Source organism: Anaerotaenia torta (assembly GCF_050433395.1).
Taxonomy (GTDB): Bacteria; Bacillota; Clostridia; order Lachnospirales; family Lachnospiraceae; genus Mobilitalea; species Mobilitalea torta.
This window is the reverse complement of record NZ_JBNPXH010000002.1, coordinates 230,685-288,355: the sequence shown is the minus strand read 5'-3', so window position 1 is coordinate 288,355 and position 57,671 is coordinate 230,685. Positions and strand designations below refer to the sequence as shown.

The 57,671-nt window shown below is 47.7% G+C and carries 47 protein-coding genes and 1 riboswitch (2 of these 48 cut by a window edge); of the genes, 41 read left to right on the top strand and 6 right to left on the bottom strand.

Annotated features, from left to right (window positions below; genetic code table 11):
- The 4 genes from HNQ56_RS05050 to HNQ56_RS05035 all read left to right on the top strand — a co-directional run.
- On the top strand, positions 1-386 hold the 3' portion of the coding sequence (locus tag HNQ56_RS05050; protein ID WP_429143439.1) for a cytidine deaminase. It extends 118 nt beyond the left edge of the window; 386 of the gene's 504 nt are visible here — the last part of the coding sequence; its start codon lies beyond the left edge, outside the window; the stop codon is at positions 384-386.
- 150 nt (positions 387-536) lie between these two features.
- Positions 537-1,775: a serine hydroxymethyltransferase gene (gene glyA, locus HNQ56_RS05045; protein WP_429143437.1), complete on the top strand. Its 1,239-nt coding sequence runs from the start codon at positions 537-539 to the stop codon at positions 1,773-1,775.
- Positions 1,776-1,929: 154 nt separating this feature from the next.
- Positions 1,930-2,892 (top strand): AraC family transcriptional regulator, encoded by a 963-nt coding sequence (locus tag HNQ56_RS05040; RefSeq protein ID WP_429143435.1) that lies wholly within the window; start codon positions 1,930-1,932, stop codon positions 2,890-2,892.
- A 161-nt stretch (positions 2,893-3,053) separates the two neighbouring features.
- Positions 3,054-4,304: an L-rhamnose isomerase gene (locus tag HNQ56_RS05035; RefSeq protein ID WP_429143433.1), complete on the top strand. Its 1,251-nt coding sequence runs from the start codon at positions 3,054-3,056 to the stop codon at positions 4,302-4,304.
- Positions 4,305-4,434: 130 nt separating this feature from the next.
- Here HNQ56_RS05035 and HNQ56_RS05030 read toward each other — a convergent pair whose 3' ends face one another.
- Complete coding sequence (locus HNQ56_RS05030; RefSeq protein WP_429143431.1) at positions 4,435-5,070, bottom strand: lactate utilization protein; 636 nt, start codon at positions 5,068-5,070, stop codon at positions 4,435-4,437.
- 255 nt (positions 5,071-5,325) lie between these two features.
- Here HNQ56_RS05030 and HNQ56_RS05025 point away from each other — a divergent pair, with 255 nt between their 5' ends.
- The 7 genes from HNQ56_RS05025 to HNQ56_RS04995 all read left to right on the top strand — a co-directional run bounded on the left by HNQ56_RS05025 (position 5,326) and on the right by HNQ56_RS04995 (position 11,504).
- Positions 5,326-7,563 carry a DNA topoisomerase gene (locus tag HNQ56_RS05025; protein ID WP_429143430.1) on the top strand — a complete coding sequence of 746 codons (2,238 nt, stop codon included), beginning with the start codon at positions 5,326-5,328 and terminating at the stop codon, positions 7,561-7,563.
- Between the two features lie 30 nt (positions 7,564-7,593).
- The gene (locus tag HNQ56_RS05020; protein ID WP_429143428.1) at positions 7,594-8,262 is read left to right on the top strand and encodes an acyltransferase; all 669 of its coding nucleotides are present in this window, start codon (positions 7,594-7,596) and stop codon (positions 8,260-8,262) included.
- 141 nt (positions 8,263-8,403) lie between these two features.
- Positions 8,404-9,096, top strand: coding sequence for an iron-sulfur cluster assembly scaffold protein (locus HNQ56_RS05015; RefSeq protein ID WP_429143427.1), 693 nt, complete (start codon positions 8,404-8,406; stop codon positions 9,094-9,096).
- Between the two features lie 19 nt (positions 9,097-9,115).
- Entirely contained in the window at positions 9,116-10,126 is a 1,011-nt protein-coding gene (locus HNQ56_RS05010; protein ID WP_429143425.1) for a GGGtGRT protein, read from the top strand.
- Between the two features lie 449 nt (positions 10,127-10,575).
- Entirely contained in the window at positions 10,576-10,794 is a 219-nt protein-coding gene (locus HNQ56_RS05005) for a hypothetical protein (protein WP_429143423.1), read from the top strand.
- A 13-nt stretch (positions 10,795-10,807) separates the two neighbouring features.
- Positions 10,808-11,254 (top strand): DUF1905 domain-containing protein, encoded by a 447-nt coding sequence (locus HNQ56_RS05000; protein WP_429143421.1) that lies wholly within the window; start codon positions 10,808-10,810, stop codon positions 11,252-11,254.
- Between the two features lie 28 nt (positions 11,255-11,282).
- The gene (locus HNQ56_RS04995) at positions 11,283-11,504 is read left to right on the top strand and encodes a hypothetical protein (RefSeq protein WP_429143420.1); all 222 of its coding nucleotides are present in this window, start codon (positions 11,283-11,285) and stop codon (positions 11,502-11,504) included.
- Between the two features lie 144 nt (positions 11,505-11,648).
- Here HNQ56_RS04995 and HNQ56_RS04990 read toward each other — a convergent pair whose 3' ends face one another.
- Positions 11,649-12,599: a hypothetical protein gene (locus tag HNQ56_RS04990; RefSeq protein ID WP_429143418.1), complete on the bottom strand. Its 951-nt coding sequence runs from the start codon at positions 12,597-12,599 to the stop codon at positions 11,649-11,651.
- A 106-nt stretch (positions 12,600-12,705) separates the two neighbouring features.
- Here HNQ56_RS04990 and HNQ56_RS04985 point away from each other — a divergent pair, with 106 nt between their 5' ends.
- Both HNQ56_RS04985 and HNQ56_RS04980 read left to right on the top strand, forming a co-directional pair.
- Positions 12,706-12,852, top strand: coding sequence for a hypothetical protein (locus HNQ56_RS04985; RefSeq protein ID WP_429143416.1), 147 nt, complete (start codon positions 12,706-12,708; stop codon positions 12,850-12,852).
- Positions 12,853-13,004: 152 nt separating this feature from the next.
- Entirely contained in the window at positions 13,005-15,029 is a 2,025-nt protein-coding gene (locus HNQ56_RS04980; RefSeq protein ID WP_429143414.1) for a putative bifunctional diguanylate cyclase/phosphodiesterase, read from the top strand.
- A 12-nt stretch (positions 15,030-15,041) separates the two neighbouring features.
- Here the strand turns inward: HNQ56_RS04980 and HNQ56_RS04975 are convergent, their stop codons facing one another.
- Positions 15,042-15,194: a hypothetical protein gene (locus tag HNQ56_RS04975; RefSeq protein WP_429143412.1), complete on the bottom strand. Its 153-nt coding sequence runs from the start codon at positions 15,192-15,194 to the stop codon at positions 15,042-15,044.
- 424 nt (positions 15,195-15,618) lie between these two features.
- Between HNQ56_RS04975 and HNQ56_RS04970 the strand changes: the two genes are divergently transcribed.
- The 3 genes from HNQ56_RS04970 (at position 15,619) to HNQ56_RS04960 (ending at position 17,649) form a co-directional block, all read left to right on the top strand.
- A complete protein-coding gene (locus tag HNQ56_RS04970) occupies positions 15,619-16,032 on the top strand; it encodes an Hsp20/alpha crystallin family protein (RefSeq protein WP_429143410.1) in 414 nt (137 codons plus the stop codon).
- A gap of 260 nt (positions 16,033-16,292) precedes the next feature.
- The gene (locus HNQ56_RS04965) at positions 16,293-16,844 is read left to right on the top strand and encodes a DUF6323 family protein (RefSeq protein ID WP_429143408.1); all 552 of its coding nucleotides are present in this window, start codon (positions 16,293-16,295) and stop codon (positions 16,842-16,844) included.
- Between the two features lie 97 nt (positions 16,845-16,941).
- Positions 16,942-17,649 carry a DUF4190 domain-containing protein gene (locus tag HNQ56_RS04960; RefSeq protein ID WP_429143407.1) on the top strand — a complete coding sequence of 236 codons (708 nt, stop codon included), beginning with the start codon at positions 16,942-16,944 and terminating at the stop codon, positions 17,647-17,649.
- 225 nt (positions 17,650-17,874) lie between these two features.
- Here HNQ56_RS04960 and HNQ56_RS04955 read toward each other — a convergent pair whose 3' ends face one another.
- On the bottom strand, positions 17,875-18,198 hold the full coding sequence (locus HNQ56_RS04955) for a DUF2752 domain-containing protein (RefSeq protein ID WP_429143824.1): 324 nt from the start codon (positions 18,196-18,198) through the stop codon (positions 17,875-17,877).
- Positions 18,199-18,426: 228 nt separating this feature from the next.
- On the opposite strand from HNQ56_RS04955, the gene HNQ56_RS04950 reads away from it, so the two are divergent.
- From HNQ56_RS04950 to HNQ56_RS04885, 14 genes are all read left to right on the top strand, one after another.
- Complete coding sequence (locus HNQ56_RS04950; protein ID WP_429143405.1) at positions 18,427-20,928, top strand: homocysteine S-methyltransferase family protein; 2,502 nt, start codon at positions 18,427-18,429, stop codon at positions 20,926-20,928.
- A gap of 214 nt (positions 20,929-21,142) precedes the next feature.
- Positions 21,143-21,592 (top strand): DUF2975 domain-containing protein, encoded by a 450-nt coding sequence (locus HNQ56_RS04945; RefSeq protein WP_429143404.1) that lies wholly within the window; start codon positions 21,143-21,145, stop codon positions 21,590-21,592.
- Positions 21,593-21,602: 10 nt separating this feature from the next.
- The gene (locus tag HNQ56_RS04940) at positions 21,603-21,818 is read left to right on the top strand and encodes a helix-turn-helix domain-containing protein (protein WP_429143402.1); all 216 of its coding nucleotides are present in this window, start codon (positions 21,603-21,605) and stop codon (positions 21,816-21,818) included.
- A 51-nt stretch (positions 21,819-21,869) separates the two neighbouring features.
- The gene (locus tag HNQ56_RS04935) at positions 21,870-23,474 is read left to right on the top strand and encodes a DUF4153 domain-containing protein (protein WP_429143400.1); all 1,605 of its coding nucleotides are present in this window, start codon (positions 21,870-21,872) and stop codon (positions 23,472-23,474) included.
- Between the two features lie 200 nt (positions 23,475-23,674).
- Positions 23,675-24,595 (top strand): glycosyltransferase family 2 protein, encoded by a 921-nt coding sequence (locus tag HNQ56_RS04930; RefSeq protein WP_429143398.1) that lies wholly within the window; start codon positions 23,675-23,677, stop codon positions 24,593-24,595.
- A gap of 30 nt (positions 24,596-24,625) precedes the next feature.
- Complete coding sequence (locus tag HNQ56_RS04925) at positions 24,626-25,555, top strand: glycosyltransferase family 2 protein (protein WP_429143397.1); 930 nt, start codon at positions 24,626-24,628, stop codon at positions 25,553-25,555.
- Between the two features lie 283 nt (positions 25,556-25,838).
- Entirely contained in the window at positions 25,839-26,342 is a 504-nt protein-coding gene (gene ilvN, locus HNQ56_RS04920; RefSeq protein WP_429143395.1) for an acetolactate synthase small subunit, read from the top strand.
- Positions 26,343-26,433: 91 nt separating this feature from the next.
- A complete protein-coding gene (ilvC, locus tag HNQ56_RS04915) occupies positions 26,434-27,444 on the top strand; it encodes a ketol-acid reductoisomerase (protein ID WP_429143393.1) in 1,011 nt (336 codons plus the stop codon).
- Positions 27,445-27,874: 430 nt separating this feature from the next.
- The gene (locus HNQ56_RS04910; RefSeq protein WP_429143392.1) at positions 27,875-28,438 is read left to right on the top strand and encodes a TetR/AcrR family transcriptional regulator; all 564 of its coding nucleotides are present in this window, start codon (positions 27,875-27,877) and stop codon (positions 28,436-28,438) included.
- Between the two features lie 20 nt (positions 28,439-28,458).
- Positions 28,459-30,948 (top strand): glycoside hydrolase family 2 protein, encoded by a 2,490-nt coding sequence (locus tag HNQ56_RS04905; RefSeq protein WP_429143390.1) that lies wholly within the window; start codon positions 28,459-28,461, stop codon positions 30,946-30,948.
- A gap of 226 nt (positions 30,949-31,174) precedes the next feature.
- Positions 31,175-33,301 (top strand): bifunctional diguanylate cyclase/phosphohydrolase, encoded by a 2,127-nt coding sequence (locus HNQ56_RS04900; protein ID WP_429143388.1) that lies wholly within the window; start codon positions 31,175-31,177, stop codon positions 33,299-33,301.
- 506 nt (positions 33,302-33,807) lie between these two features.
- Complete coding sequence (gene abc-f / locus HNQ56_RS04895) at positions 33,808-35,451, top strand: ribosomal protection-like ABC-F family protein (protein ID WP_429143386.1); 1,644 nt, start codon at positions 33,808-33,810, stop codon at positions 35,449-35,451.
- A gap of 160 nt (positions 35,452-35,611) precedes the next feature.
- Positions 35,612-36,298, top strand: a complete 687-nt coding sequence (locus tag HNQ56_RS04890) for a SanA/YdcF family protein (protein ID WP_429143384.1) — start codon at positions 35,612-35,614, stop codon at positions 36,296-36,298.
- Positions 36,299-36,618: 320 nt separating this feature from the next.
- Positions 36,619-36,849 (top strand): hypothetical protein, encoded by a 231-nt coding sequence (locus tag HNQ56_RS04885; protein WP_429143382.1) that lies wholly within the window; start codon positions 36,619-36,621, stop codon positions 36,847-36,849.
- A gap of 77 nt (positions 36,850-36,926) precedes the next feature.
- On the opposite strand, the gene HNQ56_RS04880 is transcribed toward HNQ56_RS04885, so the two are convergent.
- Complete coding sequence (locus HNQ56_RS04880) at positions 36,927-37,055, bottom strand: hypothetical protein (protein ID WP_429143380.1); 129 nt, start codon at positions 37,053-37,055, stop codon at positions 36,927-36,929.
- 344 nt (positions 37,056-37,399) lie between these two features.
- On the opposite strand from HNQ56_RS04880, the gene HNQ56_RS04875 reads away from it, so the two are divergent.
- The 6 genes from HNQ56_RS04875 to HNQ56_RS04850 all read left to right on the top strand — a co-directional run bounded on the left by HNQ56_RS04875 (position 37,400) and on the right by HNQ56_RS04850 (position 46,265).
- Entirely contained in the window at positions 37,400-38,038 is a 639-nt protein-coding gene (locus tag HNQ56_RS04875) for a hypothetical protein (protein WP_429143378.1), read from the top strand.
- Positions 38,039-38,091: 53 nt separating this feature from the next.
- Complete coding sequence (locus tag HNQ56_RS04870) at positions 38,092-39,591, top strand: ABC transporter substrate-binding protein (RefSeq protein ID WP_429143376.1); 1,500 nt, start codon at positions 38,092-38,094, stop codon at positions 39,589-39,591.
- A gap of 164 nt (positions 39,592-39,755) precedes the next feature.
- Positions 39,756-40,664 (top strand): carbohydrate ABC transporter permease, encoded by a 909-nt coding sequence (locus HNQ56_RS04865; protein WP_429143374.1) that lies wholly within the window; start codon positions 39,756-39,758, stop codon positions 40,662-40,664.
- A 131-nt stretch (positions 40,665-40,795) separates the two neighbouring features.
- Positions 40,796-41,674 (top strand): carbohydrate ABC transporter permease, encoded by an 879-nt coding sequence (locus tag HNQ56_RS04860; RefSeq protein WP_429143372.1) that lies wholly within the window; start codon positions 40,796-40,798, stop codon positions 41,672-41,674.
- A gap of 14 nt (positions 41,675-41,688) precedes the next feature.
- Positions 41,689-44,034 carry a glycoside hydrolase family 65 protein gene (locus HNQ56_RS04855; RefSeq protein WP_429143370.1) on the top strand — a complete coding sequence of 782 codons (2,346 nt, stop codon included), beginning with the start codon at positions 41,689-41,691 and terminating at the stop codon, positions 44,032-44,034.
- Between the two features lie 26 nt (positions 44,035-44,060).
- Positions 44,061-46,265, top strand: coding sequence for a glycosyl hydrolase family 65 domain-containing protein (locus HNQ56_RS04850; RefSeq protein ID WP_429143368.1), 2,205 nt, complete (start codon positions 44,061-44,063; stop codon positions 46,263-46,265).
- Positions 46,266-46,285: 20 nt separating this feature from the next.
- On the opposite strand, the gene HNQ56_RS04845 is transcribed toward HNQ56_RS04850, so the two are convergent.
- Complete coding sequence (locus HNQ56_RS04845) at positions 46,286-47,296, bottom strand: LacI family DNA-binding transcriptional regulator (protein WP_429143367.1); 1,011 nt, start codon at positions 47,294-47,296, stop codon at positions 46,286-46,288.
- Between the two features lie 163 nt (positions 47,297-47,459).
- Between HNQ56_RS04845 and HNQ56_RS04840 the strand changes: the two genes are divergently transcribed.
- The 5 genes from HNQ56_RS04840 to HNQ56_RS04820 all read left to right on the top strand — a co-directional run.
- Positions 47,460-49,022, top strand: coding sequence for a glycosyl hydrolase family 28 protein (locus HNQ56_RS04840; RefSeq protein WP_429143365.1), 1,563 nt, complete (start codon positions 47,460-47,462; stop codon positions 49,020-49,022).
- A gap of 14 nt (positions 49,023-49,036) precedes the next feature.
- On the top strand, positions 49,037-49,660 hold the full coding sequence (locus HNQ56_RS04835; protein ID WP_429143363.1) for a discoidin domain-containing protein: 624 nt from the start codon (positions 49,037-49,039) through the stop codon (positions 49,658-49,660).
- Positions 49,661-49,989: 329 nt separating this feature from the next.
- Positions 49,990-51,591 (top strand): methyl-accepting chemotaxis protein, encoded by a 1,602-nt coding sequence (locus tag HNQ56_RS04830; protein ID WP_429143361.1) that lies wholly within the window; start codon positions 49,990-49,992, stop codon positions 51,589-51,591.
- 257 nt (positions 51,592-51,848) lie between these two features.
- Positions 51,849-56,417, top strand: a complete 4,569-nt coding sequence (locus tag HNQ56_RS04825) for an acyl-CoA dehydratase activase-related protein (protein WP_429143359.1) — start codon at positions 51,849-51,851, stop codon at positions 56,415-56,417.
- 239 nt (positions 56,418-56,656) lie between these two features.
- Positions 56,657-56,752: riboswitch (purine riboswitch) on the top strand.
- 50 nt (positions 56,753-56,802) lie between these two features.
- Positions 56,803-57,671 carry the 5' portion of an amidohydrolase family protein gene (locus tag HNQ56_RS04820; RefSeq protein ID WP_429143357.1) on the top strand. The gene runs 415 nt beyond the window's last position, so 869 of the gene's 1,284 nt are visible here — the first part of the coding sequence; the start codon lies at positions 56,803-56,805; the stop codon falls past the right edge of the window.

Here is a 57,671-nt window from a genome sequence, read left to right as displayed (position 1 = left end):
GCGAAGCAATTGAGGCGATGAAGCAGGCTTATGCTCCTTACTCCCGTCATTATGTGGGAGCCGCGCTTTTAACCAAGAGCCAAAAAATTTACAAAGGATGCAATATAGAGAACGCCGCTTATTCGCCCAGCAACTGTGCGGAGCGTACCGCATTTTATAAGGCAGTCAGCGAAGGGGAGAGAGAATTCTCCGCCATTGCTATTGTCGGGGGGAAGGATGGCGTGCTGAAGGATTTCTGCCCGCCCTGCGGCGTATGCCGCCAGGTAATAAGAGAGTTTGTGGAGCCGAAGAATTTCCTGGTGATTTTGGCAAGATCCGAGGAGGATTATCTGGTATTCTTCCTTGAGGAGCTTCTGCCTTTGAGCTTTGGGCCGGAGAATTTATAATGTGCAAGAATAATTATTATTAGATTTTGTTATAAATGAAACCGGACTCCTTCCGGGATTGGTGCTTCCATATTCAAAATGAATATGTTATACTTATACGCAGTAAAGCCTTAGGAGTTGCATAAATATACCGGAAAGGAAATGATAAGAATGTATTCATTTGAAGAGGTAAAGTCATTTGATCCTGATCTTGCAGAAGCAATGTCGCTGGAGATAGAGCGCCAGAACAGTCATATTGAATTAATTGCTTCAGAGAATTTTGTCAGCAAGGCTGTTATGGCGGCCATGGGAAGTCAATTAACCAATAAATATGCGGAGGGTTATCCGGGAAAGAGATATTACGGCGGCTGTGAATTTGTGGATATGGCAGAGAATCTTGCCATCGAGAGGGCGAAGAAGCTGTTTGGCTGCACCTATGCCAATGTTCAGCCCCATTCCGGCGCCCAGGCTAATATGGCGGTATTTTTCGCGCTGCTTCAGCCGGGAGATACGGTGCTGGGAATGAACCTGGCCCATGGCGGACATCTGACCCATGGAAGCCCGGTAAACATGAGCGGCGCTTATTATAAGATCGTACCCTATGGTGTAAATGACCAGGGATTTATAGATTATGACGAGGTAAGAAGAATTGCAAGGGAGAGCAAGCCGAAGCTGATTATCGCGGGCGCCAGCGCTTATGCCAGAAAGCTGGATTTTAAGATCTTCCGTGAGATTGCGGATGAAGTGGGAGCCTATCTGATGGTGGATATGGCCCATATTGCGGGACTGGTGGCGGCAGGCTGTCATCAAAGCCCGATTCCCTATGCACATGTGACAACTACCACCACTCATAAGACCTTAAGAGGGCCGAGAGGCGGTATGATATTATCCAGCGCGGAGTTTGCTGAGGAGCACAAGCTGAATAAGGCAGTGTTCCCGGGAATCCAGGGCGGACCCTTAATGCATGTGATTGCTGCGAAGGCGGTCTGCTTTAAAGAGGCTCTGGAGCCTGGATTTACGGAGTATGCCAAAAGAGTTGTGGAGAATGCCCAGGCTCTTGCCGAAGGTCTGATGAAGCGTGGGTTTAACCTGGTATCCGGAGGTACGGATAATCACCTGATGCTGGTAGACCTTCAGAATATGGGGGTGACCGGTAAGGATACGGAGAAGCTTTTGGATGCGGCCAACATTACCTGCAATAAGAATTCGATTCCCAATGACCCTGCCTCTCCCTTTGTAACCAGCGGTATCCGTCTCGGTACGGCAGCAGTAACCACCAGAGGGATGAATGCCGAGGATATGGACGTGATTGCGGAAGCAATTTATTTGCTGGTGAAGGATGTGGAAGCAAATAAGGAAAAGGCAATGGCGATGGTGAAGTCCTTAACCGACAAATATCCGTTGTATTAATCGGAATTCGGAAGAAGTGCCGGAAAGATAATAATCCGGTATATGATAAGGGAATATAAGAATGCTGTGAAAATTTTGTTGAATTTTTACAGCATTCTTTGTATAATAAGACTATATGAAGTCGTCTTTTAAAATTTTGAACGGGAGGTGCCCCATGGATTCATCATTACTGGATCAGCTCAGAGAGATTACTGCAGAAGAGCAGGATATTCTGGACGGCAGAGCCCAGATTAATAAGGAACTGTATATGGAGAGAACCTCCTCTGTCATTGATAACCGGAAGCTTATGGAGAGCGGAAAGCTGATCCGGGTTCGTACCCATACCCGCTTTGTTCATTTTCCGAAGCATACGCATAATTTTGTGGAGGTTATCTATATGTGTGAGGGAGAGACCGTACATATCATTAATAATGAGGAAGAAGTGCGGCTCAAAAAAGGAGAGCTGCTGTTTCTGAATCAGAATGCCACCCAGGAGATACTGCCTGCCGGATTGGATGATATCGCGGTGAATTTCATCATTCTGCCGGAATTTTTCGATAAGGCCCTGCTGATGATCGGAGAGGAAGAGAATCTGATCCGTGATTTTATTATCGGCTGTCTTCGCAGTGAGGAGGATAAGGTGAGTTTTCTGCATTTTAAGGTATCCGATGTGCTGCCGATTCAGAATTTGGTGGAGAATCTGATCTGGACCATAAGGAATAACCAGCAGAACAACCGGAGCATTAATCAGGTCACTATGGGATTGTTATTTCTGCAGCTTATGAACCACACGGACAAGGTTGAGGTAGGGAAGAACCGGCTTGACCAGGAGGTTATGCTGATTGTGCTCCGCTATATTGAGGAGAATTATAAGGACGGTCAGCTGGCTCATCTGGCGAAGGAGCTGCATTATAATGTGTACTGGCTGAGCCGCAAGATTAAGAAGATGACCGATAAGACCTACATTGAGCTGGTGCAATCCAGAAGACTGAACCAGGCGGCATATCTTCTGACGACCACGGGAATGACGGTTGCGGATATCGGTATGGCGGTGGGCTATGACAACATGAGTTATTTTCACCGCATCTTCAAGGAGAAGTACGGCCTGTCCCCCAAGGAATACCGGGACTGCAAATAAGGACACTTTTTAAGGCAAAAAGTGTTCTTTTTTTTGGCCGGATTTATGATATACTAAGACCAACAATGTTAACATAGATAGAATGGATTTGTGGGCGTGATGAATTTTTGGTTAACTTTCCTTTCGGTATGACCTGCAGATCCTCAATAGGAGGATTTTTTATGACTACCTTAGAAAGATATGAATCAGCGAGAGAGATGTATGCCAAGGTTGGAGTGGATACGGATGCGGCGATTAAGAAGCTCCAGAGTATTCCAATTTCCATGCACTGCTGGCAGGGAGATGATGTGGCCGGCTTTGAAGGTGCGGGCCAGTTATCCGGCGGTATCCAGGCAACCGGCAATTATCCGGGCAAAGCCAGAACACCGGAGGAGCTGATGGCGGATATTGATAAGACCTTAAGCTTAATCCCCGGAATTCACCGTATTAATTTACATGCCAGCTATGCGATCTTTGAGGACGGCGAATTTGCCGACAGAGATAAGCTGGAGCCGAAGCATTTTAAGAAATGGGTAGAATTTGCCAGGGAAAGAAAACTGGGCCTGGATTTTAACCCGACTTATTTCTCTCACCCCAAGGCAGCAGATGCCACCCTTTCCAGTGAGAAAGAGGAGATCCGCCGTTTCTGGGTTGACCATGGCAAGGCTTGCCTAAGAATATCCGAATATTTTGCCAAGGAGCTGGGAACCCCCTGTCTGATGAATATCTGGATTCCCGACGGCTTCAAGGACATTCCGGCAGACAGAACCGCTCCCCGTGCCCGTCTGAAGAAATCCCTGGATGAGATCATTTCAATTCCCTATGACCACAGCAAGGTATATATCGCAGTTGAATCCAAGGTATTCGGTATCGGTCTTGAGAGCTGCACCGTAGGTTCCCACGAGTTTTATATGAATTATGCGGCGAAGAACAATCTGCTGTGCTTATTGGATAACGGCCATTATCATCCCACAGAGGTGGTATCGGATAAGATTTCTTCCATGCTTCTCTTCTCCGATAAGGTGGCTCTTCATGTAACCAGGTCGGTCCGCTGGGACAGCGATCATGTGGTGCTCCTGGATGATGAGACCAAGGAAATTGCCAAGGAGATTATCCGTAACGGTTCTGATCGAGTGCTCCTGGCTCTGGATTTCTTCGATGCCAGCATCAACCGTATCTCAGCCTGGGTGGTTGGTATGCGCAATATGCAGAAAGCCCTGTTAAATGCGCTTTTGCTTCCCAATGAGAAGATGGCCCAGCTTCAGGATAAGAGGGAGTTCTCCGAGCTGATGATGCTCTCGGAGGAAATGAAGCTGTATCCCATAGGAGATGTATGGAATTATTTCTGTGAGCTGAATCAGGTTCCTGAGAAGGAAGACTGGTTTACAGAGGTAAAGAGATATGAACAGGAAGTGCTGGCAAAGCGCCAGTAAGAACAGTTAAGACATAAAATAGCTTAAAATATAGGGAAACGTTCAGCTGAGCGTTTCCCGTTTGTTTATTTAATTTAGAAGTCAGAAGTAGGGTTTTGCGGCGGGGTGCTAAATATATTCTTACTCTTGATCAGTATCCCAGCTCTTCGCCAACCAGAATCACCTTGATTCTTCCGGTGATACCGGAGCGTCTGGTAATGACAATCTGGTTGCAGATGCAATCCTCGACCAGGCAGTTGGAGCATTTCCCAGTCTCGGCGCAGGGTGTTTTTTTACCAAGCCGCACCACATTGGGGGGCGTGGCCATGTTGCGGATGCGGTCAACGGCCGTGTCCACATCCGTTACAATTTTATTCATGCCCGCAATGACGATCACATTCCTGGGGCCGGTGATCAGACATGCCACACGATTGCCGGCACCGTCAATATTGACCAGCTGCCCGTCTAAAGTAATGGCATTGGAGCTCATGAAATAATAATCCGCCATAACAGTCTTGCTGTAGATTAGGCGCTTTTCCTCCGGGGTCGTTGCCGTGCTGCGGTCATAGAGTATGTAATCGGAGGCGGAGAGCTCCTCTGGCAGTCCGATTTCCTCCAGAGTCTGGGAGCCTCCCCAGGAGATTGAGCAGCCGGGGGTCAGAAAACGCTTTGCCATAGCCAGGGCCGCCTCCGAATCTTCGCAATAATAGCCCTCAATTCCCCTCTTATTAAATTTGTCAATGATGGTATCAGCCAGATTCTCATAATAAATCTTCTTGGGTGTCATATCCTATCCTCCAAACACTTTTGACATAATATACGTTGCCGGCAACGTATGGCTATATTGTAATCTATTCCCTGGCAGGATACAATAAAAATTTGGCTGTATTGAGATATAACCTTATCGTTCCGTAAAAAGTTCTATTTGTTTTAACTGGTAAAATAGGTTATAATATTTCCAGCAATACATGAATAAGGTGTATGCTTGAGAGATCAGCATCAGAGTGTCTTAAGCATACATGTGATTGAAAGTTGGTACAGCATGTCTAAAAGTCTATATATTGCAGAGAAACCAAGTGTGGCAGCCGAATTTGCCAAGGCGCTGAAGATCACGGGCAGAAAGCAGGACGGGTACATTGAATCCGAGGATGCCATTGTTACCTGGTGTGTCGGGCATTTGGTCACCATGAGTTATCCTGAGGCCTATGATCCCGCCCTGAAAAAATGGAATATGGGTACGCTGCCCTTCCTTCCCCGGGAATACAAATATGAGATTATCCCCAATGTAAAAAAACAATTTAATATAGTAAAGGGACTTCTGACCCGTAAGGATGTGGACACCATCTATGTCTGCACTGACTCCGGGCGGGAAGGAGAGTACATATACCGTCTGGTAGATCAGGAGGCCAAGGTGCCGGCTGCAAAACAGAGGAAGCGTGTCTGGATTGATTCCCAGACCGAGGAGGAGATTCTTCGGGGAATCCGGGAGGCTAAGCCGCTGTCCGCCTATGACAGCCTTTCCGATGCCGCCTATCTGCGCGCCCAGGAGGACTATCTCATGGGAATCAATTTCTCCAGGATATTGACCCTGAAGTACGGCAACGAGGTGCAGAAGCTGCTGAATTCCGGCAAATGGAATGCCATTTCCGTAGGCCGTGTTATGACTTGTGTTCTGGGGATGGTAGTCAGGAGGGAACGGGAGATAAGGAATTTTGTTAAGACCCCCTTCTACCGTGTTCTAAGCAATCTCCAGGTTCAGGATAAGGAGCTTACGGCAGAGTTTCGTGCGGTGGAGAGCTCCAGGTATTATAATTCGCCTCTTTTATATAAGGAAAATGGCTTTTTAGAGAGAACTTCAGCAGTGAAATTGATATCGGAGCTGGCGGGAGAGATACCCAAGCTCTTGGATGACGGAACCTGGGAGGCGCAGTCAAATAATGCGGCACAAGCAGGGAGTGCGAGCCAGTCAGGTACTGCAGATCAAGGGAATAATGCGGGCCAGCCAGGTGATTTAGTGCAGCAGGAGAGGGCAGAAGAGCCGGGTAATGCAAGGCAGCCAGGCAGCGGCGAACAGGTGCTGCAGGCTGTGGTTACCCAGGTGGAAAAGAAGAAGGAAACAAAGAATCCTCCTCTATTATATAATCTGGCGGAGCTTCAGAATGACTGTTCCCGATTCTTCAAAATCAGTCCTGACGAAACGCTGAAGATTGCCCAGGAGCTTTATGAAAAGAAGCTTGTAACCTATCCCAGAACCGACGCCAGAGTGCTGTCTACCGCGGTGTCTAAGGAGATTCACAAGAATATCAAAGGACTGCAGAATTTGGGACAGTTCCGGGATTTTATATCGGAGGTTCTGGAGATGGGGTCCTATAAGAACATTGCAAAGACCCGATATGTCAATGACAGCCAGATTACCGACCACTATGCCATCATACCCACCGGACAGGGCCTCGGTGCCCTTAATTCCCTGTCTCACACTGCGGCCAGGGTATATGAGACCATTGTCCGGCGGTTCATCAGTATATTCTATCCCCCGGCAGAATACCGTAAGATAGGGATCACGGTGCAGATTAAGGGGGAGAGCTTCTTTGCCAGCTTTCGCACCCTGGAGAAAGAAGGCTACCTCAAGGTTCTTGGAAGCTATAATGATAAGCAGCCGGCTTCCGGGAAGGGCAATACCGGCAATTCCGGGGAAGAGGCCGGAGCGGAGGAAGGAGAAGCCTCGGATAATAACAACGACCAGGCATTGCTCCAATTACTTCTGACTCTAAAGAAGGGTGCTTTGCTCCCGGTACGTGTAATTACCATCAAGGAGGGGGAGACCACACCTCCGAAGCGTTACAATTCCGGTGCGTTAATTCTTGCTATGGAGAATGCCGGCCAGCTGATCGAGGATGAGGAGCTGCGGGCACAGATCAAAGGAAGCGGGATCGGAACCAGTGCAACCAGGGCGGAGATTCTGAATAAGCTGGTGAACATCACTTACCTGAGCCTGAATAAAAAGACACAGATCATTACTCCCACCCAATTGGGAGAGCTGATCTTCGATGTTGTGAACAGCTCCATCAAATCCCTTCTCAATGCGGAGCTGACCGCCAGCTGGGAAAAGGGTCTCACTTACGTATCCGAGGGACAGATAACGAAAGAGGAGTATACCACCAAACTGGAGGGTTTTGTCGCCAGGATGGTGGAAGGGGTGAAAACCCTGAATAACCAGGCAGCTCTGACAAAATATTTTAGTGAAACAGCGGCATATTACAAAGGCAGCAAAATAAGCTGATTAAAAAATGAAATTTAAGGAGGAATTAGAATGTCAGAACATCTTATGATCCGGTCACTGTTTGATTTGGAGAAGACAATAGCGGCAGACCTGTTTACAGGCTGTATCTATCCATGGGAGGTCCTTGGGAAGATTAAGAGCGGTATTTTACAGATCGGGGCGGGCCTGTCCCTCGAAGAATATGACAAGATAGGCGAGGACATCTGGATTGCCAAGTCTGCCAAGGTGGCGCCCACCGCCTGCATCAACGGACCTGTCATTATCGGAAAGGAAGCAGAGATACGCCACTGTGCCTTCATCCGCGGCAGTGCCATCATAGGAGAGGGCGCGGTGGTCGGCAATTCCACCGAGCTGAAGAACGTCATTCTCTTTCATAAGGTGCAGGTTCCCCATTATAACTATGTGGGCGACTCCATCCTGGGCTACAAGGCGCATATGGGCGCCGGTTCCATAACCTCTAATGTCAAATCAGACAAAACCCTGGTATCCGTCCATGCAGGCGAGTTGATTATGGAAACCGGCCTGAAGAAATTCGGCGCAATTCTGGGGGACTATGTGGAGGTCGGCTGTAACAGCGTGCTGAACCCCGGAACCGTTGTCGGAAGGAATGCCAATATCTACCCCCTGTCCATGGTTCGCGGCTGCGTGCCCGAAGCCAGCATCTACAAGAAGGCCGGAGAAATAGTGGCAAAATATTAGATTGAGTTGAAAAAGTTGTAGACTTATTGATCATTTTATGCGAGAATATGATACGTAAACAAGACAAAATTTTAACAAGGAAATTCTGTTATGATTTTTCTTGCAAGAGAAAAGTGATGTAAACTGAAAGGAGTTTCAAACATGATTTATTCACATGAAGTTCAAATGATGTGTCCGGTTACACAGGGTGTCCATCATGGCGCAGCACCGATTCCGGAAGAAGCTAAATGGGTAAAGGCCAGGGAAGTGAAGGATATCTCCGGTTTGACCCATGGTGTGGGCTGGTGTGCACCTCAGCAGGGTACCTGTAAATTAACTCTTAACGTGAAGGATGGTATTATTCAGGAGGCATTGGTGGAGACCATCGGCTGCTCCGGTATGACCCATTCCGCAGCGATGGCATCTGAGATCCTGCCTGGTTTAACTGTTTTAGAGGCATTGAATACAGACTTGGTGTGTGACGCAATCAACACTGCGATGAGAGAGCTTTTCCTGCAGATCGTATACGGAAGAACCCAGAGCGCCTTCTCCGAGGACGGACTTCCTATCGGTGCAGGTCTTGAGGATTTAGGGAAAGGTCTTAGAAGCCAGATCGGCACCATGTATGGAACACTGGCGAAGGGCCCCCGTTATCTAGAGATGACCGACGGTTATGTAACCGGCATTGCACTGGATGAGAATAATGAAATCATCGGTTACCAATTCGTTAATTTCGGTAAGATGATGGACTTCATCAAAAAAGGCGATGATGCCAATACAGCATTAGAGAAATCCAAGGGCCAGTATGGCCGTGTTGCGGATGCTGTGAAGATCATCGATCCGAGACACGAATAGGAAAGGGAGGATACATACAATGGCTTTATTTGAATCATATGATAGAAGAATTAAACAAATCGACGAAGTATTAAAGGGTTACGGCATCGCCTCCATTGAAGAGGCGGAGAAGATCACCAAGGATGCCGGCCTTGATGTATATAATATGATTAAGGGCATTCAGCCCATTTGCTTTGAAAACGCCTGCTGGGCCTATATTGCAGGAGCGGCAATCGCAATCAAAAAGGATGCCAGAAAAGCAGCGGATGCAGCGGCGGCAATCGGCGAGGGCCTTCAGTCCTTCTGCATTCCCGGCTCTGTTGCAGACCAGAGAAAGGTAGGCTTGGGCCACGGCAATCTTGGCAAGATGCTGCTGGAAGAGACCACTGAGTGCTTCTGCTTCCTGGCAGGTCATGAGTCCTTTGCAGCGGCAGAGGGTGCCATCGGTATCGCTATGTCCGCCAACAAGGTAAGACAAAAGCCTTTAAGAGTTATCTTAAACGGCCTCGGCAAGGATGCGGCTCAGATCATCTCCCGCATCAACGGCTTTACCCATGTTGAGACAGAGATGGATTATCATGCAGGCGAAGTAAAGGAAGTATTCCGCAAATCCTACTCCAAGGGACCCAGGGCAGCCGTCAACTGCTATGGTGCCAATGATGTAACGGAAGGCGTTGCAATCATGCATAAGGAAGGAGTGGACGTATCCATCACCGGTAACTCCACCAACCCCACCAGATTCCAGCATCCCGTTGCAGGTACCTATAAGAAGGAATGTGTGGATTTAGGAAAGAAGTACTTCTCCGTAGCCTCCGGCGGCGGCACAGGAAGAACCCTTCATCCTGATAATATGGCAGCAGGCCCCGCATCCTACGGTATGACGGATACCATGGGAAGAATGCATTCCGATGCACAGTTTGCAGGCTCCTCCTCCGTTCCGGCTCATGTGGAGATGATGGGTCTGATCGGCGCAGGCAATAACCCTATGGTAGGAATGACGGTAGCCGTAGCGGTTGCCATTCAGGAAGCTTCCGAGGCTGGCAAGTTCTAAGAAAAACAGTAAATGAATAGTTTTAGAAAATAATAATTAGGAGTGGTTAAAGCATGAAAATGCTGACCGCTCCTAATTATTTATATAAAGAAATCCGAGTCCTTGATGAAATTCCAATGCGCTATCCGGTATATAAGGAGGGGCCATGAAGCCGTCAAGGAGTACGATACTTTCCGGTGGATAAATATTTGGTATTTTATCTATCAGATGAATTTCAAAATAGGGTGAATATCATTCGTATTATGTATGGCGGCAGGGATATTAGTAACCAGTTAAGCGAAATGATGTAAAAAAGGTATGAAAATACAATTTGAATATTTCCAGTTTGGTATGATATAATCAATTCATATCATAAAAAAGAGCGTGACGGGAATGACAGGCACTGAGCAAATTGCAGCGATGCAGGCATAATTAAAAGGACAACATATTTCCAATTCAGGAGGAATATAGTGTTATGTGTTAAATCACTATATGGAGGCGGAAAGATGGAATGCCCTTTTTGTAAAAAATTGAATGTTAATTCAGGATTTATCAGAGGTGGTTCCCGGACCTATTTTTTCTCCGATGAGGAGAGAGGAAAGCTGGTTAAGACACCAATACCCATTAAAGCATACTTGTGTAAAGAATGCGGCTCTGTTTTTTTGAAAAAAGAAGAGAAACGTCTATAAGGGGAGCTATAATATGCGGTTTGAGTTTGAAAGTGAAATAAAACAGCTGGAAGGCAAGATCAAATGGAGTGTATTTTACTTCCCGTATTCTGCGCTGGAGCACTTTGGTTCGAAAGGCAACATACCGGTCTGCATCACGGTGGACGGTCATAGCTTCGATCATATGCTTTTGCCGTCAAAAAACGGGCATTATCTGGTATACAACGAATTTATCAGACAGGCTGTGGGAAAAGACCTTGGAGACAGCGTGCATATAACCTTAGAAAAGGATACAAAAAAGCGGGAAATTGTAATTCCGGCCTACATCGAAACTGTTCTGAGGGATGCCGGCGTATTGGAAGTATTTCAAAAGCAGCCGGATTATCTGAAACGCGAACAGATCAATTACATCGAGATTGCCAAAAAAGAAGAAACAAGGCTGAATCGGATAAATACACTGACAAAACGGTTGGAAAATTAAAATATACATAAAAAAGGAGAAGGGAACCATGGGGAAGGAAGAACTGGTGAAAATCGTGGAAAAATTCGCGGCATCCGGATGGGATTTGATTGATGCGCCCTCGAAAAAATGGCTGGCGGACAATGAATCGAAGGATGTGACGGCGGAATTGCTGAAAGCGGTTGAGCAGGCAGACAAGGAGTGCGGGAGCTGCGGCTGTGAATTTGACCCGCTTTATAAACGGGCGCTGGAGTTGCTTACAGTAGCATAATAACAGTATGAATGCCATATTGACTGACACAATAACGGGGATCATCATGGAGCATATCGCTTCATGGTGATCCCCTGAGTGTTTTCCTGATTAGACTTCAGGCGTAATGCCAAGCGCTGTTTACCTACGTATCAGAAGTCCGTATTATGCTCCCAGGCGATAGATGATATTGGCTTGTTTCTTATTTTTCAGCACATTGATGATTGTGGGAACGGCACCCACTGCGGTGAACAGATACAGCATGCCAAGGTTTGTATAGTAGGACGGCGCTTCAATGACTTCCTTCTGAATCAAGGCAGGAATGGCGCGGAAGGCGGATATCACATCTGCCTCGAAGACATTTGCCACCGTAATGGCATAATCAGCCCGCTGGCTTACGTACACAAGAACCACCATCAGCAGGGAGCTCACGACAATCCCTTTCTTGCTCAGCTTGCCGCCCAACAATTCATAGCCCTTTAGTGCGCATACGCCCATGACCAGGCCGGAGAGAGAGGCGACGTAGCCCAGCTGCCCCAGCAGTACGATACAGGCTCCGCCCAGGAGGGAGCCTAAAAATGCGCCTGCAATACCTCCGATGAGATTTTCCTTCTTTCCTTTCTCTGCCAGCCGTGTTGCCTCGCTGGACTCGCAGTAATCGTGGTAGCAGGAGGAACACATATGAGCCGGAGCGCTGCCGATAAAGTAGCTTTCCGCCCCTTCCGAGGTTCCGCAGGCCTGGCAGGCATTTTCAAAGCCTCTTTGCAGCAGCTCGGAGGTGATCGCCTGCAGGGCATCCATTACCTTGGCCAGAGCGTTTTTAAAGTTGATGCCTGCGCCCAGCTGTGACTGGAACCGTACCTTATAGCGTGTTACCTCACACCGGTTGAGCAGCTTCTTATTGGCGGATACAATTTCATTCATGTCCGAATGCTCCGGCATCTGATCCATGCGTTTCACGGATATTGTAATATAAAATGCTTTTAAATCCGGCACCTGGTTGATGCATACATTGTATCCGGACTTGTTTCCGTACATCGTTCCGCTGTTTTCATCCAGCAATAGCCCTGCATCATCGGCAGCGCTGCGAAAGACTTTTAATAATGATCGATTCATAAAGGTTTCTCCCATCCCATTTTTATTTTGCCGCATACGGCAGAAAAAAGTAAATTTCATGTCGAAATTCCGGTTTTTAGAATTATTTTACACATATTTGGAGTGTATGTCAAGAATAAAAAGACAGGAGATGAAGGAACATCCATTTAGGAGTATTCCGGAAGCAGGCTCTGATGGAACCTTAAAAAGAAGGAAAAAGCAAGGTATGACAACAGATAACAGGAGCAGATATTTGCTTGACAGCATAACCTGAAAAATATATAATATTTCCATAAAACGAGTTGCCTGGAATATACTACTAATGAAATTCTGCATCATGCATACGATTTGGGAATCGGCTGTAATGATGCATTTTAACAATTTGGCTGATACAGTCTTAATGCGGAAGCTGAGGATAAGCTTACTATGCAGAAAAAGAGCGAGATACATAAGAGAGTACTGTTGGCGGCAAATCGGGCAAGGGAGTTTATGCGCCGCAACGGAGCGGTTAGAATTTCGATCATTTATGGATTCTTCGGGATAATGTGGATTTTGCTGTCGGATATGTTTCTGGAGAACATTATTCCGGATGCGGAGCAGTATAAGCATTATCAGACCTATAAGGGCTGGTTTTATATCTTTATTACGACCCTTATGGTCTATCTTCTGGTGCGCAGAGGACTGGTTCTGCTGAAAAAGGAACTGGTGAAGACGGCCGCGGCCTATGAGAAATTACAGCATGCCCATGAGGAGCTGATGACAACGGAAGCCCAGCTGATCTATCAGAAGAAATTAAACGACAGCATTATTTCGGAAGCTCCAATTTTTATCATTATCCATGACGAGAAGAAAGTGATCAGTGTGAATCCCTATTTCCGGCAAGTGTGCGGCTATCATGCCGGGGATTTGAAGGAAGCTGCCTGGGTGGACCGGCTGGTTCCGAAAGAGTACCGGGAAGCTTTATTCCGTAATTTTAAGAATATCCGAAGCAGAAGGCGGAGCTGTAATTTCGAGTGCCCCATCATAACCAGGAATGGGGATATCATTAATGCTCTTTGGAACAGCAGCCTGCTGCAATCTCCCACGGATCCGGAGCAGACTTACTTTGTGTCCTTTGGCGCGGACATTAATGAGCGCAAGCGTTATGAAGAGAAGGTGAAACACCTTGCTTTCTATGATTCTTTGACGGGGCTTGCAAACCGGACCATGTTTGAAAATGAGATCAACCGGTATTTGAATGAGAATAAATGCAGCTTCATGATTGCTTATATTGATATTGATAATTTTAAGACCATTAATGATTCCATGGGGCATCAGATCGGTGATCTCTTTTTAGCTTATTTTGCTGATTGTCTGATTGCCGAGGTGGCCGAGCCAAACTGTGCCGCCAGGCTTGGAGGGGATGAATTCGCAATTCTGTTTCCCGCAATAACCAGGGAGAAGCTGCTGGAAGAAATCGAAAGACTTCGGGATCGGGTCAGCAAAACCTGGACCATTCGGAATTATCAGTTCTATATTTCCATGAGCATCGGTGTGGTGTGCTATCCCCAGGATGGCAGGGATTCCAGCATGCTGATGAAAAATGCGGATATTGCAATGTATGAAGCGAAGAGAGAGGGCAAGAACCGGATTCTCTTCTATGAAAAGAAGATCAAGGATGAAAATTTCCGGCATATGCAGATGCTGAATGATCTTCAATATGGGATCGAGGGAGAGCAGTTCATATTGTATTATCAGCCTCAGATGAACCTGCAATCCGGTAAGATTACCGGGGTAGAAGCGTTGGTTCGATGGCTTCATCCCACCGATGGCTTTATCTCTCCCGCAGAGTTTATTCCCATGGCAGAGTATTCCGGCCAGATTTATATGCTGGAGCGCTGGATTGTGGCCGAGGCCCTGAAGCAGAAGAAGAGAATGGAGCAGATGGGATTTGCAGATATTGATATGTCCATTAACCTGTCGGGCAAGACACTGACCAGCTCCGTTAATTTTAATGAAATGGAGCAGATCATAGCAGGTGCGGAGGTGGATTTTAGCCGAATCATAATTGAAATTACAGAGACCGCTAATATATCGGATGTGGATATTGTGATTCACCATCTGAACCGTTTGAAGGCGCTGGGAATCCGTGTGGCACTGGATGATTTCGGAACCGGGTATTCTTCGCTGAATTATCTTAAGCAGTTTCCCATCAATATTATCAAGCTGGACAGAAGCTTCATTGAAACCATCATAGAGAACCGGGTGGACACCCTTTTAATTAAGAATATTCTGACCTTGGCCCAGGATCTGGGGTTTGAGGTGGTTGCGGAAGGAATTGAGACGAGGGAGCAGCTGGAATTTTTAAGAAAGCATAATTGCGGTTCAGGGCAGGGCTACCTGTTAAGCAGACCTGCCCCTGAGGAAAAGATACATGAGTTGCTGAAGGACGGTTTTACATTTGAAATATAAGGCGGGGGAGAATTACTCTTCCTCCGCCTCCTTCACAATGGCATCCAGAACATTGATAAGGTCGTGGATGGTATAAAGCTCAACGTTTCTTTCAAGAATGGTATTCTTTAAATCCGTGGATAAGGTCTCAAACTTATTGCGGATTGCCGGAGCTACATAGGACATAATGATCACCTGTATTCATAAGATTTTGATAGAGCTACAAACGGACAGGACATGATATTTGTTTCGATATTTTCCATGGGCAGTAAATTGCCCGCGAAGGATGCGAAGCAGGTATGATGTCTTTTTTGCCGTGCCGGGAATGCTTTTTCCGGCATCTGCTGCTCTGTCCGTATACTCTATAGCATTTCCAATCAACAAAATAATATGTATCCCTGCTATGGCAGAAAGATTTTTTTGAGGGGTATCTGACTTAATATATTTTTTAGAAATAGTTTATACATTATATATTGATTATTTGTTATATGTGATGTATAACATATATTGCAAGTAGATAACAAATCCATTGAACAGAATGTTATCACTTGCCGGAAATAACCGGTATCAAGTAACATAAAACAATACTATATCAGGAGGAGTGATTATTATGTTAAGACCAGCAGTATTTGAACCCACCGGACCTTTATTTTTTGACAGAGTATTTCATGACTTCTTTGGAAACGGCTTCAATCAGTTCGACAATTTCAACACGGATGTAATCGACAAGGGAGACAATTATTTGCTGCAAGCCGAATTACCGGGCTTCAGTAAGGAGGAGATCAAGATTGATCTCGACAAAGAGACATTGACGATATCGGCTGACCACAGTGAAGAGAAGAAGGAAGAGAAGCATAATTATGTCAGACAGGAGAGGCGCTACCGTTCCTATTGCAGGAGCTTCCACATCCCGGGCATCCGCAAGGAGAGCATCCAAGCTGCTTATAATAACGGAGTTTTAGAAATTACGCTTCCAAAGGAACAAGCAGTCTTAGAGGAACCGAAACGCATTGAAGTTAAATAAGTTCTTGTTTAGAAAGTAAAAAAGGATCCGTTTGGCAGCCTTCAGGGTTGCCAAGCGGATCTTTTTTTACTTTCCTGTCCATATCTTTATTATAGCATAAAGTCCGGCGATTTACCAGACTTGTAATAAAAAGGGTAAAAGTGTAAGATATATAAAGTTATAGTTCACAGCTAACTTTATAAATTGTCAGGGGAGAAGAAATAAGATTTCCTGCAAAATCTTGTTCGGAATGAAAGGAATGGATAATAAATATGGATGATATGTATGAATTAATGCGGATAGCCCATCAGCAGCAGGAACTGGAACGGATATTGGAATGCAACAGGATAACAGAGAGGTTTGGACTAATGCTTTCCCAGGAAGAAGCGGCCGGTCTGGCGGTCGGCCGTAAGGCTTCGCTGATTGAAAATCAGAGGGTGGAGTTTGGGGAAGGAATTTTGCCTAAACTGATTGATTGTTTCTGCGATTCCCAATTCATCAATCAGGATAATTATGCCGAAACATTATCGGAACTGCAGGAGATTTTTTATTTGGCAAAGAACGAAACCCAGGATGAGCTGACCGATAAGGAATTACTAGAATTTATGAGAAGGCAGTATGAAGAAGTATGCTTCGGAGATCTGGACTATCTTAAGAATACCTGCCTGGAGCGGTATTCCAGAAGTGTCCGTTCGGGAAATATCAGACCGATGCAGTCCAGGCTTAGGGATGAATATTCCCTGCGGGACACAGAGAATGATTACAGCAAGCTGGACGAGGAGACCAGATGGGATTACGAAGTTTATAAGAGGAAGCTGGAGGACATGTTTTAAATCGGTTTTAAATCTTTTAATAAAAGAGTTGAAAGAAAAATAAATGTGTGATAGGATGATTTTAACATATATGTATCTTTAGAAAAGGGGAACAGGAATGGGAGACTATAATAATCCGTTTGAGAATAGCAATAATCAGCCTAATTCATCGGATCCGAAGCTGCCGGAGAACGGACAGACAGGAGTAAATGAGCAGTCAGAGCAAAGCCCGTATCAGAATAATCCGGGCGGTCAGGATCAGAACAACCAGTATTCGAGCAATCCCTATCAGAGTGCTCCGTCTCAGGACAATCCTTACCAGAACAATTCACAACAGAACAATCCGTATTCCAATGGGCAGCCGGGTAACCAGCCGAATAACCCATATCAGAGCGGGCAATACCAGGATAACCAGCCTCAGAATAACCCGTATCAGAACGGGCAATACCAGAATAACCCGTATCAGAACAATCCGTACCAGGGGAATCCTTACCAGAACTACTCGTATCAGCAGGGGCCGCAAATGAAGCCTCAAGATAACGGTATGGCAATCGGATCTTTGGTCTGCGGCATCCTAAGTCTTTTGTTCAGTTGTTGCTTATGGTACCTTGCACTTCCTTTATCCATTGCGGGCCTGGTATTGGGCATCCTGGTGATAAAGAACAAGAGGGGCGGAAGATCCATGGCGATTGCCGGTATTGTTTTGGCCAGCATTGGTATCCTTGTGGCAATTGTAATGGCTATTTTTACAGTCTTCATGTTTACCAGTTCGGAGTTTTCAAATATTTATGATCAGATTTACAATGAATTGCAGATATATAATTAGAGGTTTTGAAAGGAATTGCCGGTTTTCTTTATCCGAAGCCGGGCAGAACAGATATCTCTGAGTATCAGGGTGCCGTTGCACAGCTGAATCGGGAAGGGACACTATCATATCGAGTCCATTCTGTACAGCTTTGCGGCGGCACCCTGATTGAATCGGCCTTATCTCTATGAGGCCGGCCTGATTATGGTACGGGACGGTAAGAGGGGAGGCAGCGCTTCCTCCTGGCTAAGGAGCCAGGGGCGGGTAGAGGTTGCGGGCAATAAAATAGACGACCAGGAGGGCAATCAGCACCAGATAGAAGCTGAGACTGCGAGGAAGAATCCGGAGATTTCTGCCGAAGCTGTGGGCTGCGAATTCGATATAGGCAAGAAGGATGAGGAGAGCCAGCAAAGCCGGTACAGGATTATAGTGCAGCGCTTCTGCGATATCCCCGTGCAGGAGTGCCGTTACGCTTCTGGTATTGCCGCAGGCGGGACACAGAAGATGAAACCGGCTGTAGAGAGAGCAGGCAGGCAGGAAGGGAACAATGGCAAGAATGATATCCTTCATCAGGAAGATAAAAAGTCCTGCGAGGGGGAATATAAAGGTCAGGATTTGATTGCGGGTTATGTTTTTCATATGACTTTTCCTTAGAAATAATATTTGTTTTTTATTGTATCACACTTCCCCCAAAGAGGGAAAGGGAAAATGCTCATTAAAATGCTTGAGCTGGAGTGGAGAATGATTTATAATAAGTGAAAATTATGCCTGTTATTGCAGAAAGGTTGGAATAGAGCTATGACGAGACAGGAATTTATCCAATTAACAGAGTCAAAAATTACACTTGTGGACGGTGCAACCGGCAGTAATCTGCAGAAACGGGGAATGCCCGCCGGGGTATCTCCGGAGATGTGGATGCTGGAGAACCCTCAGATTGTTACCGGTCTCCAGAGAGAGTTCCTGGAGGCCGGTTCCGATATTATATTTGCGCCAACCTTCACCGCCAACCGGATCAAGCTGAAGGAGTATGGGCTGGAAGACCGGATTGGTGAGATTAACCGGAGGCTGGTCGAAATATCCGGGAAGGCGGTAGAAGAGTACCGCAGGGAGAGCAAAAGCACCCGTAAGGTATATATTGCCGCGGACATTACTATGACAGGCGAGATGGTGTATCCGGTAGGGGAGCTGACCTTTGAAGAGCTGGTTCAGATATATAAGGAACAGCTGTCTTATATTCTTCCGGCCGGAGTGGATCTGGTGGTAGTGGAAACCATGATGAGCCTGCAGGAATGCAGGGCCGCGCTTCTGGCCGTGAAAGAAGTATGTGATTTACCGATTATTGTCTCTCTGACCTTTCAGGAAAATCAGAGGACATTGTACGGAACGGATCCCAGAACTGCGGTGATTGTACTGCAGAGCATGGGAGCGGATGCTGTTGGAATTAATTGTTCCACCGGACCGGATAAAATGCTGGGTATCGTGCGTGAAATGAAGGAATATGCCAATGTTCCCATTATGGTAAAGCCCAATGCAGGCATACCGAAGCTGGTGGATGGGGAGACTCACTTTCCCATGGATGCGGAGGAATTCGCCGGACAGATGGAGTTATTGATGGATGCAGGGGCTGATATTGTGGGCGGCTGCTGCGGAACCACACCCAGGCATATGGAGCTGCTTGCTGCGAAAGCCCAGGACAGGCCGGTACAGCTGCCGAAGCAGGTGCATGTCCGGGCTTTAACGACGGAGAAGAGTACGGTGGAAATTCCTCTGGACGGCCCTTTTTTGGTCATAGGGGAGAGGATTAATCCCACCGGTAAAAAGGCGCTTCAGGCCGAGCTGCGGGAGGGTGAGCTGGATATTGTCTCCCAGATGGCCGCTGAGCAGGCGGAGCTGGGAGCCGCTATACTGGATGTGAATGTGGGGATGAACGGCATTGATGAGCAGGAGGTGATGCTCCGGGTCATGCAGGAGGCACTGGACAGCGGGAAGCTCCCTCTGAGTATCGATTCCAGCCATGTAAAGGTAATAGAGGCAGCACTGCGCATCTATCCGGGAAGGGCGTTAATCAATTCCATTTCTCTGGAGAAGGAGAAGTTTGAGAAGCTGATTCCCATTGCCAGAAAATACGGCGCCATGTTTATCCTGCTTCCCCTTTCGGATCAGGGGCTGCCGAAGGATATGGAGGATAAGAAAAGAATTATACGGACTATATTAGAGAGAGCCTATGAGTACGGCCTGACCAAAGAAGACATCATCGTGGACGGGCTGGTTACTACGGTAGGTGCCAATAAGAATGCGGCGCTGGAGACGCTGGAGACCATCCGGTATTGTAAGGAGGAGCTGGGGATAGCCACGATTGTAGGACTGTCCAATATTTCCTTCGGATTGCCGGAGCGCCAGTTTATTAACAGCACCTTCCTGGCCTTTGCAATACAGGCCGGTCTGACCATGGCGATTGCAAATCCCTCCCAGGATCTGCTGGTCAATACTTCCCTGGCGGCAGATTTGCTGCGTGCTGTGGAGAATGCTCCCCAACGATATATTGACAGGGCAGCTTCCCGGCCGTCAGTCATAACGGGAGGAAAGCCTTTGGGGCAGGACAAGGGCGGAGCAGAGCCGAAAGCAGAAACGGAAGGAAGAATTGACCAGGCGGAAGCATTATCCGGAACAGACAGCCGGCAGGCTGTATTTCAGGCAGTGGTAAAGGGAAACCGCAAGAATATTGTTGCCCTGGTGGAGCAGGAGCTGTCCTTCTCTACGCCGGAGCAGCTGATTGAGGAAGTATTGATTCCCGCCATCAGTGAGGTGGGAGACAAGTATGATAAGCAGATCTATTTTCTTCCTCAGCTGATTGCCGGAGCGGAAGCTATGAAGCTTGCCATTGACTATCTGGAACCGATACTGAAGAAGGACGCCGGCGAGGAGCCTAAGGGAACCATTGTAATTGCCACCGTGGCAGGAGACATTCATGACATCGGCAAGAACCTGGTAGCCCTGATGCTGAAGAATTACGGCTATCGTGTGATTGATCTGGGAAAGGATGTGCCGACAGAGAAGATCATTCAGACAGCAAAGGAGGAAAAAGCGGATATTATTGCCCTTTCTGCCTTAATGACGACCACCATGGTTGAGATGCGGCGGGTAGTGGAGCAGGTGAGAGAGCAAGGACTCTCTGTAAAGGTTATTATCGGGGGTGCGGTAATCACCGACAGCTATGCGCAGGAGATTGGAGCGGACGGATATTCCGAAGATGCACAGTCGGCAGTAGGGCTGGTAAAAAGACTTCTGGGGAATAAATAGCAGGAGCCTGGCCGCTGGAGAGCGCCAGAGAAAGCCGGAAATAAAATATTAATATAGTATAGGCACATAAAATATGAATATAATATGTGGGTATAATGAAAGTCAATAATAATTTATCGATAATCGATAAATTATTATTGACTTTCATTTTGCGTTATGATATATTAGCTTCAAGAAAACGAGAGGCAGTATAGACATAGGAGGTTATTTTAACATGAGCAGGAGTCCTTTGGTAAGAGTAACAAAATGGATACTGGATATTATGTTTTACGGAGGAATAGCAGTATGTATTACAGTACCTGTTATTTTCAAACAGGCAGGGAAGTTCTATAAAGTCTTCCGTGAATTCTATCTTCCGTTCTGTATCATTTTTATGGTTGCGGGTGTGTTTGCCCTGATCATCCTCTGGGAGCTCAGGAGCATATTCAGGACAGTGCTCCGGGAGGACCCTTTTGTAAGGGAGAATGTCTCTTCCCTTAAGAGAATGGGAATCAGCGCCTTTTGCATTGCTGTAATCATGCTCACGCGGCTTTTCTTTGTAATTACCCCGGCTGCGCTGGTATTAGTCGCTGTATTTACCATAGCCGGATTGTTTTCTCTGGTGTTATCCCAGGTGTTTGATCAGGCGGTAACCTATAAACTAGAGAATGATCTGACGATATAGGAGGGCCGGCATGATAATAGTGAATCTGGATGTGGTAATGGCACAGCGGAAGATGGGTTTGACGGAGCTGGCGGAGCAAGTGGATATTACAATGGCGAACTTATCGATTTTAAAAAATAATAAGGCGAAGGCAATCCGCTTTCATACTCTGGAAGCGATTTGCAAAGCCCTGAACTGCCAGCCCGGTGACATTCTCCAATATGTGGAGGAAGAAACCTCGGGATAAATTCTGCAGGAGCTTCAACAGAAATATAAGAAAAAAGGAGAGAATGAAATCATGAATCAATTGAATCAGGTTCCTTCCAGTGATGAGCAACAGACTCTGACCGCCGGAGGGGAAGCACAGGACGCGGCGGTAAGGCTCCCGAAAAGGACGGAAGCACCTCTGCTTATTAAAATGCGCTTAAAATTTGAAATAATCGGTTTGGTCAGCTTATTATTCGGGGGATTTTTTGCCCTCAGCTTTTACCGGGCGAAGATAGGCTTCAATACTTTATTCTTCACCTCGGTGATGGTACTTCTTCTGATTGCGGTAATGAAGAAAAACGAAATACCCATCCGGAAAGGAACCTGTCTTTATTATCTGGGCGCGGTGCTGTTTGGGCTTTCCACAATGCTGACAGCCAGCGGTACATTGCAGTTTTTGAATATTATAGCAATTCTGTGCCTGCTGAATTTCTCCCTTCTGCACCAGTTTCATGATACGAGGGAATGGGATGTGCTTAAGTTTTTCGGGAAGATGTGGGGAATGGTGTTCTGGGGCATAGCTTGCCTGGGAATGCCTTTTACGGATTGCTATCAATTTCTGAAAAAAATCAGAATATTTCGGAATAACCGGGTAAGGGGTGTTTTTGTCGGGGTGCTGCTGGCTCTTCCCCTCCTGTGGATTATTGTCCTGTTGTTATCCCGGGCGGATATGATATTCGGAGATATGGCCCAGGGGCTGGTCAACCGTATTTTTTCCGGAGATATCGTTGCAGTCACTTTCATGATTTTCTTTGGGTTCCTATGCTGTTATTGCATTCTCTGCGGGGCGGCGGCCCAGACGGGGAGCATCGCGGACGCAAGAAAAAGGGGGGAAGCCTCGGTTGCCATCACGGTGATCCTCTTGATCACGATTGTCTATGCATTGTTTTGCGGTCTTCAGATTGTATATCTGTTTAACGGCGGGGTATTCGGGCTTCCGGAAGGGTATACCTTTGCCGAATATGCCAGAAGAGGCTTCTTTGAACTGCTGGCCGTGGCGGTGCTTAATGTGGCATTGATGCTTTTGGGAACGGCTTATTTTGAAGAAAGCCGGCTGCTTCGTCATCTGCTGACGGCAATGACGGTCTGTACCTATATTATGATTGGCTCAGCTACCTATCGGATGCTGCTCTATATCCAGGCGTACCGTCTGACCTTTCTCCGGCTCTTTGTATTACTTGCCCTGGCGGTAATCGCCTTATTTCTGGCGGGGGTTGTCCTGTCGGTTTACAATGATCGTTTTCCTCTGTTTCGTTACGGAGTGGCAATCGTTGCCGTCAGCTATCTGATCTTTTCCCTGGCAAAGCCGGATTACTGGATTGCCGTGTATCTGGAAGGGGGAAAGGAGCAATTGACGCTGGAGGATGCGGCCTACCTTACACAGGAGCTATCCCTGGATGCGTCTCCGGTGGTGCTGGAGCTTCTGGAGGAGGAAGGCCGCTGGACCCTCGAAGTGCCGAAAGGGACGGAGACTTCATCGGAATACATTGGCTTTGGAGAGCGGCGGGAATATCTCTCCCTGGACCAGTATAATAAGAATTATCGTGAAACGATTGCCCGATCCATGGAGGGAAGGGGCTTGAGAGATTACAACCTTTCCGTATCCAAAGCGTGGAAGACAGCAAAAAGCAGCTAGGAATCATTATTTTCCCATTTTGGGAGTTACCTTTTATCTATAATGTGTTATAATACAAGGTGTAAGAATAACTGTATCTGCATGGTATACCCCTGCTACAGGAACATATATTATGTTCCTGTAGTGTTTGCGATAAAAAAATTGGCCCGTGATTTAATGGAGGGCTGCATGATATGATGGATCAGGAGGAGTAAAAGAATATGGAATACAGGGTGGATGTGATCATACCTATTTATCATTCCGATGAAAAGCTGGACAGGCTGCTTAGGATGCTCGATCAGCAAACGGTAAAGCCCAACCGGGTGATTCTGCTTCATACTGTTGAAGCTCAGGGGGAGAAGCAGGAGCTGCCGGAGATAGAGGGGGCTGATATCTTTGTGGTGCCCATAGATAAGAAGGATTTTGACCATGGAGGAACCAGGAAATACGGTGCCTCCCTCTCGGATTCGGATATTTTGATGTTTATGACCCAGGATGCGGTTCCGGCGGATGAGCACTTGATCCAGGAGCTGCTTGCACCCTATGAGGATCCCTGGGTGTCGGCAACCTATGCCAGGCAGCTGGCAGATCAGCGGGTTGGACTGATTGAGCGTTACACCAGGCATTTTAATTATCCGAAACGCAGCCGGGTGAAGTCGCTCCAGGATATGGAGGAGCTTGGTATCAAAACCTTCTTCTGCTCCAATGTGTGCGCCACCTACCGCAACAGCGTATATCGGAAGCTGGGCGGCTTTGTGGAGAGGACCATCTTTAATGAAGACATGATTATGGCGGCGGCCATGATCAACGAGGGCTACCGGATTGCTTACGCGGCGGACGCCAAGGTGTGGCATTCCCACCGCTATTCCTATCTGCAGCAGTTCACCCGTAATTTTGATCTGGGCGTATCCCATAAGGAGTATGAGAAGGTGTTTTGCGGGGTAAGCTCAGAGGGAGAGGGTTTGAAGCTGGTGAAGAAGACCTGGAACTATCTGATAGAGAAGAAGCAGTTTTTCTTGCTTCCGGATCTGATTATGACCAGCGGCTTTAAATTTCTTGGTTATCAGCTGGGGCGCAGATATCATCTCCTGCCAAAGCAGCTGGTGAAACGCTTCAGTATGAATAAAGGGTATTGGAATTAAGTATCTAATCCATGACAAGTGAGGAACAGGATGAGCACAGTAGCAATTGTAATGGCGACCTATAACGGTGAAAAATATGTGGGAGAGCAGATTGAATCCATATTGGCTTCCACTTACCGGGATATTGAACTGTATATCTGTGATGACGGCTCCGCGGACGGTACCGTGAATATTCTGAGGAGTTATGAAATACAGCATCCGGATAAGGTTCATGTGGTTCAGAACGAAAGGAATCTTGGGCATGTCATGAATTTTATCCATGCCCTGTCCAGAACCACAACGGATTATGTGATGTTCTGTGATCAGGATGATGTATGGAAGAAGAATAAGGTGGAAATCACTCTGACCCGGATGCGCCATATGGAAGCGCAGCTGGGCAGGGAGCTGCCCGTGGCGGTATTTACCGATGCCACGGTGGTGGATAAGAACCTGGAGGTTCTTAACCCCTCCTTCTTTTGTTCCGGCCATTTGAACCCATGCAAGACGGATCTGCCCCATCTACTGATGGAGAATAAGCTTATCGGCTGTACGGTTATGGTGAATTCCGCCCTTCGTAAGAAGCTGCAAAGCAGACCCATGCCCCAGCATGCGCGTTATCATGACTGGTGGCTTGCTTTGATTGCCTCGGCTTTTGGCAAAATAGGCTATGTCAGGGAAAGCACCCTGCTCTATCGCCAGCATGGCGGCAATGTTGTGGGAGACACCGGCTTTCTGGCCTATGTCCGCAACAGAGTATCCAATCTTTATGAGCAGAGAGAGGCCCTGGAGAAGCTATACCTTCAGGCGGGAGAATTCCTGGAGCTCTACGGTGATATGCTTTCCAAAGATAAGAAGGAGATTTTGAGCCAATTTGCCTCCATGAGGGGGAAGAGCATTCTGGAACGCCGTATTCTTGTCTTCCGTTACGGTTTTTGGAAGACGGGGCTTCTGCGTAATGTAGGTTTACTGATTATTATATAAATTTGCTGCGGCCCCTTCTTTACCCTAAGATTTGTTATGAATGCATAGCTTCCCGTTTCTTTGAATTTTTATACGCACGCTTTATCGATGGAAAGCGATAAAATTTTGTGTAAAGTGGCCTGTATCAGTACTTGACAAATGAGAATGTAGTTGATACAATAGCTTACAACTTAATAATCTTACTTTTTATACAGCAACAGCAGCCCCATTACAGAGTGTCCTGTGGTGATGGGCTTTTTTATAAATAAGGACACAGGAACAGAGATATGGAAAGGAGTATGCCATGAAAAGAATCGTATTATCCATTCTGGTAGATAACACCGCCGGTGTACTGAGCAGGGTAGCAGGCTTATTCAGCAGGAGGGGCTACAATATTGACAGCCTGACCGTAGGTGAGACCCAGGATCCGGCCATTTCGCGTATGACAGTCCTGGCTAAGGGAGACGACCAGATTTTAGAACAGATCAGAAAGCAGCTGCTCAAGCTGGAGGATGTGATAGAGATCAAGGAGCTGGCTCCGTGCGAATCCGTAACCAGAGAATTAATTCTGGTTAAGGTTGCGGCGGCAGAGAAGGACCGGCAGGCAGTTATTTCCATAGCTGATATTTTCCGTGCCAAGATTGTGGATGTGGCGCTGGAATCCCTCATGATTGAGCTGACCGGCAATCAGGATAAGATCAATGCGTTTATTAACCTGCTCAGCCCTTATACTATTAAGGAGCTGGTTCGCACCGGTATCACCGGTTTAACCAGAGGATCCGGGGATATCTCGGATTTTGATGATTAATTATACTAACAGGAGGGATGGAGAACCCGTCCTCTTGTCATATAGGGAGGAGTAGCTCCCTCCTACACAATTATAAGGAGGAATTTAAGTTATGGCTAAGATTTATTATCAACAGGATTGCAACCTTTCGCTTTTGGAAGGCAAGACAGTGGCTGTGATTGGCTACGGCAGCCAGGGACATGCCCATGCATTGAACGCTAAGGAATCCGGTGTTCATGTTATTATAGGACTTTATGAAGGCAGCAAGTCCTGGGCAAAGGCAGAGGCAGCAGGCTTTGAGGTATATACGGCGGCAGAAGCGGCAAAGAGAGCGGATGTCATCATGATTTTAATCAATGATGAGAAACAGGCGAAGCTTTATAAGGAAGAGATTGCCCCGAATCTGGAAGAGGGGAACGCGCTGATGTTTGCCCATGGCTTCAGCATTCATTTTGGTCAGATTATTCCTCCCGCAAATGTGGATGTATTGATGATTGCTCCCAAGGGACCCGGACATACGGTTCGCAGCCAGTACCAGGAAGGTCAGGGCGTACCCTGTCTCATTGCGGTACATCAGAATGCAACCGGCAAGGCTCATGATCTTGGACTGGCCTATGCATTGGCCATCGGCGGAGCAAGAGCCGGTGTTCTTCAGACGACCTTCCGGGAAGAGACTGAGACAGATTTGTTTGGTGAGCAGGCCGTTCTCTGCGGCGGTGTGACCGCGCTGATGAAGGCGGGCTTTGAGACGCTGGTTGAGGCCGGTTATGAGCCGGAAAGCGCATATTTTGAGTGTATCCATGAGATGAAGCTGATTGTTGATCTGATCAATGAGAGCGGCTTTGCAGGTATGAGATATTCTATCTCCAATACGGCGGAATACGGGGATTATATTACCGGATCTAAGATTATTACTGCTGAGACCAAGGCTACGATGAAGCAGATTCTTACGGATATTCAGGATGGTACTTTTGCACGCAACTGGCTGCTGGAGAATCAGATTGGATGCCCGAACTTCAATGCGAAGAGAAGAATTGAGGCGGATCATCAGCTGGAGAAGGTTGGAGCAGAACTTCGGAAGATGATGAGCTGGACTAGTAAGAAGAAGCTGATTAATAATTAAAAAATAGTACTATAGAATGGTAGCTGTTGAGTGCAGTCATCGAGAAGCTACGTGTTAGAAAGCCTGCCTTTCTAACACTCACTGTATCGGGATGGGCATGAATAGTAATACAATTCAGCAGGCTTTTGTATTATTTTGTATGGACGATTATTGCAATAAAAAAAGAAATAGAGTATAATGAAAAACCAGAAAACTGATATTAGTTTTCTGGTTTTTCATTATTTCGAGATATTTTATATGATGTTGTGAATGATGTGAGGCTTTTGGTTGATTAAGGATATTTTGATTAATCGGGAGAGATTTCAATTGATTAGGAAGATTTCAACTAATTAAGGCCTTTTAATTAATCAAGAATTTTTTAATTAATTAAGGGAAATTCAATTAATTAGAGGTGGCTTCAAATTGATCGAGGACGTGAATGGAGGGCACAATGGAATTGAAGGAAAAGTTGATGGATGCGGTGATAGAGGCCTTTAATGAGAAGGGGCTGAAATTCACCATGGATGATATTGCGAAGCATATGGGGATCAGCAAGCGGACGCTTTATACGGTGGTGGAGGATAAGGAGGCTTTGTTTCTGGAGACGATGGAGACGGTGTTTGGCGAGATTAAGAAGGGGGAGCGGGAGATACTGGAGGACGAGAGCCTTGATAGTATAGAGAAGCTGAAGAGGATTCTGATTTTTCTGCCCAACCGGTATCAAGCCGTTGATTTTCGCCAGCTCTATGAGCTGAAGGACAAATACCCCAGGATTTATGCGAAGCTGGAGAAACGCCTGGAAACGGACTGGGATGCCACCTTTCAGATTATGGAACAGGCGATGGAAGAGGGGAGAATCAGGAGGATCAATTTGCAGATTTTCCGGGCTGTGTTCAGCGGGACCGTTGAATATTACTTAAGCCGCAGGATACTGGAGGAAAACAGGATTGAGTATGAAGATGCCCTGCGGCAGATGCTGGATATTTTGATGGAGGGGATACGCAGCAGGGAATAGGAGAAGGGAGAGGAGAAGAGATGCGGGAACGGATCAAGCTGAATGAGGGGTGGAGATACGGAAGGGAGTTCCGGGAAGAAATGCTGGAGCCCGGCTATGATGAGGCCGGGATGGAGGCGGTAAGGCTGCCCCATACTAATGTTGTTACTCCTTTTCATTATTTCGATGAGCAGATATACCAATTTGTCAGCTGCTACCGAAGGGCGCTTTATGCGGAGGAAGCCTGGAGAGAGAAAACGGTGCTGCTGACCTTTGAGGCCGTGGGGCATATCGCCGAGGTATATGTGAATCATTCTCTGGCAGGAAGGCATGAGGGAGGATATACTGCTTTTACTGTGGATATCGGGCCCTATCTGGTCTGGGGGAAGGAGAATATCATTGCCGTCAAGGCGGACAGCCGGGAGAGCAATAACCTTCCGCCCTTTGGAAATGTGATTGACTATCTCACTTATGGCGGTATCTACCGGGAGGTTTTTCTTGAGATATGTGAAAAAATAGGGATAGAGGATGTATTTATTATGACAGGGGACAGTCCCGCCGGGCTTCCGGAGGGGGATACCAGAGAGGTGAAGCTGCAGATTACCCTTCGCGGGGACTCGGACTTTGGGGAGGCGGATGAACAGACAGGTGGACGACAGATGGGCGGACAACGGCTGCGTTATTCCGTCATGGATGCTTTGGGGAAAGTGATTTATGACGGCAGTGAATTGCTGACCCGGTCCGAGGCCAGGCTGAGCTTTCCTGTAAGGGGAGTGCGGGACTGGGAGCCGGGCAGACCAGAGCTGTATTATTTGAAGGTGGGGCTATATCGGGAGGAGCGGGAGGGGATTCTTCTGGACAGGAAAACAGTCCGCTTCGGATTTCGTACCTGTGAATTCAGGGAGGACGGCTTTTACCTCAATCATAAGAAAATAAAGCTGGTGGGTCTTAACCGGCATCAGAGCTTTCCCTATGTGGGCTATGCCATGCCGAAGCGGCAGCAGCGAAGAGACGCCGAGATATTGAAATATGAGCTTGGGGTCAATGCGGTGCGCACCTCCCACTATCCCCAGTCCAGACATTTCATCGAAGCCTGTGATGAACTGGGGCTGCTGGTGTTCACGGAGCTTCCCGGCTGGCAGCATATTGGGGATGAGGAGTGGAAGAAGATTGCGGTGAGACAGGTTTATGAAATGATTATGCAATACCGGAATCACCCTTCCATCATCCTCTGGGGAGTTCGGATCAATGAGTCCCAGGATGATGATGAATTCTATGCCAGGACGAACCGGCTTGCCCATGAGCTGGATCCCGGGAGACAGACCGGCGGCGTCCGCTATCTTATGAAAAGCAGGCTGTTAGAGGATGTCTATACCTATAATGATTTCCTGCATAACGGGGATAACCGGGGCCTAAGCCCGAAACGGGAGGTGACCCCGGAGCCGGAAGCTCCGTATCTGGTCTCGGAATTCAATGGGCATATGTATCCGGCAAAATCCTTTGATGACGAGGATCACCGTCTGGAGCACGCCTTGAGACATGCCAGGGTACTGGAGGATTTGTTCGGACAGGAGGATGTTGCGGGAGGCTTCGGCTGGTGCATGTTTGACTATAACACCCATAAGGAATTTGGCAGCGGGGATCATATCTGCCATCACGGGGTAATGGATATGTTTCGGAATGCGAAGCTGGCGGCTTCTGTATATGCCAGCCAGGGCGAGGAGACGGAGGTATTTGAACTGAGCTCCTCACTGGATATCGGTGATCACCCCGGAGGAAATATCAAGAGAGTCTATGCCTTTACCAATGCGGATTTCGTTCGGATGTATAAGAATGAGACCTTTATTCGGGAATTCTACCCGGCGAAAAGCAGGTATCCCCATCTGCCCCATCCGCCGGTGCGGATCGATGATTTCATCGGAGAACTGCTGGAAAAGGAGGAGCATTACAGCCACAGGACCGCGGAAGCCATGAAGGAGATTCTTCTTGCGGTACAGGAACACGGGCCTAACAATCTTCCTCTCCGTCATAAGCTGAAGATGGGATGGCTGATGCTGCGGGAGCATCTTACTATGGAAGACGGAGCCAGGCTCTATTACAAATATGTGGGGAACTGGGGCGGTCAGGCTTCTGTCATCCGTTTTGAAGCAATCCGAGGCGGCAGGGCGGTTAAAACAATTATGAAAAAGCCTGCCAGCCAGCCAAGACTGCAGGTATCCGCGGACACAACACAGCTGATGGAGGACGGAACCTATGATGTGGCGGCTGTCCGGCTGCGTGCGGCGGATGAATGGGGAAATCTTCTGCCCTATTGCCAGCTTGCCATTACGCTAAAAGCGGAGGGGGCCATTGAAATCATCGGTCCATCGGTCATAAGCCTGCAAGGAGGGATGGGCGGAACCTATGTAAAAACCAAGGGGCGCCCCGGAAAGGGAAGGCTTTTTATCAGTCAGCCCCAGCTGGGAGACAGGGAGATGGAATTTACGGTTGAAATTGCGGCGGACAGCGCAGAACCAGGAAGACTGCAGTAAATGGATTCTGGAAGAAATTCTTAAAAATTTCATGTTATCCTGTGTCGATATTTTTTTGAATTTAATATTTCTATTTTAAAAAGTTTGTGATATAGTAAATATGTCCTATTTTTTGAGGGTATTAGTAAAGCTTTTGACGATAACTGTCTTTTATCGGAAGCGGAAAGGATGGCTTCCCGATATCTTAATAATATGAGGTGTACGGATAAGAATGAGGAAGAATGCCATGAAGAGCAGGTACAATTTATTGGGTTCCTTCGTAAGAGGGGATTGGGATAATTTGATTGACAGACAGAGCTTTTGTGAGGACAGGGAAGCAGCCGGGGATTGGAGAGACCGGCTGTCTTATATCCTTGCTGTTGCGGCGCTCTTCTCCGGCATACCCTTCATGATATACGGAGGATTTCTCTATTACAGGACAGGTTGGGCTGCCCATGGAATGGTTCCCCTGCTTCTGGAGGCACTTGTTGGGACAGTTATATGGAATAAAAGAATTGCTGCAGGGAGAAAGAAGCAGTTACTGATATGGGCCGTCTATGCCGGAACCTTGTTCCATACTTTTACGGCCGGAATTATGGGCAGCATGGTTGTTGCGGCATTCACACTGTTTCTGGCAGGGCTGTTGCTGGACAAAAAGCAGCTCCGCCGTTTTTGGCTATTAAATTATGCGGTGTTTCTGGTGATAGCACTGTTATTATATCTTAACCGCGGCCCATACCTTGATGCCGGGATACTTGATACCGGTAACGCATACATAGGAGCTCCGGACTATACCGGGGGCGGACAGTATAAAGAGATATGGATAGTCTGTGCGGCAGTTATGCAGGCCTGCAGTTTGATGCTTCTGTTGCCGGCAAGGGGAATTTATAACCACCTGGACAGACAGTTCCGGTTGGCGGAGGAAGAAAAGGTCAGACTTAAGGCTTTGATTGAGAACAGCACCGATATGGCTCTGATATCAGATGAGACAGGTAGGGTTCTTTATTATAGTTCCAATCTATATGACCGGTTTCCCTGGATATCCGGAACCCTTTTGGGAAGTAATTTTATCGATGAGCTTTATTTGGAGAATCCGGAGCATTTATGGTCTGTTTTCCATGAGCTGAGGGAGAAGTCAGGTAGGAGAGTAACGGAGGAGGTAAGGTATCGGCATCGGGAGAGGTACGGCTACCTTGAATTGACGGCGGTGAATCTCCTGCAGGATACTGCGGTTCAGGGAATTCTGATTTATTGCAGGGATATCACCCGGCGAAGGGAGCAGGAGGAGGAGATACGGTATCTCTCCCAGCATGACTATCTGACAGGGCTTTATAACAGGGCTTTTTATGAGCGTGAGCTGGAGCGTCTGGAACGGACCCAGACTCTGCCCTTATCTGTTATTGTGGGAGATGTCAATGGATTGAAGATGATAAATGATTCCCTGGGGCATGATGAAGGGGATAAGCTCCTGGTCTCCATAGCCAATATATTAAAGAAATGCTGCAGGGATGGGGATATCATTGCAAGGCTGGGCGGTGATGAATTCAACATTCTTCTTCCGGGCACGGATAAAGAAGAGGCAATAGAGATCATTCACCGGATCTGCAATACCTGCGAGGAATATAATGAAAAGCTGGCCGGTGAGGTCTATCATATCAGCATTTCCCTTGGGGCGGCCTCCAGGACAGAGAAGAAGCAGTCCATGGACAGTGTGATCAAACAGGCCGAGGATTATATGTATAAAAGAAAGCTGCTGGAGGGCAGAAGCTTTCACAGCTCCATCATAGCTTCCATGAAGACCGTCCTCTATGAGAAATGCTTTGAAAATGAGGAGCATGCCGGCAGACTGCTTCATCTTACCAGAATGGTGGGAGAAGAGCTGGGGCTGACGAGGCAGCAGTCGGATGAGCTGGAGCTTCTTTCCACCATCCATGATATTGGGATGATTGGGATTGATGACCATATCCTGAATAAGCCCGGCAAGCTGACCAGGGAGGAGTGGGAGAAGATGCAGAAGCATTCGGAAATCGGATACCGGATCGCCATGGCCTCCCCTGGTCTGATGTCCATTGCCTATCCCATTCTGACTCATCATGAGCATTGGGATGGCGGAGGCTATCCCCAGGGACTGACGGGGGACCGGATACCGCTGCTGTCAAGAATTCTGGCAGTTGCGGATGCCTATGAAGCAATGACCCAGGACCGTCCCTACCGCCGGGCAATATCCGGGGAAGAGGCGATTTTCGAAATTATTGATAAGGCGGGAACCCAGTTTGATCCCAAAATCGCCAGGGTTTTTGCAGAAAAAATGTCAAATGATTTTTTAGGTAAAAGTGAGCAGGCCGTAATTGACATTACATCGGGAAAATGTTAATATAATCAAGTAATTGATTATGATATTACAAAAATAAAAACAATTGAGGTATGAGAAATGAAGAGATAACTTGCCGATCCACGATTTTAATCAATATACGCTTCTGGCGTATATGTTAATATCAAGGGATGCCTTACAGTAAGGTATCCTTGCGTCGAACGCAGTGAAGTGCGCATCCTGGTATACAGTGCTTCTGAGGAAGCATTGGGATAGGAAGCGTCTGTTTCGATTGCAGCGGGCAAGTTATTATTGATCCAATTCTAATTATAGAGAGCAGCTGGCATGGCAGTTACCATGGGTTCAGCTGTGATGTATACAGCGATTACAGCGGTCTCCGGGCATTGATCAGACAGCCTGGGGAGAGCCGGAATTAGAATAGGTTATATTGATAAACTGTGATGATTTGCCCACGAGATGGATTTCTTGTGGGCGTTTTTATTTCAGGAAAAGGCCCGGAAGTGAAACGAAGCAGAGGTTCACCGGACTGCGGTGAAAGGAGAAATGAGATGTCACAGATTATTGTAAATGATTTAACCTTCAGCTATGATACCAGCTATGATACGATTTTTGAAAATGTAAGCTTTCAGTTGGATACGGACTGGAAATTAGGCTTTGTGGGAAGGAACGGCAGAGGAAAGACGACCTTCCTCCACCTGCTGCTGGGCAGATACCCCTATAGAGGAAGCATCACTGCATCCGTAGAATTCAGCTATTTTCCCTTTGAGGTCAGCAATCCGGAAGAGAATACGCTGTCCGTGGTCCGGAATATCATTGCTCCCTATGGTGAATGGGAGGCCGAAATGGAGGCATGCCTTGCCGCCAGTGCGGGATGGAATACCCTGGCGGGAAATGCTCCGGGGGAGGGTAATCAGAAAGAGATTATTGGGGAGAAGGAGGCTCTGGAACGCTACGGAAGATTGCAGGAGCTGTATCAGGCCCATGATGGCTATGTGATTGATGAAATGATTGAGAAGGAGATAGGAAAGCTGGGAGTGAATCCGGAGGTTCTGGCCAGGCCCTTTGCCACCCTAAGCTTCGGAGAGAGAACGAAGCTGTCCCTGGCGGCAATGTTTTTAAAAAAGAATAATTTTCTGCTCATTGATGAGCCGACCAACCATCTGGATATGGAAGGACGCCAGACCCTGGCCCAATATCTCAGAAGCAAAAAGGGATTTATTCTGGTCTCCCATGACCGGAGCTTTCTGGATCAATGCATTGATCATGTGCTGTCCATTAACCGGATGAATATTGAGGTTCAGAAAGGAAATTACTCCAGCTGGCAGCAGAATAAGGAGTATCAGGATCATTATGAGATAGAGAGGAATGAGCAGCTGAAGAAGGATATCCTCCTTCTGTCTGATGCGGCTAAAAGGGCTGCCGGTTGGTCCGATCAGGTGGAGCGGTCCAAGATCGGCTCCCATACGTATGACCGGGGCTTTATCGGACATAAGGCGGCGAAGATGATGAAAAGGGCTAAGTCCATCGAGAACCGGAAGCTGGAGGCCGTCGAGGAGAAGAAGGGGCTGCTTAAGAATATCGAGCAGACGGACGCCCTGAAGATCAATATTTTGGATTTTCCGGGAAAGAGGCTGGCGGAAGCGGAGAAACTAAGCCTATTCTATGGCAGGCAGGAAGTGGCGGCGGATATTAACTTTACCATACAGAGGGGGAGCCGCATGGCAATCCGGGGAAGGAACGGTTCCGGCAAGACCACCTTATTCAAGCTGCTGCTGGGAGAGAAGATTGATCATACCGGCAGATATTATGTGGCTCCCGGTCTGAAGATATCCTATGTATCCCAGGATACTTCCTATTTAAAAGGCAATCTGAAGGACTTTGCTTCCAACTATGGATTGGATGAATCCATCTTTAAGACAATACTGCGGCAGCTGGACTTTTCCAGGGTGCAGTTTGAGAAGGATATCCGGGAATTCAGCGGCGGCCAGAAGAAAAAGGTATTATTGGCAAAGAGTCTTGCCGAACCGGCCCATATTTTTCTCTGGGATGAGCCCTTGAATTTTGTGGATGTGTTCTCCAGGATACAGATCGAGGAATTGCTCTTGAAATACCAGCCGACCATGATCTTTGTGGAGCATGACCAAACCTTTTGTGAAAGGATCGCAACGGATTGGACTGTATTAAAAAAGTAAATGTTGTGGCAGCATATGAAATAAGGTTAAGAAATTAAATAATTGGTGTCAAATATGAAATTGTGATATGCTTGATGTGATATCTTTTCATGAACATACGGATGACTCGCATAGTGCGGCATTCGTTGAGCTGCTGGAGACAGCGGGAAGGAGGCCGATAATGAAAGGGAGACAGTGGAGGAGCCGGATCTTGAGGATGCTGCTGTTTGGATTAATCTGCGGTATGAGCGGAGGATTGATTCTAATTATTTTAAATGCCTATATAAAAACTTCCGTGGAGGAACGGATATTGACTCCGGCAGAGGCGGAGAAGCTTGCCAATGCGGACTGCATTCTGATACTGGGTGCCGGTGTCTGGGGAAATGAACGTCCCAGCCACATGCTGGAGGACAGGCTGGAACAGGGAATTCTGCTCTATCAAAGGGGGATCAGTGACCGAATTCTGATGAGCGGGGATCATGGCAGAAAGGAATATGATGAAGTAAATGTGATGAAGAATTATGCAATGGAAGCGGGGGTACCGTCTTCTGATATTTTCATGGATCACGCCGGATTTTCCACCTACGAGAGCGTGTATCGTTCCAGAGATGTGTTCCAGGTGAAGAAGGTTGTCATCGTAACCCAGCAATATCATCTGTACCGGGCGCTGTATGATGCCAGGAGGCTGGGATTGGATGCCTATGGAGTGCCGTCGGACCAGAGAAGCTATGCCGGCCAGAACTACAGGGAGCTGAGAGAGCTGCTGGCCAGGGCGAAGGATTATATCTATTGTCTGCTGCAGCCCGAACCGACTTATTTGGGGGAAGCGATTCCGGTCGGCGGAAACGGCGATGTAACAAATGATTGATAGTATCAGCCAGAATTTGTCAAGCTTTATTTATCGGAAGAGATGTCGGATTTGATTAAAAAATGACTTGGTATAAACTTTTTCATTTGAGGACATTCTATAGAATAGACAGGCAATTGCTGTGTATTTCGTTGAATTTTGTTGAATTGTCTGAAATCATTGGGAATTGCCCCTTGTATATTCTGAAAAGAAAGTATATAATATTAAGAAATAGGACAAGATTTACCATTCGCAGGAGAGCCACACAATATCAGGCAAAAATGTTGTAGCAATAGTTAAGGCAGCAGTATAGAATGCTAATGATTAGGAGAAGTGAAGCAATGAAGGAATGGAGAATATTGTTGTTTTTAGAATTCGATTGGAGAATGTTCAAGTTTTACCGTAAATTAGTCAATTGGCTGGTAAAGAAAGGAATGAAGCTGTCTTCCCCTATATTGTGCATGATTAACCAGGGACTGGACTACTGCGGGGTGGAGATGGTCAGAAAGCAGCGTATTTATGAGAGGCTTACCGGTCAGGTCATTCGATATTATAAAAGTGACGAAATCTGACCTAAAATTCGCCTGTCATTTCCCAAAAGAACTAAGAGTAGTTTTAGTGCGCCGGGAAAGGACAGGCGATTGTTGTATTATGCATTCTTTTTCGGTTTTTTTATAACCTCGGGTTCGGGCATAATGGGCTTTAAGGACGGAATAGCGCTGGTGGTATCCGTCTTTTTCTTTTTCTTAACCTCTTTGCGAATATCTCGATTTGCCATGGATATCACTTCCTTTTATCATGATATATTTGTGAAATTTACTCATATCTATTATAATAACTTATGATGATTTAGTCCAGAAAAATTTTTCATAAAAGTCGGCAAATAAAAGAATATATGTCCGTTGTATAAGTTGGATATATAATTGTGTAAATATCAAGGTTAATTATACAAAATAAATATTTTGGTTAAAATAGCAAAATACTATTGACATAATTGAGTACAAATGGTATCATCAAGTTAAACGTAAAACGTGTACGATATTAACAATGTGTTTTTGGGGTAAAAAGATAAACTATGACACGTTTAACGTAAAACCATTCAAAGAAAGAGGAGGATTTTATATGAGATGTTCTAAATTATGCAAGGCATTATCTTCCATCGCACTGGTTGCAGTATTGATGACCATGAGCGTACAGGCATTTGCCGCAACTACCTATCTGGTACAGGATGGCAGCTTTGCAAATGCAGGCTTCGTGAATGCCGGGGAAGCAAAGGACGGGACGATTGAGGGTCCTGGTAACTGGACACAGTTGAATCTGGGGGACGCGGCTGTGGATGCACCTTATCTGCATGTCATTCTAAAGGCAACGGGAGATACGGCAGCGGCACAGATTGGCGTATCGGATCTATACACATTTGTACTTGCCGACATGGGCGTTGTCTTAACGGAGGAATACCAGGACGTGGTTCTTCCGGTAGAGGAGAAGGGAATCACAATGCTTTCCTGGATGAATTGCATGGGCCTTGACGGCGGCAGCAGTGTATATACGATTAAGGATGTATTCCTTTCTGATGACGCGGCCTCCACACTGGCAGCGGCAGAGCCTGCTGCAGAATCAGCACAGGAAGCGGCCCCTACGGAAACAATGCCTAAGACAGGTGATTTTGCGGGAATGACCGGCTTCGCCGTTGCAGGTATGGCAGCATGTGCAGCCGGCCTGACAGCAGTAGCAAGGAAGAGGAAAACTTCAGGGAAATAATATTTGGAGCGGTAATGATGAGGTTATAATTGGATGGAAGGAGAACAGGGAAGATGAAGAAAATGAAAAGATGGTTAGGTCTCCTGTTGTGTGCGGTGCTGACGGTGAGTCTGTTATCCGCTTGCGGCAACAAGACAGAGGAGGCAGGGAAGACTCCGACAGAAGGCGCAAAGACAGAGGATAATAAAACAGAGGACACCAAGAAGGATGAACCGAAGGAAGATGCTTCCGGTAAGGAAGAGAAGACGGAGAAGGTTCAGCTGACCCTTGGCATATGGCCGGAGGATACCCTTACGGCTGACATAGAATTACATAAAGGATATGTGGCAACCTTTAATGCAACCCATCCCAATGTAGAGGTGGTTCCCTCCTATTATAAGTATGCTACGGATACCTTTGTACCCCTTGCAGAATCGGGTAACCTGCCGGTTATCTTTGAGACCTGGTATACGGAGCCTCAGAAGCTGATCAATGGTGATTTTGTAGCCGATATCACCGATATTCTCAATGAAAGAGGATGGACAGAGAAGATCAATCCTTCCATCCGGGAACTGCTGTCCAAGGACGGAAGAATCTACGGTATTCCCCGTGACGGCTATGCTTTGGGCTTGATGCTGAATGTGCAGCTTTTTGAGCAGGCGGGCCTGGTGGATGCAGACGGTGTTCCGTTGTATCCCAAGACATGGTCGGAGCTGGCAGAGACCGCGAAGAAGATTAAGGATGCTACCGGATCGGCAGGCCTTTGTCTGCTGGCTGCCAATGAAGCAGGCGGATGGCATTTCAGCAATATCGCCTGGGCTTTTGGGGCAACCTTAACCCTGGAGGAAAACGGAAAGTTTGTTGCCAATGTGGATACGCCTGAAGCAATTGCAGCAATGGAGTATGTGAAGAGCCTGCGCTGGGACTATGATGTGCTTACGGAAGATCCCCTCAATGAGGATTGGGGTTCCGGCTTTGTCAGCCTGGGAACCGGAGCGGCTGCTATGTATATCGCGGCCAATGATGCGGTAAATCAGCCGACACAGGTTAACGGCCTTCCCGTAGATAAGCTTGCCATGTGCGCGCTTCCGGCTGGACCCGATGGAAAGCAGTTCTCCTTATCGGGAGGAACTCCGTATATGTTTGCCAAGAACGCTACCCCGGAACAGATCAATGCGGCTTTGGATTATCTTGAGGTTATGGGTAAGGCACCGGTAGCGACGGATGATGCAATTGCAGGTATGAGAGCGGATGCCCAGAACCGTATTGCCAATGGTGTTCCCGTCATTCCCCGTTTCCCTTGCTGGGTTGCAGAGGATGTGCTGGCAGCAGAGGATGCGATTGTTGCTGAATTCGGCAATGTGGATACCAAGCTGTATCAATCCTATTTCGACGTGCTGAAGAAGGAAGGCAATCTCCGTCTGGAGGAGGTTGGTGATGCGCAGAAGCTGTACGCCGAGCTGACCAAGGTTCTTCAGGCAGTGGTTACGGATAAGAATGCAGATGTTGCCGCCCTGATGAAGAAAGCAGATGAGAATTACCAGTCCATACTTGATAATACGTTAAATAAATAATAAGACCGGGGAGTCAGAAGTCATTTTTCTTCCGGCAAGTGTCACGGCTTCTGACTCCCTTTAGCTTTCAAAAAGTAAAATTTTATAGCTGTAAAAGAGCAGAAAGAAAAGCAGAGGAAAAGAAAGAAAGTCATGGAAAATCAGAAAAAAGGAGGGGAGATCAGATGGTAAAGGTCAAAAGGGAGCTGTCTCCGGGAGGGAAGGGAAAGGCGGCCCTGCAAAGAGATGCTGCAGGCTGGCTGATTATGCTTCCCACAATTATATTATTCGCCTTTTTTGTTTGGGAGCCATTATTGGAAAGCGTCCGCCTCTCCTTATATACGGCAAAGGGAATAAGGCTTCAGGAATTCGTGGGACCGGATAATTATATGCTGGTTCTGAAGAATCCGGATTTTACAGCGGCAATGACCAACACCCTAAAATATATACTGTGGTCTCTGGTGATCGGCTTCATGGCCCCTGTTATTATTGCAATTTTGATTACAGAAACAGTGCATTTGAAGGGATTGTTTAAGATCGGCGTATATTTCCCCAATATTATGCCCGGTATGGCGATGGTAATGATGCTGGGATATTTTTTCCGTCCGGGCAATACGGGAGTGTTGAATATTTTGTTGGGGAAGCTGGGGGTGCAGCCTCTGGTATGGCTGTCCAATCCTAAGCTGACGATACCGCTCATTGTGGTGACAATGACGTGGAAGGGTGCCGGTGCCACCGCCTTTCTTTATATGGCAGGGCTTAACGGGATCAACCCGGAGCTGTATGAGGCCGCAACCCTGGATGGGGCGGGAATCCGTCAGAGAATCCGGTACATAACGCTGCCCAATATATTGTCTTTGGCGAAGACCTTGCTGATCCTTCAGATTATCGCCGTGTTCCAAATCTTATATGAGCCCTTGGTTATGACCAACGGAGGGCCCAATAATGCGAGTATTTCGATTATGCAGCTGGTATACAATTATGCGTTCCGGGATTTTAATTATCCGGCGGCAGCCGCTCTGTCGGTTATGATATGCATCATACTGATTATATTAAGCGGACTGTATTTCAAAATTACAAAATCGAAGGACTAATGTCAGAGGTTATATGAGGTTGGAAGAGATAAGGTCTATAGATGAAGGGGGACCGAGTCCATGCCGGCAGGTTTATGGCGATTTGTACGGTAAAAGGCATGGATATAAGAATAGAAAGGCACGGTGCTGCTATGTTTTTTGATAAATATATTGGAAAAGAGGACGGAACCATCCGCTACTACGATCTTCATTCGCTGAGGCATAAGATACTTTGTATCCTGATTTATCTGGTATGCCTGGGAATGCTGGTGGTTGCCATATTTCCGTCCGTCTGGGTGTTCCTTGCCAGCTTTAAGGATATTGCCGAGTTTCGGAAGGAAGCGACCATCCTGCCGAGGAGCTTCAGCCTCCAGGCATATGTTAAGACATGGAATGATTTAAAATTTACTAAGTTTTATATTAATTCGCTCATCGTGGTAGCAGGCTGTGTGGCCAGCTCAGTCCTGTTCAATGGGCTTCTGGCATATGGTCTGGCGATTCTTAAGCCCAGAGGGCATAAGCTGGTTCATACCCTGGTTATGTGGGGACTGCTCATCCCGGCTACCACCAGTGTTGTTGCACTCTTTGTCAATATTAACCGCATTGGATTAAACCGGTCCTTTATTCCGTTATGGCTGTCCATGGGTGCCAATGCCTTTTATGTGGTCATGTTCAAACAGTTTTTTGAGGGACTGCCCAAGGAATTGATTGAAGCGGCGAAGCTGGACGGCTGCGGCGTGCTGCAGACCTTTACACGGATTGTATTGCCGCTGTCCAAATCCATTATCATGGTTATATCGATCTTTACTATTAATGCGGCATGGTCCGATTTCTTACTTCCCTATCTGGTACTTGGCGGCTCCGGCAAGGAGACGGTCATGGTACGGTTATTCATGTTCCGGACCTCCAATGCAACGGATGTGGAAGTACTGCGTGCGGTGGCATTTGCAATCATACCGCCCATTATTTTATTCAGCATATTCCAGAAACAGATTACAGCAGGCGCCACAACCGGTGCCGTTAAGGGATAACTTGGAGGCAGAGCATGGCTAAAGTAGCAGATAAATATTATATTACAGACCCCTGGAGAATTATTGAAGAGGGCTTTGACCCGGATTATTCCCAGGTATCCGAGTCGATTTTTTCCCTGGGTAACGAATATATGGGAATCCGCGGATACTTTGAAGAGGGGTATCAGGGTGAGAGTCTGATCGGAAGTTATTTTAACGGAATTTATGAAGAAGCGAAGACAGAGGGTTCCGCTTATAAGGGAGTTATTGATAAAACAGAATTCATGGTGAATTCCGTGGACTGGCTGTATCTGCGCATCCAGGCAGGAGAGGAAATGCTTCGTTTTGACCGCTCGCGGACGGAGAATTTCCGCAGGGAGCTGGATCTTCGCACCGGTGTTCTGACCCGGAGCTATGTCTGGGTTCTGGAGGACGGAAGGAGGCTGGCTCTGGAGTTTGAACGCTTCCTGTCCATGAACAGAGCCTGTCTCGGCGGGCAGAGAGTGAGCTTCACGCCCTTGAATTTCTCAGGAGAGATAACGATCACGGCGGGACTTGATTTCTCCCAGCCCCACCGGATGGTGGGCAGGAATCTTTGGAATTGTCAGGAGAAGGAAGCCGGCCGGGACTGGTGTGCTATGAAGGCGGATACGGTTAACACGAACCAGTCCGTCTATTCCCTGAGCAAATTTGATCTGGATCAGTCCGGTTCTGAGGAGGGCCGTATTGACGGCGTAGGAATAGCAGAGCAGGAGAGACAGGAGGACAAGGGAATCTATAAGGTATTTACCCTGCGCCTGTCAGAGGGGAAGAAGACCCGGTTTAAAAGACTGGTTATGAATCTGGTGAGGAAGGAGAATTCTTCCCAGGAATTTCATACATTTAACGTTAAATGTAAGGAAGCCCGGCAGACTATGGATGCCTTTGATTATGACGGGGTTAAAAAAGAGAATGCATTGTGGTGGGATGCCATGTGGAAGGCATCGGATATTGTTATTGACGGGGATGAGCTGAACCAGCAGGGAATCCGTTATTGCATCTTCCAGATGCATCAGACCTATCACGGGGCGGACAGGGGAACCATCATCGGAGCGAAGGGGCTTACCGGGGAAGCTTACAGCGGCAATACCTTCTGGGATACGGAGACCTACTGCCTTCCGTTTTATATCTTTAATAATGTGGAGGCGGCGAAGCATCTGCTGGAATTCCGCTATCTTACCCTTCCGGAGGCCAGGGAAAGGGCCAGGGCACTGGACTGTGAGGGAGCCTTTTACCCCATTGCCACCATCAGCGGAAGAGAATGCTGCAGCCTGTGGCAGCATGCAAGCCTGCAATTACAGGCTTCCACAGCGGTTGCTTACGGACTGAAGCATTTTGAGACGGTTACCGGAGAAGAGGAGTTCCTGTTCTCCACCGGCCTGCCCGTTCTGATTGAAGTCAGCCGGATGCTGGTGAGCAGAGGGGCATGGAATGCGGATCATACTAATTTTGGATATTACGGTGTTATGGGGCCGGATGAGTTTCAGATGATGGTAAACCATAATTGCTATACTAATTTTATGGGGAAGTTCACTTTGGAGTATACCCTGGAGGTGCTGGAGCGCTTTGAGAAGAAGGAGCGGGCCGCATATGAGGAGCTGTTCAAGGAATATGGTCTGACCCGGGAAGAGCTGGAGAACTGGAGCCTTACGGCCGGGAAGATGTACATCCCCTATGAGGAAGAAACAAAGCTGTTTGAACAGCATGACGGGTATTTTAACCTGCCCCATATTGATGTGGATCAGATACCTGTGGAGGACTTCCCGCTGTATCATCATTGGAGCTATGACCGGATCTACCGGAATGATATGATTAAGCAGCCGGATGTGCTGATGCTGATGCTTCTGTTCAACGGAAGCTTTACCAGGGAGCAGCTGCAGAAAAATTATGAGTTCTACGAGCCGAGATGCATTCATGAAAGCTCCCTCTCCCCGTCGGTTCATTCCATTCTGGCAGCCCAGCTGCAAAAGCATGAGGAGGCTTACCGTTTCTTCGGCTTCGCCACAAGAATGGATCTGGATAATTATAACCGGAATACGGCAGAGGGATTGCATACCACATCGATTGCGGCGGCTTGGATGAACATTGTCTACGGCTTCGGAGGAATGCGTTCCGACAGAAAGGGACTTCGCTTTGCACCCTCCATACCGAAGGCATGGAACGGATTTTCCTTCCGCATCCATTACGGGGGAGATACGATACAGGCGGAAATCACGAAGGAGGAGGCTGTATTCTATACCCTGGAGGGAACAGAGATTGAGATATCAGTTTATGACCAGCCTGTGATTCTTGGGGGAGAGAAGGTAAGAATTCCGGTACCCCAAGAGTGGAGAAGCCTGTAACGGGATAGAAAAATTTGGGGGTGCGTATGATTAACTGGAGGATTGAGGAAGAAGGCTTTGACAGGGAAAAGATCTCCCATCAAGGGAATAAATTTCTCACGGGAAACGGTTATATGGGAATCCGGGGAACCCTGCCGGAATACGGAAGAGAAGAGTATACCGCGGTGAATCTGGCGGGTATCTATGACCGTGTGGGTAACGGATGGAGGGAGCCTCTGAATGCGCCGAACGGATTATATACCTGGTTGGAGCTGGATGGGGTGAGCTATGGTCTTCCGGATAGTCCGCCTGTCTTTCATAAAGTAAGCCTGGATTACCGGCATGGTCTGTATGAGAGGGATACCAGATGGAATACACCGGCAGGAACATTGGCCCTCAAGATGCAGCGTTTTGCTTCCATGGCGGAGAAGCATCTGATCTGTATGAAATACAGCTTTCAAATAGAAGCAGGGGCACAGGTAAGCCTCTATACCGGTCTGGATGGCATGGTATGGGATATTCACGGTCCCCACTACGATGAAATGGAATTCGGCAGAGAGCCGTCAGGCGCGGAAGGCCGGGAATTGATTTATACCGTGGCGGCTACCCATGAGAACAGGGATCAGGTATGTGTCTATGAGGCCTGTGATACGAATTTTGACGTGCGGGAAGAGTATATCCGGGAAGAACGGAGGCTGCTGCGCCGCTTCACCTTTGCTGCCAGGCCGGGAGTTACTTATCATTTATATAAATATATCAGCGTATATACAAGCAAGGATACATCGGACTTCCGGGAATGCGGCCGGGAATTGGTTATGGCGGCAGAGAAGGAGGGCTATGCGGAGGCAAGAGATTCCCACATGGTCCGGTGGGAGAAGCTGTGGAGTGTCTCCCAGGTTACGATTGAAGGGGATGAAAAAGCCATGGAGGCTTTGAATTATTCTCTGTACCACCTTCATTGCATCGCTCCAAGGCATAGGGACCAGCTGTCCATTGCGGCCCGGGGGCTTTCGGGGCAGACTTATAAGGGGGCGGTATTCTGGGACACGGAGATGTTTATGCTGGATTTCTTCCTGCTGACAGAGCCTTCCGTTGCCAGGACGCTGCTGGAGTACCGGATTAAAACCCTTCCGGGAGCAATGGAGAAAGCAAGAAATTACGGATATCAGGGGGCCTTTTACGCCTGGGAGAGCCAGGAGGGCGGATATGACGCCTGTTCGGATTATAATGTAACGGATGTATTTACCGGGAGACAGATGCGGACCTTCTTTAAGGATAAGCAGATTCACATCAGTGCGGCAATTGTATATGCAATTATGAGATATACGGATTATACCGGAAGGGATGCGCTGCTGGTTCAGGGCGGAGCAGAGGTGATCCTGGAATGTGCCCGTTTTTATTATGATCTGCTGGTTAAAAGGGTGAATCGGGAGCGATATGAGCTTCATGATGTCATCGGACCGGATGAGTACCATGAGAGAGTGAATAATAATGCCTATACCAACCGTATGGCGAAATTCACGTTTGACAGCGCTCTGCGGATTCTTACCTGGATGACGGGAAGGGAGCAGGAGGTGATATTGCCGGCAGCGTATGATATCCGGCAGCTGACACAGCAATTTTCCGATGCCGCATCCAGGCTGTATATTCCCGGACCGGACAGGGAAAGCGGTGTGGTGGAGCAGTTTGACGGATATTTTCAGCTGGAGGACGCGGGGATTGAGGAGCTGAAAGGAAGGCTGCTCCATGAGAAGGAATACTGGGGCGGAGCCTACGGCGTGGCGGCACATACGAAGGTGATTAAGCAGGCGGATGTGGTGACGATGCTGAATCTGTTCTCCCAGGAATATGACGAGGGTATCCTGCTTAAGAATTGGGAGTATTATGAGCCGAGAACAGAGCATGGCTCTTCCCTGAGCGCCTGCATGTATGCCATGCTAGCCTGTAAATGCCATATGCCGGACAAAGCCTACCCATTCTTTATGAAATCCGCCTTATCCGATCTGGAAGGAGGAGGCAAGGAATGGGCCGGTCTGGTCTATATCGGAGGCACACATCCGGCATCTTCCGGAGGTGCCTATATGACGGCGATCGAAGGCTTTGCAGGAATTCACACGGAGCAGGGAGAACTGAAGCTGAAGCCGTGCCTGCCCTCCGGGTGGAAGAAAATGAGCTTTCATGTATTTTACCGCGGCCAGCTCTATCATGCCGAGGTGACCAGGGAGGCAGGCAGCCTGACCTTAATTGATTAGGAGGCAGAGGGTCAATCTGATCAAATCCTTTGTACGCTGTTTCGTTCCACCAGCCGGATCGGAAGGATAACCTCTTTTTTCAGCAGGGGGTTTTTATCCAGCAGATCCATCAGGAAGGTAACTGCCAGCTTACCCTTTAAGGGGGCATCCTGGTGGATTGTGGTCAGGGGAGGAGAGATCAGCCGGCACAGATTGATATCGTCGAAGCCGATGACGGAGATATCCTCCGGGACACGCTTGCCTGACTGCTGAATTCCCGCCATAATGCCGGCCGCCAGAATATCCGCGGTTGCAAAGACGGCAGTGATATCAGTGCGCTGCGCCAGTCGATGGCCCAGGTTAATGGTGGTCTCCGTGTCCAGTTCCTGCTCAAATACAAGCTCCGGGCGAAAGGAAAGAGAGGCTTCCGATAATGCGTCTTTATAGCCCTGGAAACGCTCGGATACTACACCCCGGAGCTTGATCGGAGGAGAGGCGAAGGCGATTTTGCTGTGTCCCTGTTGAATCAGATATTTGGTTGCAGTGTAACCGCCCTGGTAGTCTTCCAGGCCCACATTGCACATATTGGAGATGGGGACATAGCTGTCAATTAATACAATGGGGACGTCCAAATCCTTTAAGGTATGGTAGAATTCATCCTCGAATACACCGGTGAAAAAGAGACCGTCCACATTCCAGTTCCGGAGAAAGGCAGACAGATCCGAGGAGGTCTCTACGGCGCGCAGCATCAGATAATAGCCGTTCTCCCGGAGGGTCTTCTCGATGGAGCCGATAAAGGCAGAATGAAAAGGGTCTTCAATAATCGTTTCTTTTTTATTGGCAGTCAGATGGCTTATCATTCCTATCACCTTAGAGGAGCTGGAAACCAAAGAACGTGCGGACATATTGGGTACATATCCCAACCGGTCGATTGCATCATTGATCCGGGCAATAGTTTCCGCAGAAACGCGTCCCGCTCTTCCATGAATCACATTGGATACCGTTGTACAGCTTACACCGACAGCATTGGCAATATCTTTTATTGTAGTCATAATAACGCTCCTTTCTCTTAGGTTTAATGTTAAACTTCTATATTCCAGTGTAGCATAAGGGAGCGAAAATGTACAGATATCCAATAATAATTATTTATAAAAGAAATCCTGGTAGTATGACATGCAATATGCCGCCGGCTCTGGCGGCAGAATGGAGATGAATATGAAGAAAAAGACAATTCTTACAATTACGGAATGGCTCCTTGTAATCCTGCTCCTGGCCGCAGGAGCGTGGGGCGTATTGAGAATCAGGAGCCGTATGGAGGCGGTGAACGCCATGACGGATATGAGTGACTCCAAGCTGGTTCTTTATGAGGGACCCACCTCCTTGAAGGATGCCACGGCGGAGGATCTCAAGACGGTGAATGAGATGCAGAGGGATTTCTCCCTGATGCACTGCACGGATACCAAGGTCAGTGTAAACGGTTATGATTGTTACGTGTATGATACCAATGTCAATCATAACCGGGTGTGGTTCGGCGACTATCTTCCCACCCAGTCCAGGACCCCTGTCACTTACTTTGATTTTGAAGGGATTGCGGATATTGTGGTTACTGTTCCGGACATCAAGCTGGAGACGGTGAAGGTCAGCCCTCAAAGCTATGGTATTACGCCTGTGATCGATGCGGATAATCATACGGTCTCCTTCCGGGTAACGGAGCAGGATAATTATACCGTGACCTTCAATAATTCTCCTTCCCGTGCCCTGCATATCTTTACCAACCCCATTGAGACGGATGCTCCGAAGGAGGGGGATGAGAATGTAGTCTATATCGGCCCCGGAGAGTGGAATATTGATTCCATTATGCTGGAAGAGAATCAGACGCTTTACATTGCCGGAGGGGCAGTTGTCCACGGCGTGGTACAGTCCAATTATACGAAGAATATTAAGGTGATGGGGAGAGGAATTATTGACGGCTCCAGCTTCAGCGGATGGCAGGGCAAGTCAGCGCTGGTTCCCCTCAAATTCGATTTCTGTGACGGGATAGAGATCAGGGACGTGATCGTGCTGAATCCCAATGCCTGGGTATGTTCCGCCAGCACCTCCAAGAATGCTCTGATTGACGGAATCCGGATTATTTCCTCCCGACCCAACGGAGACGGCATCACATTGCAGTCCTGTGAAAATTATAAGGTTCAGAACTGCTTTGTAAGAAGCTGGGACGATTCCCTGGTGGTGAAGAACTATACCGGTGACTCGAAGAATATCACCTTTTCCAACAATCAGCTGTGGACTGATCTAGCCCAATCCATGGAAATCGGCTATGAGACCAACAAGGGGAAGAAGGAGGATGCTGAAATCAGCGATATCATCTTTGAGAACATCACGGTGCTGAATAATTTCCACAAGCCGGTTATTTCCGTTCATAATGCCGATGATGCGCTGATTACCGATGTTATCTTCCGCAATGTTATTGTAGAGAATGCGCAGATGGGTTCCGGGGACGGGGATGAGCTTCCCTATCTCATCGACTTCAATATCGCACAGAGTTCCAACTGGTCCACCACAAAGGAGCGGGGACAGATCAGAAATGTGTTAATCGACGGGGTTAAGGTTCTGTCAGGCAAGGAGGCGCCCTCCAGAATCCATGGCTATGATGAAAGCCATACGGTGGAGGATATTACAATCCGCAATCTTGAGGTACTGGGCAAAAAAATTACCAGCTTTGAGCAGGGGAAATTTGAAATTGATGAAGTCTCTGCAAAGAATCTGACCATTGAATAGGAGGGAGGCCAATTATGAAAATAGCGCGAAGAATATTGATCCTGTTACTGGTGATAGCCAATGCCGGTATTATCTATTACTATAATACCTCCATCCATGAGCCTCCCCAGAATATTATTCCGGCCAACGTAACGATTGTGGAAGCACGGGAGCAGACGGAGGCAGAAGAGCATCCTGCTTTCATTGTGGAAGAATATAAGCTGGTTCTGCCGGAGGGGGAGAATGTTGCATTGGGAAAGAGCATTACCGCCAGCGGCTTTACCCAGGTATACAACGCGCCTAAGGCAGTGGATGGTTCCTGTGACGGGGCTTCTTATTGGGAAGGAGCAGGGGGATATCCCAATACCCTGACTCTGGATCTGGGAGCACCCACTCCGATCCATGCCATCCGTCTGGCCCTCAATCCCTTAGCCATCTGGGGTAAGCGGACCCAGACCATCCAGGTGATGATCAGCGATGATGGGGAGAATTTTACAGAGCTGCTGGCAACAAAGCAATATACCTTTGATCCTGCCTTCGGCAATGAAGTGCAGCTTCCCTTTGATGAGATCACCACTCAGTTCGTCCAGCTGGTGATTACGGAGAATTCGGGAGCAGGCGGGGGCCAGATAGCGGAATTTGAGGTATACAGCAAGTAAAATACAAAGATGGATGAATCAACCTTGATGACAGGGGCCGTTATTAGCGTAGATAACGGCCCCTGCTCTGTAATCACTTTTATGACTACAGTGGATGGAAACGGCAGGAACCCTGGAATGAAAGAATTGCCTGCGGTTGCAAAGAACATCAAATTAGACCAGAATTGGGTTGCTAAAAATAGGAAAGATGATTAGAAAAATTTTCTCCTACTCGATACGGTGTATTGAAACCTGTAGAATTTTGTGGTAAATTGAGAGAACGGAGAGGCTATAATGGAATACGAACCGTGAAAAACAATGAAAAAAGTCAACAAAGGAGGGCTACAGATATGAATATAAGAAACACATTAAGGATTATTGTTGTTTTATTGTTGGTGTTTTCTGTAACAAGCACGGTTGTGGTATTCTATCAGATTGATAAGATGCAGTTAGACGGGGCCGTAATCAATTCATCAGGCGTTGTGCGGGGAGCAACACAGAGATTAATTAAGCTGGAGATGGCCCAAAAGCCCAATGACGAGCTCATGGCCAGATTAGATAAAATTATAAACGGCTTGATAGAGGGGGACTCGGAGCTTGGGCTGCCCCAGGCTGTGAATGAATCGTTTATCAACCAGATGAACCAGGTTAAGAGTGAATGGCAATCCCTGAAGGCATCCATTGAGGAGGCCAGAAAAACGGGATATTTTGAGCCATTGGTGATGGAAAGCGAGAGTTATTTTGAAACTACCAATGCGGCGGTAGCGGCTGCCGAAGTCTTTGCAGCCAAAAAAGTCATAGGCTTAAAATATGTGCAAGTAATTCTGATGGCGATGAATATAGTTCTTTTTGCTGCTATCTGGTTTATAAGCTCAAAAAGGATTTCCAATCCTCTGAAAGAGCTGATCCATATGATAAGGGCATTAAATGTATCGGAAAAAATACCGGTAAAGTTTTTAAACCGCAAGGATGAAATAGGGGAGCTGTCACAGGCTTTTCAGAAGGTGATTAATGATATTAAGGAGTTGATCGAAGGGCTTGTGGTTACCTCGGATAGGCTGACAGAGTCTTCCGTTGTTCTATATAATATAAGCTCTGAAACCTCAAATTCTTCCATGGAGATTGCCAGAGCCATCGAAGGGATTGCCGGGGGAGCTACGGACCAGGCTTCGGAAATCCAAAAAGGTGTCAGTGAACTGGACGGTCTGGGAAGGCTGGTGAATGAAGATCAAAACAAGGTGAAGGAGCTGAGAGCGGCAGCAGCCCGTGTCAATGAGCTTAAGAATGAAGGCACGGCAATTTTGGCTGATTTGATTGAAAAAAATACGCAAAACCGGGAGGCTGCAAGAGAAGTCCAGGCTACCATTGCGGAGACCAATGAGCGTGTGAGGGATATTGTGAGTGCAAGCGCGATGATCAAGGAGATATCGGATCAGACGAATCTTTTGTCCTTGAATGCAGCCATAGAAGCGGCGAAGGCAGGAGAACACGGTAGAGGGTTTGCCGTTGTAGCGGATGAGATCAGAAAGCTGGCAGAAAGCTCGAACCGGTTTACTTCAGAAATTGAAGACATAACGAATCTGCTTGCGTCCAAAACAGAGGATGCTGTTAAAACGATAGAAGAGATGGATATGGCTGTAAAAACACAGTCGGAGAGTGTATCTTCCACGGAAGCTAAGTTTTCAGGAATATCCCATGCCATTGATGATATTGAAGAATATATTGAAAAAATCAGCCGTTCTACGGATGAAATAGCAAATAAAAATGCATCCATCATTGATATGATTCACAGCTTGTCGGCTATTTCAGAGGAGAGTGCGGCAAGCACGCAGGAAGTATCGGCATCGGTGGAGGAGCAGGCAGCGGCAATGGACCAGATCGCGGAGGCCAGCAATGTTCTGTCACAATTAGCTGAGAAACTGAATGAGAGCATGAAGCAATTTAAAAATTAAATATTTCGCTTTACAATCGAAGCTTCCCAACGAAGCAAAAAATCTGCCGTATTTTTTATGCGGCAGATTTTTTTGATTTTGCCGGGTTTTGAATGATTTTCCATTATGTGTTGATAATAAATAAATATCCAAAGCAATTGCCGGAAAGGATGGGCTTATTATGTTTGTGCCTTCCGAAAGGCAGATTGAATTTGTATCAATTCGGATGTGCAAAAGGATGGATATGCAATAATGTACAGACCGAAATGGAGGTAAGAATGGAACAATACAGAATGGGAATTGATATCGGTTCAACTACGATTAAGCTGGCGCTGCTGGGCAGGGATAACCGGCTGGTTTACAGTGACTATAGGAGGCATCTGTCGGATATCAGAAGTACCCTGCAGCAGCTGGTGCAGGAATGCTATCAGAGGCTGGGAGAAATGCCGGTGCGGATCTGCGTCACAGGGTCCGGCGGGCTATCCGTGTCCGAATGGCTGAACCTTACCTTTGTACAGGAAGTGATCGCCTGTAATAGGGCAGTTGAGGCATATATTCCGGAAACGGATATTGCCATAGAGCTGGGGGGAGAGGATGCCAAAATTACCTATTTCCGAGGTGGAATAGAGCAGAGAATGAATGCCAGCTGTGCAGGAGGGACAGGGGCATTTATCGATCAGATGGCGGTACTCCTGGATACGGATGCCGAGGGGCTGAATGAATATGCCAAAAAACATCGGGTGATTTATCCCATTGCTTCCCGGTGCGGGGTATTTGCCAAGACGGATGTCCAGCCCCTGATTAACGATGGGGTCTGCAAGGAGGATATTGCTGCCTCCATCCTTCAAGCGGTCGTGAATCAGACCATTGGCGGTCTGGCCTGCGGTAAGCCGATCCGCGGCAGGGTGGCATTTCTGGGAGGGCCGCTGTATTTCCTTTCCCAGCTTAGGGAACGGTTCTGCAGCAGCCTTAAGCTGGACATGCAACATGCCATATCGCCGGAGCATTCCCAGGTGTATGTAGCCATGGGAGCAGCTCTGTCCTCCGGAAAAGAGAAAGAAATAACATTGGGTGAGCTGGTCAGCAGAATAAATAACGACGAAAAGCAAAGCGCTCGTCTTATATTCAATAACGACGAAAAGCAAAGCGCTCGTCTTATATTCAATAACGACGAAAAGCAAAGCGCTCGTCTTATATTCAATAACGGCGAAAAACAAAGCGATTGTCTTATGTTCAACAACGACGAGAGGAAAGACTCTTGCCATATATTAAACAATGGCACGCAGCAAGCCGCACGTTCTACAGATAATGGCAAGCAGCAGATCTCATTGGACAGTCCTGGAATCCGGGAGGTTAGGGGGGGGAGGCCGGGAGATTTGGAGCCGCTTTTTACCGATCAGGAGGAATATGATGCCTTTCGGCTGCGTCATGGAGCTGCCCGGACGGAGAAAGGGGAGCTGAGCACTTACTCTGGCCGTACCTTTCTTGGAATCGATGCCGGATCTACTACGACGAAGGTGGTTCTGATCGGCGAAGCAGGTGAGCTGCTGTTCTCCCATTATTCCGGCAATGAGGGAGAACCGCTGAAGAAGCTGATTCCGGTGCTGATTCAGCTCTATGAGTGCCTGCCGCCGGGAGTAAGGATAAATAAATGCGCCGTCACGGGCTATGGGGAGGCGCTGATGAAGGCAGCGCTTCATGCGGATATCGGAGAGATCGAGACCATCGCCCACTACAAGGCGGCGAAGCATTTTCTTCCGGAAGTGGATTTTATTCTGGACATTGGCGGCCAGGATATGAAATGCCTCAAGATGAAGAATGGAGTCATTGACAGCATTCTGTTGAACGAGGCATGTTCCTCCGGATGCGGTTCGTTCCTGGAGGGCTTTGCTAAATCCCTGGGCCTGACGGCGGAGGAGTTTGCCGGGAAAGCCCTTTTATCCAGAAATCCTGCTCCTCTGGGAACGAAATGCACGGTCTTTATGAATTCCAAGGTGAGGCAGGCCCAGAAAGAGGGTGCAAGTCTGTCGGACCTGTCGGCGGGCTTATGCTATTCGGTAGTAAAAAATGCTCTGTATAAGGTGATCAAGCTGCGAAACCCGCAGGATCTTGGAGAACATATCGTTGTGCAGGGAGGTACCTTCTATAATGATGCTGTGCTAAGATGCTTTGAGCTGGTCACAGGAAGGGAGGCGGTGAGGCCGGATATTGCCGGGCTCATGGGAGCCTATGGAGCGGCATTGATTGCCGGAGAGCGTTTCATAGAGGGAGAGGAGAGCACTCTCCTGACCAAGGAGGGACTGGAAGCCTTCTCTCTGAAATCAAAACACCACCGCTGCAGAAAATGTACCAACCAATGTCTGCTGACAGTGAATACCTTTTCGGATGGCGGCAGTTACATTGCCGGGAACCGTTGTGAGCGGGGACTTGGTATGGAGCATTCCGGGAGCAATACCCTGCCGAATCTCTATGATTTCAAATATAGAAGAACCTTTGCTTATTCGCCGCTGCCCCAGGAGAAAGCTCCCAGGGGAGAGATCGGCATTCCCAGGGTTCTAAACCAGTATGAGAACTACCCTTTCTGGTTTACCTTCTTTACTTCCCTGGGCTTTCGGGTCATCCTTTCCGATCCCTCCTCCAAGGAGCTGTATGAGAAGGGATTGGAAACCATACCTTCGGAATCTGTATGCTATCCGGCGAAGCTATGTCACGGCCATATTCTGAATCTGATGGAGAAAGGGCTGAAAACCATCTTCTATCCCTCGGTTGTATACGAGTCAAAGGAATATAAGGAGGCGGACAATCATTACAATTGCCCCATTGTAATATCCTATCCGGAGGTGGTCAGAGGGAATATCGATGGGTTAAAACCGGGGGATATGGATGAATGGGATATGGATGAATGGGATATGAATGAGCGGGATCTGCACGAGGAAAATCTGAATGGCCGGAAGGAACGGAAACGGCAGCCTGTCCGGCTCATCAGTCCCTTTCTGTCCCTGGACAATAAAAAGAAATTAATCCGGCGGATGGAAGAGGTGCTGCAAAGTTATTCCATCGGCAGGGAAGAGATCAGAAGGGCGCTTCGCCAGGCGGAGCAGGAACAGGAGCAGTATAAGAGGGAGCTGAGGCAGCAGGGGGAAAAGGCTCTGGCCTACATCCGGGAGAAAGGGCTTAAGGGCATTGTATTGTGCGGCAAGCCCTATCATGTAGACCCGGAGATCAATCACGGGATAGCGGGATTGATCACATCCTATGGCATGGCGGTATTGACGGAGGACAGCGTAGCCCATCTTTCGCCCCTGCGCCGGAAGCTCCGGGTTGTGGATCAATGGGTATACAATTCCAGGCTGTACCGGGCCGCTTCCCTGGTAGCGGAGGTGCCGGAGCTGGAGCTGATCCAGCTGAATTCCTTCGGCTGCGGGCTGGATGCGGTAACCTCCGACCAGATCGCGGAAATTCTGGCATCCGGAGGAAAGATCTATACCATGCTGAAGATCGATGAAGGAAATAACCTGGGGGCGGCAGGAATTCGAATTCGTTCCCTTCAGGCCGCGGTCAGAGACAGGAGCTGGAAGCAAAGCCCCCTTTCCCCTTCGGACTGGGAGGAGAAGCGGCCTGTGTTCACCAGAAGGATGAGACAGACGCATACGATTTTGGCACCGCAGATGGCTCCGATTCATTTTGAACTGGTTCAGGCGGCAGCAAGGGCCTGCGGATATCATTTGGAGGTATTGCCTGCGGTGGACAGGACTGCGGTGGAGGAGGGGCTGAAATATGTGAATAACGATGCCTGCTACCCGGCGGTGCTGATGATCGGACAGCTGGTAAAGGCATTGAAATCCGGCAGCTATGATATCAGCCGTACCTCTGTGATTATTACCCAGAGCGGCGGAGGCTGCCGGGCGACCAATTATATTGCGTTTCTGAAGCTGGGGCTGAAGCAGGCAGGCTTTGAACAGGTTCCGGTAATTTCACTGAACACCCTTGGCATGGATAAGCAGCCGGGCTTCCGGATGTCTCTGGGACTGATTAACCGCTGCATTATGGCCGTGATTTACGGGGATTTATTCATGCGCCTGCTGTACCGCACCAGGCCCTATGAGCGCTTTCCCGGTTCCGCACAGATGCTTTATGAGAAATGGAAGGAGAGGGCAAAGAAGCAGCTGGAGGCAGGAGCAAGAAAAGAGTTTTGCAGCAACATCCGAAGGATTGTGGAGGAGTATGACCATCTGGAGCTCCTGGATATCCAAAAGCCCAGAATTGGTGTGGTGGGAGAGATACTATTAAAATATCATCCCACGGCAAATAACGATATCGTACAGATTATTGAAGAAGGAGGCGCGGAAGCCGTTGTACCTGATCTTATGGATTATTTCTTATATTCTGCTTTTAATTCGGAATTCCGATTCCGATATCTTGCCGGGTCGAAATTAAGCTGCCGGCTGAGCCGGCTGGCCCGGCATTACCTGGACGGTTACCGGGATATCATGAAGCGGGAGTTGGAGGGAAGCAGGAGATTTCTCGCCCCGACGCCCATTGAGGAGCTTGCCCATATGGCATCCACCCTGCTTTCCCTGGGGAACCAGACGGGGGAGGGCTGGCTGGTCACGGCGGAGATGATGGAATTTATCGAGCAGGGGACGAAAAACATCCTGTGTATCCAGCCTCTGGCCTGTCTGCCGAACCATGTTACAGGAAAGGGAATGATCAAGCCCTTGAAGGAACGCTTTCCCCAAGCCAATATCATGCCCATTGACTACGATCCCGGTCTGTCCGGCGTGAATCAGCTGAACAGAATTAAACTAATGCTGGCAGCGGCAAACAAAGAGTACGAAAGGGATTAATTGAAAGCACCGGATAGAAGAATCAGTTTCTGACGAGAAGTAGAGGGCAGCGAATAACAGATCAGCCGGTGGCAGGGAGGAGGACATAGTGCTCCCTGCCACCGGCTGATCTGTTATTCGCTGCCTGCAATATCGTAAAAAATATATAAAAAAGGGTGGATAAATCCATTGTTTTATAATATAATAGATAAGGGCAGAAAAATAAGCTGCTGCCGGAATATATATTTTAACTAAATAGTGTGTAATAACACGAGAATACTTATATAGGTTCATAATCGGATGAACGTTTCTACCAACTACCTTAATAGTTGTCTATAAGTATCGGCAGGGATTCTCTGTCGGTATTTCAGACGGAGAGGGATTATTGTAAAGGAGGAGACTACTGATGAATGAAGCTATTTTTGTTTTGAAGGGAAATGTTATTTACAGCAAGGATATCCATGAATTGGTTTTAATGGAGGATGCATATCTGGTCTGTGAAAACGGCATATCCAAGGGGGTATACAAAGAGCTGCCGAAACAGTATTGTAATGCTCCTTTAAAGGACTATGGCGATTCACTGATTGTTCCCGGCTTGGTTGATTTGCACATACATGCGCCCCAGTATTCCTTCCGGGGACTGGGAATGGATCTGGAGTTGATTGAATGGCTGGAAGCCAACACCTTTCCGGAGGAAGCCAAGTTTCGGGATATTGAGTATGCAAAACGGGCTTATGAAATATTTGTTGAGGATATGCGGAAAAGTCCTACCACCAGGGCGTGTGTGTTTGCCACCGTCCATCGTCCGGCTACCCTGATGCTGATGGATATGCTGGAGGAAACCGGCATGGTTACCAAGGTGGGAAAGGTGAATATGGACCGCAACTGCCCTGACTATCTGAGAGAGTCTTCCGCAGGGGAGTCCATCCGGGAGACGAAGCAGTGGCTTCAGGAGGTCCAACAGAGAAACTATAAGAATACCGCCCCTATTTTAACTCCCAGGTTCACTCCCAGCTGTACGGATGAATTAATGGAGGATTTGGGCAAGCTGCAGGGGACCGGCGGGCTGCCGCTGCAGAGTCATTTGTCGGAGAATGCGGGAGAGGTTAGCTGGGTGAAGGAGCTTTGTCCCTGGGCAGAGTTCTACGGAGATGCCTACGATCGTTTTGGCCTGTTCGGTACGGAGGGAAGAACCATTATGGCGCACTGTGTGTATTCCGATGAGCGTGAGATCCTTCGGATGAAGGAAAATGGAGTCTTTGTTGCTCATTGTCC

Coding starts and splice junctions, on each gene's coding strand:
- HNQ56_RS04995 (WP_429143420.1), top strand. CDS start 11,283: ATGGGGAAGGAAGAACTGGTGAAAATCGTGGAAAAATTCGCGGCATCC.
- HNQ56_RS04885 (WP_429143382.1), top strand. CDS start 36,619: ATGAAGGAATGGAGAATATTGTTGTTTTTAGAATTCGATTGGAGAATG.
- HNQ56_RS04980 (WP_429143414.1), top strand. CDS start 13,005: ATGCAGAAAAAGAGCGAGATACATAAGAGAGTACTGTTGGCGGCAAAT.
- HNQ56_RS04855 (WP_429143370.1), top strand. CDS start 41,689: ATGGCTAAAGTAGCAGATAAATATTATATTACAGACCCCTGGAGAATT.
- HNQ56_RS04940 (WP_429143402.1), top strand. CDS start 21,603: ATGATAATAGTGAATCTGGATGTGGTAATGGCACAGCGGAAGATGGGT.
- HNQ56_RS04890 (WP_429143384.1), top strand. CDS start 35,612: ATGAAAGGGAGACAGTGGAGGAGCCGGATCTTGAGGATGCTGCTGTTT.
- HNQ56_RS04835 (WP_429143363.1), top strand. CDS start 49,037: ATGAAAATAGCGCGAAGAATATTGATCCTGTTACTGGTGATAGCCAAT.
- HNQ56_RS04990 (WP_429143418.1), bottom strand. CDS start 12,599: ATGAATCGATCATTATTAAAAGTCTTTCGCAGCGCTGCCGATGATGCA.
- HNQ56_RS05020 (WP_429143428.1), top strand. CDS start 7,594: ATGTCAGAACATCTTATGATCCGGTCACTGTTTGATTTGGAGAAGACA.
- HNQ56_RS05035 (WP_429143433.1), top strand. CDS start 3,054: ATGACTACCTTAGAAAGATATGAATCAGCGAGAGAGATGTATGCCAAG.
- HNQ56_RS04825 (WP_429143359.1), top strand. CDS start 51,849: ATGGAACAATACAGAATGGGAATTGATATCGGTTCAACTACGATTAAG.
- HNQ56_RS04950 (WP_429143405.1), top strand. CDS start 18,427: ATGACGAGACAGGAATTTATCCAATTAACAGAGTCAAAAATTACACTT.
- HNQ56_RS04905 (WP_429143390.1), top strand. CDS start 28,459: ATGCGGGAACGGATCAAGCTGAATGAGGGGTGGAGATACGGAAGGGAG.
- glyA (WP_429143437.1), top strand. CDS start 537: ATGTATTCATTTGAAGAGGTAAAGTCATTTGATCCTGATCTTGCAGAA.
- HNQ56_RS04925 (WP_429143397.1), top strand. CDS start 24,626: ATGAGCACAGTAGCAATTGTAATGGCGACCTATAACGGTGAAAAATAT.
- HNQ56_RS04945 (WP_429143404.1), top strand. CDS start 21,143: ATGAGCAGGAGTCCTTTGGTAAGAGTAACAAAATGGATACTGGATATT.
- HNQ56_RS04900 (WP_429143388.1), top strand. CDS start 31,175: ATGAAGAGCAGGTACAATTTATTGGGTTCCTTCGTAAGAGGGGATTGG.
- HNQ56_RS05015 (WP_429143427.1), top strand. CDS start 8,404: ATGATTTATTCACATGAAGTTCAAATGATGTGTCCGGTTACACAGGGT.
- HNQ56_RS04985 (WP_429143416.1), top strand. CDS start 12,706: ATGTCAAGAATAAAAAGACAGGAGATGAAGGAACATCCATTTAGGAGT.
- HNQ56_RS04840 (WP_429143365.1), top strand. CDS start 47,460: ATGAAGAAAAAGACAATTCTTACAATTACGGAATGGCTCCTTGTAATC.
- HNQ56_RS04960 (WP_429143407.1), top strand. CDS start 16,942: ATGGGAGACTATAATAATCCGTTTGAGAATAGCAATAATCAGCCTAAT.
- HNQ56_RS05040 (WP_429143435.1), top strand. CDS start 1,930: ATGGATTCATCATTACTGGATCAGCTCAGAGAGATTACTGCAGAAGAG.
- abc-f (WP_429143386.1), top strand. CDS start 33,808: ATGTCACAGATTATTGTAAATGATTTAACCTTCAGCTATGATACCAGC.
- HNQ56_RS04970 (WP_429143410.1), top strand. CDS start 15,619: ATGTTAAGACCAGCAGTATTTGAACCCACCGGACCTTTATTTTTTGAC.
- HNQ56_RS04910 (WP_429143392.1), top strand. CDS start 27,875: ATGGAATTGAAGGAAAAGTTGATGGATGCGGTGATAGAGGCCTTTAAT.
- HNQ56_RS04880 (WP_429143380.1), bottom strand. CDS start 37,055: ATGGCAAATCGAGATATTCGCAAAGAGGTTAAGAAAAAGAAAAAGACG.
- HNQ56_RS04860 (WP_429143372.1), top strand. CDS start 40,796: ATGTTTTTTGATAAATATATTGGAAAAGAGGACGGAACCATCCGCTAC.
- HNQ56_RS04930 (WP_429143398.1), top strand. CDS start 23,675: ATGGAATACAGGGTGGATGTGATCATACCTATTTATCATTCCGATGAA.
- HNQ56_RS04955 (WP_429143824.1), bottom strand. CDS start 18,198: ATGAAGGATATCATTCTTGCCATTGTTCCCTTCCTGCCTGCCTGCTCT.
- HNQ56_RS04850 (WP_429143368.1), top strand. CDS start 44,061: ATGATTAACTGGAGGATTGAGGAAGAAGGCTTTGACAGGGAAAAGATC.
- ilvN (WP_429143395.1), top strand. CDS start 25,839: ATGAAAAGAATCGTATTATCCATTCTGGTAGATAACACCGCCGGTGTA.
- HNQ56_RS05010 (WP_429143425.1), top strand. CDS start 9,116: ATGGCTTTATTTGAATCATATGATAGAAGAATTAAACAAATCGACGAA.
- HNQ56_RS04830 (WP_429143361.1), top strand. CDS start 49,990: ATGAATATAAGAAACACATTAAGGATTATTGTTGTTTTATTGTTGGTG.
- HNQ56_RS04965 (WP_429143408.1), top strand. CDS start 16,293: ATGTATGAATTAATGCGGATAGCCCATCAGCAGCAGGAACTGGAACGG.
- HNQ56_RS04875 (WP_429143378.1), top strand. CDS start 37,400: ATGAGATGTTCTAAATTATGCAAGGCATTATCTTCCATCGCACTGGTT.
- HNQ56_RS04935 (WP_429143400.1), top strand. CDS start 21,870: ATGAATCAATTGAATCAGGTTCCTTCCAGTGATGAGCAACAGACTCTG.
- HNQ56_RS04870 (WP_429143376.1), top strand. CDS start 38,092: ATGAAGAAAATGAAAAGATGGTTAGGTCTCCTGTTGTGTGCGGTGCTG.
- HNQ56_RS04865 (WP_429143374.1), top strand. CDS start 39,756: ATGGTAAAGGTCAAAAGGGAGCTGTCTCCGGGAGGGAAGGGAAAGGCG.
- HNQ56_RS05030 (WP_429143431.1), bottom strand. CDS start 5,070: ATGACACCCAAGAAGATTTATTATGAGAATCTGGCTGATACCATCATT.
- HNQ56_RS05000 (WP_429143421.1), top strand. CDS start 10,808: ATGCGGTTTGAGTTTGAAAGTGAAATAAAACAGCTGGAAGGCAAGATC.
- HNQ56_RS05025 (WP_429143430.1), top strand. CDS start 5,326: ATGTCTAAAAGTCTATATATTGCAGAGAAACCAAGTGTGGCAGCCGAA.
- HNQ56_RS04845 (WP_429143367.1), bottom strand. CDS start 47,296: ATGACTACAATAAAAGATATTGCCAATGCTGTCGGTGTAAGCTGTACA.
- ilvC (WP_429143393.1), top strand. CDS start 26,434: ATGGCTAAGATTTATTATCAACAGGATTGCAACCTTTCGCTTTTGGAA.
- HNQ56_RS04975 (WP_429143412.1), bottom strand. CDS start 15,194: ATGTCCTATGTAGCTCCGGCAATCCGCAATAAGTTTGAGACCTTATCC.